This is a genomic window from Nocardia arizonensis (assembly GCF_001310275.1).
Classification (GTDB): domain Bacteria; phylum Actinomycetota; class Actinomycetes; order Mycobacteriales; family Mycobacteriaceae; genus Nocardia; species Nocardia arizonensis.
Map to the genome: position 1 here is coordinate 172301 of NZ_LGYZ01000129.1, position 56362 is coordinate 228662.

58 protein-coding genes and 1 tRNA gene (2 of these 59 cut by a window edge) are annotated in these 56362 nt (G+C 67.0%); 26 read left to right on the forward strand and 33 right to left on the reverse strand.

Translation table 11 applies throughout. From position 1 onward, the window contains the following. Positions 1-259, forward strand: the 3' portion of a protein-coding gene (locus APZ21_RS29635) for a PH domain-containing protein (protein WP_054816560.1). Its footprint begins 119 nt before the window's first position; 259 of the gene's 378 nt are visible here — the last part of the coding sequence; its start codon lies beyond the left edge, outside the window; its stop codon occupies positions 257-259. A 46-nt stretch (positions 260-305) separates the two neighbouring features. Then, positions 306-731: an HIT family protein gene (locus APZ21_RS29640; RefSeq protein ID WP_054816561.1), complete on the forward strand. Its 426-nt coding sequence runs from the start codon at positions 306-308 to the stop codon at positions 729-731. Positions 732-778: 47 nt separating this feature from the next. On the opposite strand, the gene APZ21_RS29645 is transcribed toward APZ21_RS29640, so the two are convergent. Continuing rightward, positions 779-1687 (reverse strand): tetratricopeptide repeat protein, encoded by a 909-nt coding sequence (locus APZ21_RS29645; protein WP_156371395.1) that lies wholly within the window; start codon positions 1685-1687, stop codon positions 779-781. Positions 1688-1921: 234 nt separating this feature from the next. On the opposite strand from APZ21_RS29645, the gene APZ21_RS29650 reads away from it, so the two are divergent. After that, a complete protein-coding gene (locus APZ21_RS29650) occupies positions 1922-3301 on the forward strand; it encodes a hypothetical protein (RefSeq protein WP_054816563.1) in 1380 nt (459 codons plus the stop codon). An 11-nt stretch (positions 3302-3312) separates the two neighbouring features. Here the strand turns inward: APZ21_RS29650 and APZ21_RS29655 are convergent, their stop codons facing one another. Further along, entirely contained in the window at positions 3313-3495 is a 183-nt protein-coding gene (locus APZ21_RS29655) for a DUF6011 domain-containing protein (protein WP_054816685.1), read from the reverse strand. 105 nt (positions 3496-3600) lie between these two features. Here APZ21_RS29655 and APZ21_RS29660 point away from each other — a divergent pair, with 105 nt between their 5' ends. From APZ21_RS29660 to APZ21_RS29670, 3 genes are all read left to right on the forward strand, one after another. After that, positions 3601-3942, forward strand: a complete 342-nt coding sequence (locus tag APZ21_RS29660; RefSeq protein ID WP_054816564.1) for a hypothetical protein — start codon at positions 3601-3603, stop codon at positions 3940-3942. Positions 3943-4275: 333 nt separating this feature from the next. Further along, positions 4276-4950, forward strand: coding sequence for a hypothetical protein (locus APZ21_RS29665; RefSeq protein WP_156371396.1), 675 nt, complete (start codon positions 4276-4278; stop codon positions 4948-4950). Beyond that, positions 4865-6043 carry an XRE family transcriptional regulator gene (locus APZ21_RS29670; protein ID WP_082393551.1) on the forward strand — a complete coding sequence of 393 codons (1179 nt, stop codon included), beginning with the start codon at positions 4865-4867 and terminating at the stop codon, positions 6041-6043. The genes APZ21_RS29665 and APZ21_RS29670 overlap by 86 nt, the downstream gene beginning before the upstream one ends. A 539-nt stretch (positions 6044-6582) precedes the next feature. On the opposite strand, the gene APZ21_RS29675 is transcribed toward APZ21_RS29670, so the two are convergent. The 3 genes from APZ21_RS29675 to APZ21_RS29685 all read right to left on the reverse strand — a co-directional run bounded on the left by APZ21_RS29675 (position 6583) and on the right by APZ21_RS29685 (position 8055). After that, positions 6583-6654: transfer RNA gene (locus APZ21_RS29675), tRNA-Thr, on the reverse strand. Positions 6655-6781: 127 nt separating this feature from the next. Continuing rightward, a complete protein-coding gene (locus tag APZ21_RS29680) occupies positions 6782-7024 on the reverse strand; it encodes an MbtH family protein (RefSeq protein ID WP_011207082.1) in 243 nt (80 codons plus the stop codon). Between the two features lie 212 nt (positions 7025-7236). Further along, entirely contained in the window at positions 7237-8055 is an 819-nt protein-coding gene (locus APZ21_RS29685; protein WP_054816566.1) for an alpha/beta fold hydrolase, read from the reverse strand. Between the two features lie 198 nt (positions 8056-8253). Here APZ21_RS29685 and APZ21_RS35265 point away from each other — a divergent pair, with 198 nt between their 5' ends. The 4 genes from APZ21_RS35265 to APZ21_RS29700 all read left to right on the forward strand — a co-directional run bounded on the left by APZ21_RS35265 (position 8254) and on the right by APZ21_RS29700 (position 12499). Then, positions 8254-8424 carry a hypothetical protein gene (locus tag APZ21_RS35265; RefSeq protein WP_169334866.1) on the forward strand — a complete coding sequence of 57 codons (171 nt, stop codon included), beginning with the start codon at positions 8254-8256 and terminating at the stop codon, positions 8422-8424. Positions 8425-8591: 167 nt separating this feature from the next. After that, positions 8592-10157 carry an alpha,alpha-trehalose-phosphate synthase (UDP-forming) gene (locus APZ21_RS29690; protein ID WP_054816567.1) on the forward strand — a complete coding sequence of 522 codons (1566 nt, stop codon included), beginning with the start codon at positions 8592-8594 and terminating at the stop codon, positions 10155-10157. 105 nt (positions 10158-10262) lie between these two features. After that, entirely contained in the window at positions 10263-10988 is a 726-nt protein-coding gene (locus tag APZ21_RS29695) for a response regulator transcription factor (RefSeq protein ID WP_156371398.1), read from the forward strand. After that, on the forward strand, positions 10985-12499 hold the full coding sequence (locus APZ21_RS29700; protein ID WP_420845280.1) for a sensor histidine kinase: 1515 nt from the start codon (positions 10985-10987) through the stop codon (positions 12497-12499). The genes APZ21_RS29695 and APZ21_RS29700 overlap by 4 nt, the downstream gene beginning before the upstream one ends. 1 nt (position 12500) lies before the next feature. On the opposite strand, the gene APZ21_RS29705 is transcribed toward APZ21_RS29700, so the two are convergent. From APZ21_RS29705 to APZ21_RS29760, 12 genes are all read right to left on the reverse strand, one after another. Then, positions 12501-12998 carry a h domain protein gene (locus tag APZ21_RS29705; RefSeq protein ID WP_054816569.1) on the reverse strand — a complete coding sequence of 166 codons (498 nt, stop codon included), beginning with the start codon at positions 12996-12998 and terminating at the stop codon, positions 12501-12503. Beyond that, entirely contained in the window at positions 12995-13816 is an 822-nt protein-coding gene (locus tag APZ21_RS35875) for a hypothetical protein (RefSeq protein WP_239476896.1), read from the reverse strand. Before APZ21_RS35875 ends, APZ21_RS29705 begins: the two co-directional genes overlap by 4 nt. Then, complete coding sequence (locus APZ21_RS29715) at positions 13813-15234, reverse strand: MCE family protein (protein WP_054816570.1); 1422 nt, start codon at positions 15232-15234, stop codon at positions 13813-13815. Before APZ21_RS29715 ends, APZ21_RS35875 begins: the two co-directional genes overlap by 4 nt. After that, positions 15231-16481, reverse strand: coding sequence for an MCE family protein (locus APZ21_RS29720; protein ID WP_054816571.1), 1251 nt, complete (start codon positions 16479-16481; stop codon positions 15231-15233). The genes APZ21_RS29715 and APZ21_RS29720 overlap by 4 nt, the downstream gene beginning before the upstream one ends. Next, entirely contained in the window at positions 16478-17731 is a 1254-nt protein-coding gene (locus APZ21_RS29725; RefSeq protein WP_054816572.1) for an MCE family protein, read from the reverse strand. The genes APZ21_RS29720 and APZ21_RS29725 overlap by 4 nt, the downstream gene beginning before the upstream one ends. Next, complete coding sequence (locus tag APZ21_RS29730) at positions 17728-18795, reverse strand: MCE family protein (RefSeq protein ID WP_054816573.1); 1068 nt, start codon at positions 18793-18795, stop codon at positions 17728-17730. Before APZ21_RS29730 ends, APZ21_RS29725 begins: the two co-directional genes overlap by 4 nt. Then, the gene (locus APZ21_RS29735) at positions 18788-19816 is read right to left on the reverse strand and encodes an MCE family protein (protein ID WP_082393553.1); all 1029 of its coding nucleotides are present in this window, start codon (positions 19814-19816) and stop codon (positions 18788-18790) included. Before APZ21_RS29735 ends, APZ21_RS29730 begins: the two co-directional genes overlap by 8 nt. Further along, on the reverse strand, positions 19813-21000 hold the full coding sequence (locus tag APZ21_RS29740) for an MCE family protein (RefSeq protein ID WP_054816574.1): 1188 nt from the start codon (positions 20998-21000) through the stop codon (positions 19813-19815). Before APZ21_RS29740 ends, APZ21_RS29735 begins: the two co-directional genes overlap by 4 nt. A 39-nt stretch (positions 21001-21039) precedes the next feature. Further along, the gene (locus APZ21_RS29745) at positions 21040-21891 is read right to left on the reverse strand and encodes an MlaE family ABC transporter permease (protein ID WP_054816575.1); all 852 of its coding nucleotides are present in this window, start codon (positions 21889-21891) and stop codon (positions 21040-21042) included. 4 nt (positions 21892-21895) lie between these two features. After that, positions 21896-22660: an MlaE family ABC transporter permease gene (locus APZ21_RS29750; protein WP_054816576.1), complete on the reverse strand. Its 765-nt coding sequence runs from the start codon at positions 22658-22660 to the stop codon at positions 21896-21898. 295 nt (positions 22661-22955) lie between these two features. Beyond that, positions 22956-23861: a 3-oxoacyl-ACP reductase gene (locus APZ21_RS29755; protein WP_054816577.1), complete on the reverse strand. Its 906-nt coding sequence runs from the start codon at positions 23859-23861 to the stop codon at positions 22956-22958. A gap of 120 nt (positions 23862-23981) precedes the next feature. After that, positions 23982-24170 (reverse strand): ferredoxin, encoded by a 189-nt coding sequence (locus APZ21_RS29760; RefSeq protein WP_054816578.1) that lies wholly within the window; start codon positions 24168-24170, stop codon positions 23982-23984. Between the two features lie 155 nt (positions 24171-24325). Here APZ21_RS29760 and APZ21_RS29765 point away from each other — a divergent pair, with 155 nt between their 5' ends. Beyond that, entirely contained in the window at positions 24326-25519 is a 1194-nt protein-coding gene (locus APZ21_RS29765) for an acyl-CoA dehydrogenase family protein (RefSeq protein WP_054816579.1), read from the forward strand. A 20-nt stretch (positions 25520-25539) separates the two neighbouring features. Beyond that, positions 25540-26643 (forward strand): acyl-CoA dehydrogenase family protein, encoded by a 1104-nt coding sequence (locus APZ21_RS29770; protein ID WP_054816580.1) that lies wholly within the window; start codon positions 25540-25542, stop codon positions 26641-26643. Between the two features lie 449 nt (positions 26644-27092). Here APZ21_RS29770 and APZ21_RS29775 read toward each other — a convergent pair whose 3' ends face one another. Beyond that, positions 27093-28172: a substrate-binding domain-containing protein gene (locus APZ21_RS29775; protein ID WP_054816581.1), complete on the reverse strand. Its 1080-nt coding sequence runs from the start codon at positions 28170-28172 to the stop codon at positions 27093-27095. Positions 28173-28234: 62 nt separating this feature from the next. Here APZ21_RS29775 and APZ21_RS29780 point away from each other — a divergent pair, with 62 nt between their 5' ends. Further along, complete coding sequence (locus APZ21_RS29780) at positions 28235-28669, forward strand: MarR family winged helix-turn-helix transcriptional regulator (protein ID WP_054816582.1); 435 nt, start codon at positions 28235-28237, stop codon at positions 28667-28669. Here APZ21_RS29780 and APZ21_RS29785 read toward each other — a convergent pair. Together APZ21_RS29785 and APZ21_RS29790 are read right to left on the reverse strand one after the other, a co-directional pair. After that, positions 28666-29490, reverse strand: a complete 825-nt coding sequence (locus tag APZ21_RS29785; protein WP_054816583.1) for an acyl-CoA thioesterase domain-containing protein — start codon at positions 29488-29490, stop codon at positions 28666-28668. The two genes, APZ21_RS29780 and APZ21_RS29785, sit on opposite strands and share 4 nt — an antisense overlap. Positions 29491-29572: 82 nt before the next feature. Beyond that, positions 29573-31225 carry an acyl-CoA synthetase gene (locus APZ21_RS29790; protein ID WP_054816584.1) on the reverse strand — a complete coding sequence of 551 codons (1653 nt, stop codon included), beginning with the start codon at positions 31223-31225 and terminating at the stop codon, positions 29573-29575. A gap of 57 nt (positions 31226-31282) precedes the next feature. Here APZ21_RS29790 and APZ21_RS29795 point away from each other — a divergent pair, with 57 nt between their 5' ends. Next, positions 31283-32065, forward strand: a complete 783-nt coding sequence (locus tag APZ21_RS29795) for a crotonase/enoyl-CoA hydratase family protein (protein ID WP_054816585.1) — start codon at positions 31283-31285, stop codon at positions 32063-32065. Between the two features lie 33 nt (positions 32066-32098). Here APZ21_RS29795 and APZ21_RS29800 read toward each other — a convergent pair whose 3' ends face one another. After that, entirely contained in the window at positions 32099-32512 is a 414-nt protein-coding gene (locus tag APZ21_RS29800) for a VOC family protein (protein WP_054816586.1), read from the reverse strand. Between the two features lie 117 nt (positions 32513-32629). On the opposite strand from APZ21_RS29800, the gene APZ21_RS29805 reads away from it, so the two are divergent. Then, positions 32630-33631 (forward strand): sigma-70 family RNA polymerase sigma factor, encoded by a 1002-nt coding sequence (locus APZ21_RS29805; protein WP_054816587.1) that lies wholly within the window; start codon positions 32630-32632, stop codon positions 33629-33631. A 212-nt stretch (positions 33632-33843) separates the two neighbouring features. Here APZ21_RS29805 and APZ21_RS29810 read toward each other — a convergent pair whose 3' ends face one another. Together APZ21_RS29810 and APZ21_RS29815 are read right to left on the reverse strand one after the other, a co-directional pair. Next, positions 33844-35367, reverse strand: coding sequence for an acyl-CoA synthetase (locus APZ21_RS29810; protein ID WP_371852315.1), 1524 nt, complete (start codon positions 35365-35367; stop codon positions 33844-33846). Positions 35368-35424: 57 nt separating this feature from the next. After that, a complete protein-coding gene (locus APZ21_RS29815) occupies positions 35425-36459 on the reverse strand; it encodes an LLM class F420-dependent oxidoreductase (protein WP_054816589.1) in 1035 nt (344 codons plus the stop codon). Positions 36460-36573: 114 nt separating this feature from the next. Between APZ21_RS29815 and APZ21_RS29820 the strand changes: the two genes are divergently transcribed. From APZ21_RS29820 to APZ21_RS29835, 4 genes are read left to right on the forward strand one after another with little or no spacing between them, the layout of a single operon-like run. After that, positions 36574-37572: a Zn-ribbon domain-containing OB-fold protein gene (locus tag APZ21_RS29820; protein ID WP_239476897.1), complete on the forward strand. Its 999-nt coding sequence runs from the start codon at positions 36574-36576 to the stop codon at positions 37570-37572. A gap of 16 nt (positions 37573-37588) precedes the next feature. Further along, positions 37589-38635, forward strand: coding sequence for a thiolase domain-containing protein (locus APZ21_RS29825; RefSeq protein WP_054816590.1), 1047 nt, complete (start codon positions 37589-37591; stop codon positions 38633-38635). Next, a complete protein-coding gene (locus tag APZ21_RS29830) occupies positions 38632-39798 on the forward strand; it encodes a thiolase domain-containing protein (RefSeq protein WP_054816591.1) in 1167 nt (388 codons plus the stop codon). Before APZ21_RS29825 ends, APZ21_RS29830 begins: the two co-directional genes overlap by 4 nt. Next, positions 39795-40211, forward strand: a complete 417-nt coding sequence (locus APZ21_RS29835; protein ID WP_054816592.1) for a nuclear transport factor 2 family protein — start codon at positions 39795-39797, stop codon at positions 40209-40211. The genes APZ21_RS29830 and APZ21_RS29835 overlap by 4 nt, the downstream gene beginning before the upstream one ends. A 562-nt stretch (positions 40212-40773) precedes the next feature. Here the strand turns inward: APZ21_RS29835 and APZ21_RS29840 are convergent. Beyond that, positions 40774-42036, reverse strand: a complete 1263-nt coding sequence (locus APZ21_RS29840; protein ID WP_054816593.1) for a cytochrome P450 — start codon at positions 42034-42036, stop codon at positions 40774-40776. Positions 42037-42190: 154 nt separating this feature from the next. On the opposite strand from APZ21_RS29840, the gene APZ21_RS29845 reads away from it, so the two are divergent. Beyond that, positions 42191-43354 carry a steroid 3-ketoacyl-CoA thiolase gene (locus tag APZ21_RS29845; RefSeq protein ID WP_054816594.1) on the forward strand — a complete coding sequence of 388 codons (1164 nt, stop codon included), beginning with the start codon at positions 42191-42193 and terminating at the stop codon, positions 43352-43354. A 360-nt stretch (positions 43355-43714) separates the two neighbouring features. Further along, complete coding sequence (locus APZ21_RS29850; protein WP_011207048.1) at positions 43715-44131, forward strand: helix-turn-helix domain-containing protein; 417 nt, start codon at positions 43715-43717, stop codon at positions 44129-44131. Between the two features lie 592 nt (positions 44132-44723). On the opposite strand, the gene APZ21_RS29855 is transcribed toward APZ21_RS29850, so the two are convergent. From APZ21_RS29855 to APZ21_RS29875, 5 genes are all read right to left on the reverse strand, one after another. Further along, complete coding sequence (locus APZ21_RS29855) at positions 44724-45734, reverse strand: hypothetical protein (protein ID WP_054816595.1); 1011 nt, start codon at positions 45732-45734, stop codon at positions 44724-44726. Then, positions 45731-46246, reverse strand: coding sequence for an ImmA/IrrE family metallo-endopeptidase (locus APZ21_RS29860; protein WP_054816596.1), 516 nt, complete (start codon positions 46244-46246; stop codon positions 45731-45733). Before APZ21_RS29860 ends, APZ21_RS29855 begins: the two co-directional genes overlap by 4 nt. A 10-nt stretch (positions 46247-46256) precedes the next feature. Beyond that, on the reverse strand, positions 46257-46454 hold the full coding sequence (locus APZ21_RS34500) for a hypothetical protein (RefSeq protein WP_156371399.1): 198 nt from the start codon (positions 46452-46454) through the stop codon (positions 46257-46259). 566 nt (positions 46455-47020) lie between these two features. Then, positions 47021-47932, reverse strand: coding sequence for an SDR family oxidoreductase (locus tag APZ21_RS29870; RefSeq protein WP_054816598.1), 912 nt, complete (start codon positions 47930-47932; stop codon positions 47021-47023). Between the two features lie 31 nt (positions 47933-47963). Then, a complete protein-coding gene (locus tag APZ21_RS29875) occupies positions 47964-48812 on the reverse strand; it encodes an SDR family oxidoreductase (protein ID WP_054816599.1) in 849 nt (282 codons plus the stop codon). Positions 48813-48869: 57 nt separating this feature from the next. On the opposite strand from APZ21_RS29875, the gene APZ21_RS29880 reads away from it, so the two are divergent. The 4 genes from APZ21_RS29880 to APZ21_RS29895 are packed head-to-tail and all read left to right on the forward strand — an operon-like array spanning position 48870 to position 52374. Then, on the forward strand, positions 48870-49634 hold the full coding sequence (locus APZ21_RS29880) for an enoyl-CoA hydratase family protein (protein ID WP_054816600.1): 765 nt from the start codon (positions 48870-48872) through the stop codon (positions 49632-49634). Between the two features lie 9 nt (positions 49635-49643). Then, positions 49644-50534, forward strand: a complete 891-nt coding sequence (locus tag APZ21_RS29885) for a CoA transferase subunit A (RefSeq protein WP_204249179.1) — start codon at positions 49644-49646, stop codon at positions 50532-50534. Then, positions 50531-51292, forward strand: coding sequence for a CoA-transferase subunit beta (locus APZ21_RS29890; RefSeq protein ID WP_054816602.1), 762 nt, complete (start codon positions 50531-50533; stop codon positions 51290-51292). Before APZ21_RS29885 ends, APZ21_RS29890 begins: the two co-directional genes overlap by 4 nt. Continuing rightward, positions 51289-52374: an NAD(P)H-dependent flavin oxidoreductase gene (locus APZ21_RS29895; protein WP_054816603.1), complete on the forward strand. Its 1086-nt coding sequence runs from the start codon at positions 51289-51291 to the stop codon at positions 52372-52374. Before APZ21_RS29890 ends, APZ21_RS29895 begins: the two co-directional genes overlap by 4 nt. Before the next feature lie 263 nt (positions 52375-52637). On the opposite strand, the gene APZ21_RS29900 is transcribed toward APZ21_RS29895, so the two are convergent. Next, positions 52638-53393 carry an SDR family oxidoreductase gene (locus APZ21_RS29900; protein WP_054816604.1) on the reverse strand — a complete coding sequence of 252 codons (756 nt, stop codon included), beginning with the start codon at positions 53391-53393 and terminating at the stop codon, positions 52638-52640. Positions 53394-53495: 102 nt separating this feature from the next. Here APZ21_RS29900 and APZ21_RS29905 point away from each other — a divergent pair, with 102 nt between their 5' ends. After that, positions 53496-54380, forward strand: a complete 885-nt coding sequence (locus tag APZ21_RS29905) for a helix-turn-helix transcriptional regulator (protein ID WP_082393556.1) — start codon at positions 53496-53498, stop codon at positions 54378-54380. Here the strand turns inward: APZ21_RS29905 and APZ21_RS29910 are convergent. From APZ21_RS29910 to APZ21_RS29920, 3 genes are all read right to left on the reverse strand, one after another. After that, positions 54358-55548, reverse strand: coding sequence for an acetyl-CoA C-acetyltransferase (locus APZ21_RS29910; protein WP_371852317.1), 1191 nt, complete (start codon positions 55546-55548; stop codon positions 54358-54360). The genes APZ21_RS29905 and APZ21_RS29910 overlap by 23 nt on opposite strands. Before the next feature lie 51 nt (positions 55549-55599). Beyond that, complete coding sequence (locus tag APZ21_RS29915) at positions 55600-56154, reverse strand: TetR/AcrR family transcriptional regulator (RefSeq protein WP_054816692.1); 555 nt, start codon at positions 56152-56154, stop codon at positions 55600-55602. Between the two features lie 156 nt (positions 56155-56310). After that, positions 56311-56362, reverse strand: the end of a protein-coding gene (locus APZ21_RS29920) for a hypothetical protein (RefSeq protein ID WP_082393557.1). The gene runs 677 nt beyond the window's last position; 52 of the gene's 729 nt are visible here — the last part of the coding sequence; its start codon lies off the right edge, out of view; the stop codon is at positions 56311-56313.

The following is a 56362-nucleotide window of genomic DNA, read 5'->3' on the forward strand; positions in this document are numbered from 1 at the left end:
CCGCGACGCCATGCTGTTCACCAACCGGCGGCTGATCCTGGTGGACAAGCAGGGGCTGTCCGGGCGCAAGGTCAGCTACCACAGCATTCCGTACCGGTCGATCACGCATTTCTCGGTGGAGACCGCAGGCACCTTCGATCTGGACGCCGAATTGATGATCTGGCTGTCCGGCTCCGACACCCCGTTGCAGAAGCGGTTCAACCGTCAGGTCGACATCTACGAGGTGCAGGGCATCCTGTCGCACTACGTGGCGGTTTGAGACGCGGCGCCGGGATCCGGTCACGCGCACGTTGTAGCCTGCGGGTATGGCATCTGTCTTCAGCGCGATCATCGCCGGTGACCTCCCTGGTCGATTCGTCTGGGAGGACGAGGAATTCGTCGCCTTCCTGACCATCGCCCCCGTGACCCAGGGCCACACGCTGGTCGTGCCGCGCGCGGAAATCGACCAATGGCAGGACCTCGACGCCGAGGTCTTCACCCGCCTCACCGGCGTGGCCCAGAAGATCGGCCGCGCCGTGCGCGCGGCCTTCGACGCCCCGCGCGCCGGCCTGCTCATCGCCGGACTCGAGGTCCCCCACCTGCACGTCCACGTCTTTCCCGCCTTCACCATGGGCGATTTCGACATCTCCGGCGCCGACCCAAGCCCCTCCCCCGAATCCCTCGACGAGGCCCATTCCAAGATCAAGCAGGCCCTGCGCGACCTCGGCCACGGCGCCAACGTACCCGCCTGACCGGCACGCGGCGCGTGCGACCGCCCGACGGTCGCACGCGCGCACGGTCAGGTCCACGGACCTCGGATCGGCAGTCGTTCCGCGGGAATACGCCCGCGCAGGAAGGATCTGACCTGCTCGACGCGGCGCGGCGAGCCGATACCGCGCAGCACGACCCGGCTCGTGGTCGTCGCGGTGTTGTTGTAGGAGATCGCCAACGACGCGGTGTTGGTCAGGTAGTCGCGCAACGTGCGCACATACGTCGGCGGTTCGGTGATCTGGTAGTACCAGACGAACTGTTTGGACCGCCGGAAGATACCCGCGCTGACGTCCATACCGTGGTCGTACAGTACCGCGGTGTAGGCACGTGTGCGCAGGTAGATCGTGATCGGCGCGAGCGCCAGATTCACCACCGCCGCCGCGACGGCGAGCATCAGTACGTACACCAGGAGCAGCCCGCCGTCGAAGTCGACGACATCGGCGAGGTTGACCGCCACGAAGACCGAGGGCAGCACCGCGATCGAGCCGAGCGGCAGAATATGGCGTGCGAGCAGGCGCAGACGCCATTTCGGAGTACCCGGGTCGGCGACATGGGACTGTTCGATCAGCTGCCGCACCGGCAGTACCACCGCACCGCGCTCGCACTGCCGCAAGCGCGCCTCCGCGTCGGCGTAATCCGCGGCGGCCAGCACATTCCTATAGTGCGCCGCCGCGTTCACCAGGTCACCGTCCTCCTGCGCGAATCGAGCCAGCTGATATTCGGCCTCGTAGTGGCCCGGATAGGCGCGCAATACCCGCAGCAAGGTCGCACGAGCCTGTTCGCGCTGCCCCAGATCGATCCGACACACCGCCAGCGCGTACAGCGCCGCGACATCGTCGGGCCGCTCGGCCGCCAACGCCCGTAGGACCGCTTCCGCCTCCGCGACGCGCCCTTCTCCCCGCAGTGCCTTCGCCCGCTCGTATCGCGGATCAGCCATGATTCCTCCCCGGTTCCGGCTGTCGAACTCGTAGCCTTGTTCGGCGTCCGCCACGCACGCGTTACACAGACGCGCCGAACCGAGGCGGAGCCGATATCCCCTGCACCGCAAAGATTTTGCATGGAAGAACAGGCCGACCGGATCGCGTCGCGCGGGGTAACGGCGCACGCAGCGCGGCCGATGTCGTGGCGAGGGGAATCGACACGCTGTTCGAGGGAGGACGAAGCATGTCGGATGCGGGAAAGGCCGAGCGCGGTGCCGCCCGGACTGTTCGATAGCTGGATTCTGCCCGCCGGCTCACTGGATTCGATGCGCGTGAGCCACTGGGTGAGTTACTTTCGCGCCGAGGCGCGGGGTCACGACGCGGGTGAACGGGCGACCATGGCGTGGGGATTGGCCCGCGACCATCGCGAACACCTGCCGGACGGCCGGGTCGACAACGAACTCGCCACCGCGGAGCACTACCTGTACGCCTATCAGGATGTGCTCAACGGCGGCAACCCGATCGCGATGCGGCTACTGGTCTTGGCCGCGGAGGCGAGCAAGATCGCGGGTATCGGCCTGCTCGCCCGACTCGGCAACGGCTCCGTCAGCCCCGGCGGTCCCGACCAGCGGGACTGGGGTCTCGCGGGTGTCAGAGACGCGCAAGCCGATTGGGCGCATATCGGTCAGGCGCGGGTTCCTGTCCGTGACCACCCCGACCGTGACGTCCCCGTCGACCACCACCGTCTCACCGACGCGGGCGGGCAGACACCCGATGACGCATCGCCGCCATCACGGCCCGCACCGGGCGGCCACGAACACCACAGCGACAACACCATTCGAAAAGGTATGGAAATGAGCGGATTCGACAAGGCCCCCGCCTCCGACAAGACCCCCGACACGGGCAAGACGCCGATCACCCACGCTCACCAGACATTACCCGGTACCGATTTCGGCGCGCCGCTTCGCGACTTCGACAAGCAATCGCCGGACACCCCGGGAAAGGAGCATCACGACCAGGGCGGCACCGCGGCACAGCACCCGACGGTCAATTCGCACGGCGCCGGGCACGCCATCTCCGATCAATCGCACACCGTGTCGCCGTCGACCGCGCAATCTCCCCACCCGATCCCGATAATGAGCGAAACCAATACGGGCACAACGTCATCCACCGCGCAGGTCGGCAACGCGCCGCACGGACAATCCGCGGGCACACAGGCCGTGCAGGCCACTCCGCCCGCGACCGGCGACGCGGGCACCGACCTGCGCCAATTCGGCATCGACCCCGACCCCGTCCCGGGATCACCCACGACACCGGACGGGATCGTCGCCCCACCCTTCCAACCCCCCGATCCGAGTTCCCGACACACGGGCGACCCGACCGAATCGGCACCCGCCGACAACGCACCCCTGCCGGGCATGGACTTCGTCACCACACACGACCACCCGACGCCGTCCACACCCGACGGACTTCCCGGCGCCGATTTCGGCGCCCCCCATCACGATCCGGTCGGCCTCACCGACCACCACGGCGCCTCTCCCGTGGGCGGCCACGCTCAGCCGACCCCCGACGGACCCGCCACCACCCACATCGAGCACCCCCACTTCGACGCACCGCCACCAGGTATGTGACGAGACGACTTTCAGGCGGCGATCTCGAACAGGGTCAGTTCACGCTCGGACGCGGCCCGCAATTCGGCACTCTCGCGAATCTCACAGGTGGGCCCGATCCCACGGGCTACCGATCGGGGAGACAGCAGCCAACCGTGACACCGGCGGCAATGCGCGACCAGTCTCACCGTGGGCCGATCGTCGAAGGCGGCCATCTCGTTCTCCTCTGGCCAGTCGTTGACCATTGGAGTGTCGCACGAGGTACCGACAGATCGGGATCTACTACGCGATCCACGACGACGGTTCGAGGGAGACCTTCTATGCACCCGGCCCCGCTGCCCGACCCTGACCCGGTTGTTCACGTCACCCAAAAGCCCCGGTTCATCGACCAGGCCGACGGCACGATCCGCGCCTACTACCCGGGCGAGGGCTGGTTCGTGACCGGCGCCGACCGACAAGACGCCATTCGCGCGCTCGCCGATGAGGTCGACCGCCGCATGCAAGATCCGAACTATGTAGCCCAGCACTTCGAGATGGCGCAGCGCCACCTCGACGGCGAACACACTCCAGGATTCGCGGTGGAACTCCTCGACCAGGACCAGTACCGTGCTCGGACAATCGAGATCGGGGATTCACTGGCCGAAGGGAACTCCGACCAGTAGAAGTTCAGACACGCGGACCTTCGTTGAGCCCACTGGATCAAACGGAGCCCCCTGTCAGGATTGAACTGACGACCTTTCGCTTACAGGGTCGATCCGCATGGCGCTGTGCCGACGACGATATACCCTGCAAGCTCACAAGCGCGGAATCAATAGTTCAGCGTTGTTCAATGGGCTGCTCAGAGCTGGTTCCAGCCCATTCCCATTCCTCCGTCCATGACTCGTCAAGAGCCTTAACGGCTCACGAGGGCCGAGATGCACATGCTAATCTCGCTGCGACCTGGTCATTGACCGGTTTTCAACAGAAAATTGAGGCGCGATGGAGGTATCACCAGCATGAACCAGCCGATGCCGTTTCACCACCCGATCGTGATCGAACCTCCAGACGCCCCTGCGTATCTGAGCCACATGGGCATCGCCGTCGCGGACGTCACCGCCGCCATCCAGGCGGGCGATGTCTGGGCTGGCAGTATGTCCACACATCACCCGGTCACGGCCGCGGGGCTCATACGGTGGATCTATGTCGTCGGCACGATGCGTGAACGACTGGCTGTGACGAAGCTGTGGGTCGGAGACGATCCGAAAAATCGTCCTATCTCCCAGCGAAGGGATGGCAGCTACACGCTGTCGGTTGTTGGCGGCAACGAGATCACAGGCATCATCGACCATCCGAGCGGCCCGGCTGCGGCACGTCGCCGAGGCAAAGCCACCGAAGAGGCTGTAAACGATACAGTGCCACTGATCACGGTCCAAGCACTTCGCGGCAGCACCCGGCCCGACGAGCGCGACGTACGCAAGCAGCCACCACAGGGACCATGGTTCCTCGTGTACCACCGAGACACCAACGCCGTGCGTATGGAAATATCACTGCCGCTCGGGTTCGACAACGGCCAGTTCACAGGTTGGAATGTGCGAGTGATCCTCGATGAATGGAGGCCGGACAGTGACAGCGCGAGGCCGCGGGACATCGGTGGACAAGACGTCAACTTCAAGGTCGTCGAAGTCGGCTGAAGCGTACCTGGATCCAGACAGGATCCGGATCGCACGGACGCGGCGGGGAATGACCAAAGCGGAACTAGCGCGCCAGCTGTCGGTCATGCCCCGCACAATCACCCGGTACGAGGCAGGCGAAGCGCCGCGGAATGTCGCCACGGCGCTCGCCGGAGCTTTGGACTTCCCAGCCGGATACTTCGAACGCGGCGATGCGCCAATGTTCGACTCGAGCGAAGTTCGTTTCCGTGCTGCCCGGCGGGCCAGCGCCCGGGAACGCTACGCCGCGGTGGCGGCCGGGGTATCAGGTGTGGAGATCGACCGCTGGATCTCCACACGGTTCGTTCTCCCCGAGATGGCGGTGCCCCCGCTGGCTGGCAATGGCCCACAGACGGCCGCGCAGTTGCTGCGCGGCGTCTGGGGCCTGGGAACCAAGCCGCTACCCAACCTCGTGCAACTATGCGAATCTCGCGGCATCCGCGTCTACAGCCTGCCGCCGTTCGCCGACGCTGTCGATGCGTACTCGATGTGGCGGTCCGGAATCCCGTACGTGTTCCTGGCGCGCCGCAAATCCCCCGAACGGATAAGGTTCGACCTGGCCCACGAGATCGGCCACCTCGTCCTGCACGACGGCGAGCCGTGCGACACGGCCGCCACCGAGCGAGAGGCTGACTCGTTCGCCTCGGAGTTCCTTGTACCGGCGGCCAGCATCGTTGAATATCTGTCGCCGACCCCATCGGTCGCGGACATCTTGACCGTGCGGACCCAGTTCAAGGTGTCAGCGATGGCACTGGCGATGGCAGCGCACAAAACCGGCTGGATCAGTGACTGGAATTACCGTCAGATCTGTATCGAGTTGTCCACCCGTGGATTCCGGTCATCCGAGCCCGGCGGGATGCCGAATTATGAGATGTCTCGGGTGTTCCCGCAGATATTCAGCCGATCGGGTTCCAGGGTCAGCGCCCGGGTAGTCGCCGACGAGCTGGATCTCCCGGTCAGCGATGTGCATGCCCTGACCTTCGGCGCCGAACTGCGAACCGCTCAAGAAACCGAGGTCACCAGCGACACGGCCACCGGCAACCTCAATGGCCACTACCGCCTACATGCGGTCTAGCGGAGAGTGCCAACCTTCCGAGGCTGGTCTAGAAACGATCGGTATGACCTGGGTGTCGATCCTCCGACATACCTGGGAAGACTGCGCCGATCGTGCTAGGGCCGGTTGCCGATATCCGCACTACAGGTGTCCTCGCTTCTCGCGTTCGGCCGAACATACGCCTACGTCCCGCCCGCCGAATAGACCCAACCCAGCACCAAAGCCCCGGCCGAGATTTCGGCCGGGGCTTCTTCGTGTCTTCAGCCGGTCTAGTCTCGAAGCCACGTCATCCACAGTTTGAACAGTTTGTGAACGACCGGATCTCCGGCTCGAACTCGCCCGCGTCGAGGCTCCGCTGCTGCCGGTTACGCGATGCGGTCATCCAACGACGGTATCAAAGTTTAGCGTTGTCCGAGCATTGTGCGATTCTGTAACGACAAAGGTCCTGACCTGTTTCTGCTGGTCAGGACCTGAATGAGCCCCCTGTCAGGATTGAACTGACGACCTTTCGCTTACAACAACGACACGGCCTCTACCACCGAGCCCACAGGACCAAACGGAGCCCCCTGTCAGGATTGAACTGACGACCTTTCGCTTACAAGGCGAGTGCTCTACCACTGAGCTAAGGAGGCGGGTGGCGGGGTTTCCGCGACCGGTTGCACATCATAGCGGGATACGCCGTCGTCGTGACACTCGGTTTCGGGTGTCACGACGACGGCGCTCGGGCGGTGTTCCCGGCGCAGTATCAGATGCCGGGGATCAGGACTGGGCGCCCTGACGGGCAGCGTCGTCGGCGGCCATCGCGTCGCGCAGGCTCTTCGGACGCATATCGGTCCAGTTCTTCTCGACGTACTCGACGCAGGCAGCGCGGCTGTCCTCACCGAAAACGACTCGCCATCCGGCAGGAACTTCAGCGAAGGCAGGCCACAGGGAGTGCTGTTCCTCGTCGTTGACCAAGACGAAGAAGCGGCCGTCTTCATCATCGAAGGGGTTGGTGCTCAATTTCACCTCACTGGGATACTGGCGCGGTATACGGGATCGGCTCTATGGGCCCGTCCGGCGCGGGGGGCGTGCTTGAAGCACGAACCGTGCGCCGGATGATTCCCGAGCGTTGTGTCGACCCTAGCAAGGGAGACGTTACGCGTAGGCGGTTACCTCGGACGGGCTTCGCCCATGCCCGATCGGGGCGATGGTCGGTGCCGGTCGGTGCCGTGTCAGGCGGCGAAGAATTCGAGGAGGATCTTGTTGACCTCTTCGGGCTTCTCCAGGTAACCGAAATGTCCGGTATCGGGAATCTCCTGATAGCGGGCTCCGGGGATGACCTCGGCGACCTCCCGCGACAGGTACGGCGGGATCATTCTGTCATCGGCGAATCCGATGGCCAGACACGGGACGGTGATGCCGCGATATGCCTGCACCCGGTCGAAGTCGTGATCCATCCGCCGCTGGGCGCGGATACCCGGCGTGACCGGGCCGCCGGTGAATTCGAACAGGTCCAGCCAGTCCCGCGCGGCGGCGGGCTGGGCCATCGTGGCGGGCGAGAGGTTCATGACGGCGGTTACCGCGGCCTCGTAGCGGGGCGGCAGTTTCACCCCGCCGGCATCGAGCTCGTGTTCACCGAGCGACAAGGTCTTCTGGAACTGGTCAAGACGCCCGTGCGCCGCCATGAACACCGCCTTGCGCACCAGATCCGGCCGCGCCAACGCCAGTTCCTGCGCCACTCGCGCACCCATCGAGGTGCCGACGAGAAGGGCGGGCCCCTCGTCGAGTAGTTCGATCAGTCCGGCGGTGTCGGCGACGAGATCCTCGATGGCCATACCGGAGGCCGCCTCGAACGAGGGCGCGATACCCCGGTTGTCGAAGGTGCACACCCGATAGCCTGCGGCGACGAGGGCGGGCACCTGGTGCAGTTCCCAGACCCGACCCGGACTCCCGGTCCCCATGATCATGACGACCAGCGGCGCCGCGCCCTTGGCCCGGTCACCCTTGACCTGGTAGTTGAGGGATATTCCGTTCACCGTGGCGAGCGGCATTGTCGCCCCTTTCGTGGAGTCGATACCCACCGGGCGACCGCGTCCTCGGCCGCCCCGGACCTACCAAAGGTATAGGCAGCCGACCCCGGACGCAGTGAACCGGGTGGCTCGAGGCATCCGGGTGAGGCGGGGCGTCACCCGGGGCATATACCATTGACTATTCGCACGTACGAGCGTATTGAGCCGGGAGGACTAGCTATGGCCGCGAAGGGTAGCGCGAACGACATCGCGGACGACGACCTGGAACCACTCGCCGACGAAACCGCACGCCAGGCCCAGCGCGTCGTCGCGGCCTACGCGGAGGACGCCGACGAGTGCCGGATGCTGCTGTCGATGCTCGGCATCGGCCCGAACGGACGCGGCGAATAGATCCCCCACCGATCCCTCGACGACAACGGCGCCGTCGACCTGACGACACGACAACTCCAGACCGGAATCAGCGACGCCCACCGCGCGGCGGGCGTCGGTCCCCGGAGGCGGTCGCCCGAGCAGCGCCGCGCCGCCGCCGATCGAACAAGGATGCGTGAGTGGACCAGATGACCGACCAGCCGTCCGACGACTCCGAACTCGCCCGGATCGACGATCCCACAGTGGATTCGTACGATTCGGGCGGCACGATCGAAACAGATGGGGGCGGTTCCGGTTTCGTTGTCGTAGCCAATCGGCTGCCCGTCGATCTCGACCGACGTCCCGACGGGACGACGCGCTGGAAACGCAGTCCGGGCGGTCTGGTGACCGCGCTGGAACCGGTGTTACGCAACAACAAGGGCGCCTGGGTGGGTTGGGCGGGAGTGCCCGACGTCGATATCGATCCGATGATCGAGGACGGCCTCGAACTGCATCCGGTGCAGCTCTCGGCCCAGGAAGTCGCGGACTACTACGAGGGTTTCTCCAACGGCACGCTGTGGCCGCTCTACCACGATGTCATCGTCCGTCCGACCTATGACCGGGAGTGGTGGACCGCCTACGTGACGGTGAACCGGCGTTTCGCCGAGGCGACGGCCAAGGTGGCCGCCGAGGGCGCCACCGTCTGGGTGCAGGACTACCAGTTGCAGCTGGTGCCGAAGATGCTGCGAATGCTGCGCCCGGATCTGACCATCGGCTTCTTCCTGCACATTCCGTTCCCGCCGGTCGAGTTGTTCATGCAGATGCCTTGGCGGACCGAGATCATCGAGGGTCTGCTCGGCGCGGATCTCATCGGCTTCCACCTGCCCGGCGGCGCGCAGAACTTCCTATATCTGGCCAGAAGGCTTGCGGGGCAGCCGACTTCGCGCGGCTCCGTCGGCGTGCGGGTGAAACTCGGTGTGGTGCAGGTTGGTTTCCGCTCCGTGCGGGTCGGCGCGTTCCCCATCTCCATCGCCTCGGCGGAGATGGACGAGAACTCACGCCGCCGGTCGGTGCGCGAGCGCGCCGCGAAAATCCGTGCCGAACTGGGCAATCCGAAGAATGTTCTACTCGGCGTCGATCGCCTCGACTACACCAAGGGCATCGACATCCGCCTCAACGCGCTCGAGGAGCTCCTCCTCGAGGGTCGGGTCGATCCGACCGAGACCGTCATGGTGCAGTTGGCGACCCCGAGCCGCGAACGGGTCGAGAGCTACAAGCAGATGCGCGGCGATATCGAACGTCAGGTTGGTCGCATCAACGGCGAATTCGCCCGCGTCGGCTTCCCGGTCGTGCACTACCTGCACCGTCCGATTCCGCGCGAGGAGCTGATCGCGTTCTTCGTCGCCGCCGATGTCATGTTGGTGACCCCGCTGCGCGACGGCATGAACCTGGTCGCCAAGGAGTACGTGGCCTGCCACAGCGGCCTCAACGGCGCACTGGTGCTGAGCGAATTCACCGGCGCGGCAGCGGAATTGCGTCAGGCGTACCTGTGCAATCCGCACGATCTGGACAGTGTGAAGGATGCGGTGGTCTCCGCGCTCGAGGACGACCGCGACACCAAGCGGCGCCGGATGCGCTCGCTGCGGCGTCAGGTGCTCACCCACGACGTCGATCGCTGGGCGCGCGCCTTCCTCGAGGCTCTGGCCCAGGATCAGGTCGCGGGCAGTGCCCTGCTCACCGACGACGACGTCTATCCCGAGTCGCCGCGCCGCTGAACCGCCCCGGGCCGCGTCCGCGACGGGCGCGGTCCCAGCGGGTTCACAGCAATCACCCAGGATAGGGCCGGCGGCCTCCCAGATCCCCGGCACAGGATGGAAGCTATGACTGGTGGGCCCGCGCAACAGGCACCCGAGGCGAGGGTGCTGGTGGTGGACGACGAGCCGATGATCGTCGAACTGCTCTCGGTGAGCCTGCGCTACCAGGGCTTCGAGGTGCAGACCGCCGCCGACGGCGCCCAGGCGCTCGACCGGGCGCGCGCTTTCCGCCCGCAGGCGCTCATCGTGGACGTGATGATGCCCGGTATGGACGGGTTCGGTCTGCTGCGCCGCCTGCGCGCCGACGGCATCGACGCGCCCGTGCTGTTCCTGACCGCGCGCGACGAGGTCCAGGACAAGGTCGCGGGCCTGACGCTCGGCGCGGACGACTACATCACCAAGCCCTTCAGCCTGGAGGAGGTGGTGGCCCGGCTGCGCGTGGTGCTGCGGCGCGCGGGCCACGCCCGGCCCGCGCCGACGACCTCGCGCCTGCGCTTCGAGGACATCGAACTCGATGACGACACACACGAGGTGTGGAAGGCGGGCGAACCGGTCGCGCTCTCGCCCACCGAATTCACCCTGCTGCGGTATTTCATGGTCAACGCGGGCACGGTGCTGAGCAAACCGCGCATCCTCGACCACGTGTGGCGCTACGACTTCGGCGGCGAGGTCGGCGTGGTGGAGACCTATGTGTCGTATCTGCGCAAGAAGGTCGACACCGAGCAGCGGCTGATCCACACCCTGCGCGGGGTCGGTTACGTCATGCGCGCGAGCCGCCCGGCCGGACAGTGATCGCGGCCCGCACCCCCGCCAAGCCGCGCGGCCGGTCCGGGCGGGTCTGGGAGCGGGTGCGCCGGTTTCCGGCCACGGTGCCATTGCGGGTCACGCTGGTGCTGGCGCTGGTGGCGCTGTCGGGACTCGGCCTGCTCATCTCGGGAACCCTGGTGACCTCGGGTCTGGAGCAGTCCCTGACCAGCCGCACCGATCAGCAGTTGCGCGAGGCCGCGCTGGAGTGGTCGCGGCGGATGCGAATGCCCGCACCGCCCGCACCGCCCGTTCCCGACGCGCGCCATTCCCCGAGCCAGTTCTACGTGCTGGCCGAGAACAGTGAGAATTCGACGCGGGTACAGATCCCGGCATTCGGCGTGCAGGCCGAACCGGAACTGCCCGCACCGCCGGAGGCCGACGGGACGAATTCGCCGATCCTGGTGGGCGGCCCGACCACGGTGGGCTCGGTGGGCGACGCGACGGTCCAGTGGCGGGCGCTGTCGCTGCGCACCCGGGAGGGCGTGACGACGGTGGCGCTGCCGCTGACCCAGAACAACGACACCGTGCACCGGCTGGTCATCCTGCAAATCGTGGTGGGTCTGGCGGTGTTGTGCATTCTGGCGGTGGCCGCCTATTTCGCGATCATGAGCAGTCTGCGTCCGCTGCGGCGGGTGGAGAACATCGCCGCCGCGATCGCCCGCGGCGACCTGCACCGCCGGGTCCCGGTGCGCGGCACCAATACCGAGGTGGACCGGCTCTCGCGCTCGCTCAACGGCATGCTGGCCCAGATCCAGGCCGCGTTCAAGGCCACCGAGGAGTCCGAGGCGTCGGCGCGGCAGTCGGAGGCGAGAATGCGCCGCTTCGTCGCCGACGCAAGTCACGAACTTCGCACGCCGCTGACCACCATCCGTGGTTTCGCCGAGTTGTACCGGCAGGGCGCGAACGCCGACCCGGCCATGTTCATGGACCGCATCGAACGCGAGGCCCAGCGCATGGGTCTGCTGGTGGAGGATCTGCTGATGCTCGCCCGCCTCGATGCCCAGCGCCCGCTCGAGCGCGGTCCGGTCGATCTGCTCGCCCTCGCCAGCGACGCCGTGCACAATGCCCGCGCGGTGGCCGCGGCGGCGGCCAAGGACGGATCGGTGCGTTCCATCGAATTGGAGGTGTGCTCCGGCGAGGGCACCCTCGAGGTGTCCGGTGATGCCGAACGACTGCGTCAGATACTCGCGAACCTCGTCAACAACGCGCTGACCCACACACCCGCTGACGCGGCGGTCACCGTTCGCCTGACACCCGACGCGGACGAGGTGCGCCTCGATGTCGCCGATACCGGTCCCGGCCTGCCGCCGGACGAGGCCGCGCGGGTATTCGAACGCTTCTACCGCACCGACACCTCACGCACCCGCGCCAGCGGCGGCACGGGTCTCGGACTGTCGATTGTGCAGGCGCTGGTCACCGCGCACGGCGGCACGGTCACGGTCGACAGTGTCGAGGGTGTCGGCACGACCTTCACCGTTCGCCTGCCGCGGACCTGACTCAGACCGGGTTGACCGAGTCCACCAGCCAGCGGTCGCCCGATTTGTTCAGCGTGACCCGCACCCGGCTGCCGGTGGTGGTGCCCTGCGGACTGTCCTTGCTGGTGGTGACCTGGTTGAGGAACAGCAGCACCACCGCGTGATCCCGCTCCGCCTCCACCACGCCGCCTGCCTGGGTGGTGGCCTTGACGGTGAGCTGCTTCTCCTTGGCCCCCGGCGCGATGGCCTGGGTGATCAGCTCGAGGTAGTCCTCGCGGAAGCTCGGCGACAGATTGTCCGCGGCCTTGGGGAGTTCGCTGTCCACGGTGCCGTAGTCGTAGGTGAACATGGCCGAGACCGTGTGGTCGGCGGCGGCCACCGCCTCGGTGCGCGCGGTCTCGGCCGCGTCGATCCTCATATACCGCCATCCGCACACGCCCATGACGATCACCGCGGCCAGGAAGATCGCCCCGGCCACACCCGCCGCGATCCGGCCGCGCGTGCCTCGCAGAACACTCATGCCACGAACTCCACTTTCGATGCCGTCAGCTCGCCGTTGGACCGGGTCACGGTGACCCGGAAACGGTAGTAGCGGGTCTGCGGTTCGGCCTGACCGGCATTGGTCAGCGTCTGCTTGGCCGCGACGAGCACTTGCGCGGAGTCGTCGTCGTCGCTCTGGATGGCGGCCTCGACGACCTCGCCGTTGGAGACCACCTTGGCCTGCTGCACGATGCTCATGAACGGGTCGACGCGGCCGTCGAATTCACTCTTGAACTGTCCCGAGGCCAGCGACAGGATGCGGTCGATGTCCTCCTTGGCCGAATCGGCCCGGATCGTGGTGAGGTTCAGCACCGCTTGCCGGGCGGTCTGCACGTATTCGCCGCGGCGTTCGTCGCGATGATCGGCCGAACGCACCGCGAGGACGGATACGACCGCACCCGCTACCGCGCCGATGACCAGCACGATCGCGGCGGCCGCGAGCAGAATCCGGCCGACGGAGCGCTTCGCGCCGGACTCGTTGCCGACCGGTGCGGCGTATTTTCGCGCCGACGCAGGCTCGCCGGCGTCCCGCGGTTCGGATTTCGAGATGTCCACCGTCGGGGCGGCGGGGATCGCGGTCGCGGCGTCGCCGTCGACCCGCACCGTGTCGGCCTCGCCCGTCCCGGTCGTCGGCGCCGCGGCAGCGGACTTGACTGCGTCGGACTTGGCGGCGTCGGACTTGGCGACGGCGACGTAGGCGGGCTGTTTCTCGGCTCCGGCGGACTCCTCCACCGGAGGGCCGACCGATCGCACCGCACGACGGCGCGTGCGGTGATTATCGTCGTTGATATCACTCATCGTTGCTGCTCCTCGAGCATCGCTTGCCAGCTCGACGGTACCGTGCCCGAGCCGCCGGGGCCGACATCTCCCTGACGGTAGGTACGTCCCTCCGGGCCGATGTACACGCCCGTGGCCGGGTCGTAGGATCTCGCCACCGCGGGTGTGGTGTACGAGGCGGGCGCGGTGGACGCCTGACCAGGCGAGCCGCCCGAAGCGGCGGGCGCGACCGGCTGCGGAGGACCGAACGGCGGATTGTTGCCCTCGGGCACGTATCCGGTGCGGCACAGCTCCGGCGTGGGCGCGCGCACGCCGGGGAACTCCGCGCACGGTGTGTTCCTGATGCCGCGCACCTCGATCGGCGAATCCTGCGGCACCTTGCAGTACAACCCGGGCGGGGTGTCCACGGCGTTCAGCTCACTGGGCGATCGGCGCTGGTTCGCGGGCAGGAAGCCGGTGGTGCAGGCGGGCGGATCGTTGATGACGGCCATGAAGTCGACCATCGCGCCGTACTGGACGGGTCCGCGGATGGCGGTCCGCAGCGCGGCGATCAGCGGCGGGAACACCACGAGCAGCTGTTCGACGCCCGCGTGATAGGTGACGCCGACCTGACCGAGGCTCACCAGATTGGTCAGCAGCAGCGGCAGCGTCGGCTGCAACGACTGGAATTGCTCGGTGACGCGCCGCATGGCCGATGGCCCGTCGCTCAGCACCGCACGCAGCGAGGGATCGTGGGCGCGCAGCTGATCGGTGACGGTGGCCAGATCGTTGGTCCAGGAACGAATCGCGGCATCGGACTCGATCTGGGTGTCGAGCAGCGGTCCGATATCGTCCAGCAATTTCTTCGTCGGTTCGGCGCTGTTCTGCGCCTCTTGCACCAGCAGCGCGGCCGAGTCGAGGAATCGTTGCAGATCCGGCCCGGCGCCGTTGAACGCGCGGAACGCCTCATCGATGACCTGACGCAATCGGGTGTCGGCGATGCTGGACAGCAGCCGGTCGGTCTGATCGAGCAACGCGCCGATATCCTGCGGCAGGCGGGTGCGCTCGACCGCGATCACCGATCCGTCGCGCAGGTTGCCTCCCTTGGGATTCTGCACCGGCACGAGGTCGACATACTGTTCGCCGATCGCGGACACGCTGCGCACCCAGGCGTCCACATCCGAGGGAATCTTGTAGTCGGAATCGATGGACAGTTTCGCGTCGACGCCCGCCTTGGTCAGCGTGACCCCTTCGACCACACCGACATTCGTCCCGCGATAGGTGACATTGGCGTGTTCGTAGAGTCCGCCGGTCGCGGCGAGTTGCACGGTGACCTCGTAGCGGCCGATGCCGAACATGGCGGGCAGCTTCACATAGACCCCGCCCATCACGACCAGGCCGATGACGGTGAGTACGCAGAAGATCGTCAGCTGTATGCGGACGAACCGGGTGAGGGTCATCGGCCCGCACCTCCCTGCGGCGCGTTGTTACCCGGCAGCGGCACGGTCAGCCCGGGTATGGATGGCAGTCCAGGAATGGGCGGCAGGCCGGGGATGGCGGGTGTGGGCGCGGCACCCGCCGCAGGGGCGGGCTGGAGCGGTCCGGTGGCCGGATTGCCGTTCTGCGCCGCGGAATCCGGTGCGAAACTGCCGATCACGCCTTCGACGCCGCCGAAGCGGCCGCCCAGCGGCGTGCCGGTCAGCCAGTTCGAATCCAGTCGGCGCGCGGTCATGTCGACCGTGATGAACAGGTTCATGTAGTCGCCCTTGATCGCATTGCCGATGTTCTTCATCGGGAACGGGAAGGTCGGCAGGATCTTCAGCGATTCCACGAGATTGGTGCCGGTATCGGCGAGGGTTTGCAGCACCGGCCCGAGGCTGCGCAGATTCGCCTTCAGGTTCTCCCCGCTCTGCTGCACGATCCGGCTGGTGACATCGCTGAGCTCGCCGACCGCGGTGATCGCCTCGGTGATGTTCGCGGTGCGGTCGGCCAGGATCTTCAGCGCCGGGTGTATCTGTTCGATGGCCCGCGCGACCACATCGCGCTGGACGGCGAACTGACCGCTGAGCCGGTCCAGCCCCTCCATGGCCGCGACGATGTCGCCGCGCTGTTTGTCCAGACCGGTGATGAGCGTATTCAGCTGCGGGATGAGGTCGCGGATATCGTCCTCGCGACCCGACAGCGCCGCATTGAGTTCGTGGGTGATGGTCTCCAATTGCGCCAGACCGCCGCCGTTGATCACGACCGACAGCGAGGAGAGCACCTGCTCGGTGGTCGGATACGCGCCCGCGCGTTCGAGCGGGATGAGATCGCCGTCGCGCAACTCGCCCACCGGCGGCACATCCTTCGGCGGCATCAATTCGAGGTGATTGCTGCCGAGCAGACTCGTCTGCCCGATCTTGGCGATCGCGTTGGCGGGCAGTTTCACCTCGGGTTTCAACGCCACAGTGACCAGCGCGTGCCAGCCCTCGACTTCGATGCCGGTGACCGTGCCCACCGGCACGTCGTCGACGCGCACCGGCGAATTACGGGTCAGCGTGGTCACGTTGGGCATCTGGATGCGCACGGTGTACCCGCCGTCGACGTTCACGGTCCCTGGCAGCGGCAGCGAATTCAGTCCGTCCCACTGACATCCCGAGACGCCGGCCGCGACCGCGAGGCCGACGGCCAGTGCGGCCACCCGCCGCATCGAATGTCCTCGCCTCATCGCTGCCCTCCGGGAATGGCCAATCCTGCGACCCCGCTCGGGACCGTGACCTGGGTCTGCTTCGCGGCCACCCGGCCCTCCAGACTCGGATCGCTGTAGACGAGCTGATCCGGGAACGCCTGGACGCTGGTGGCGGGATTCAACATGATCGGCGCGTAGTTCATCGCCAGCGAACTGATGATCGGTGCGAGATATTGCGCGCACAGGTCGGCGCTGCGATCGGAGTTGTCGTATTCGATCGCCCGGATCGATCCGCACAGGAAGTTCAGCGGGTCGGCGGTGTTGTTCAACGCGATCGCGCCGGTGAGCGTGCCCTGGGCGGGCTTGTATATCTGGTAGAAGTTCACCAGCGCGGTCGGGCCGGAGTGCAGCACCCGCTCGATCTCGGGGCGCTTGTCGTTCAACTGCTGGGTCACCGCGCTCAATCGCTGCACGCCCTCGGTCAACTCGTCGCCGCCGCCGTCGAGGAATCGCTTCACATCCCTCAGCGCGATATCCAGATTGTCCAGTCCCGCACCGAGATCGGTGGCGGTGTCGCCGAGCACCTCCGACACCGAGGCAAGCCGGTTGCCGAACTGCACGATCTGCTCGTTGCTCGAGGAGAGCACCTCCACGAAGCGCTGGAGGTTGCGGATGGTGCCGAACAGATCGGTGCGACCGTCGGAGAGGGTGGTCAGCGTCGCCGACAGTTCGCGCAGGGTGTCACGCAGGCGCTGACCGTTGCCGTCGAGATTGTCGGCGGCGGTGTTGACGAAACGTCCGAACGAACCCTGCTGGTCGTCACCGACCGGCCCGAGTGTCGTCGCCAGCTTCGACAGCTCGGCCTTGATATCGTCCCATTCCACCGGCACCGCGGTGCGCTCGATCGGAATCTGGGCGTTGTCGGCCAGTTTCGCTCCGCCGGTGTAGGCCGGGGCCAACTGGACGAAGCGGGCCGAGACCAGCGACGGCGAGATGAGGACCGCGCGCGCGTCGGCGGGTATGTCGACCCCGCGGTCGAGGGTCACCTCCACGCGCACTCGATCCCGGCCGGGTTCGACCGCGTCGATGCGGCCCACCTTGACCCCGAGTACGCGCACGTCGTCGCCCACGTACAGGCCGTTGGTGGACGGGAAGAAGATGGTGATGTTCGTTTTTCCCAGCCTGCTGAGACCGGTGTAGGCGACGAAGACGACCAGTGCGGTGACCAGCACGCCCACGACGACGACAACCCAGCGCGGGGTCCTTCTGACGGTGTTCGAGATGCTCATCGCGGCGGTTCCTGTTGCGCGGGCTCGATGGACGGCGGGGCCGGGTGGGTGAAGATGTTGCGCAGGTCGTTCGGCAGTTGTTCCGGCCAGACCAGCGCGTCGACCAACGGCCGCAGCTCGGTACTGGTCGCGTTGACCACGTAGGCGTTGAACCACGGGCCGTTGCCGACCTGTTCGCCCAGCGCCGCCGCGTACGGTCCGACCCGGTCCAGCGCCCCGTCGAGGTTCTGCTTGTTGCGCTGCAACAGCGCCAGCACCGAATTCAGCCGTTCCAGCGCCGGTTTCAGCTGGGCCTCATTGTCGGCGACCAGCCCCGACAATTGCTGGGCGACCTGGTTGACGTAGACGATGAGCTGGCCGATGGCCCCGCGGCGGCGGTCTAGTTCGCCGAGCAGGCTGTTGCCGTCCAGCAGCAGCGCGTTGATCTGGCCGCTGCGGTCGGCCAGGATCTTGGTGACGTTCTGTGCGCTGCTCAGCAGTTGGGTCAGCGCTTCGTCGCGGGCGTTGATACTGCGGGAGAGCGCGGTCACCCCGTCGAGTGCGGATCGCAGCGGCGCGGGGGTGTCGGCGAAGGTCGCCGAGAGCGCGTCGAGTGTCTGGTCCACCTTCTGGAGATCCAGTTCGTCCACCGTATTGGTGAGATCGCCGAGCGCCTGTTGCAGCGAATACGGTGAGGTCGTCCGTTCCAGCGGAATCGTGTCGTCCACTCGTAGCGCGCCGGAACCGTCGGGGTTCAGTTCGAGGGATTTGCGGCCGAGCACCGTATTGGTCTTGATGGCCGCGGTGGTCTTCGTGCCGAGCACGATCGACTCATCGAGAGTGAAGCTGACGAGTACCTTGGCCCCGTCGAGTTCGACATTGTCGACCTGCCCGCTGCGCACACCGGCGACCTGTACCGGATCACCCGGGACGAGTCCGCCCGCGTCCGCGAAATAGGCGGTGAAGCTCGCCCCGCTGCGGATGAACGGCAGCTGGTCGAATTGGAGGGCCGACAGCGCCACCGACATGGCGACCACGATGCCGACCACGCCGATGGTCACGACACGTGAGGGCTGCTCAGCCATTCTTGGTACACCTTCCGGTCGCCTGCAAACCGGGCATCTTGACCTCCATCGTCTGCCCGTCGGGTCCGTCGACGAGGAAGTTGGTCCCGCAGACGTAGAGCTGGAGGAACGATCCGTACGCGCCGATACGGATGAGCTTCTTGTAGGTGTCGGGCAACCGCTCAAGCACCCACTGCAAGGTGTCGGAGCCCTCGTCCAGATTGGTGGCGACCCGCCCGGTCTGCTCGATCGTGTCGCGCAGATCGGGGCGCGCGGTGGCGAGCAGATTCGTCAGATCGCCGGTGGCGCCCGCGATACGCGGGATGGCGTCGCCGATCGGGTCCTTGTTCGCGGCCAGACCGCTGATCAGCCGCTGCAACTGGTCGAGGGTGGTGGCGAACTGGTCGCCGCGTTCGTCGATCGTCTTCAGCACCGTGTTGAGGTTGTCGATGACGCTGCCGATCAGCCTGTCGCGATCGGCCAGGGTCTGAGCGAACGAGCCGCCGCTGTTCAGCAGTTCCACCAGCGTTCCGCCCTGCCCTTGGAAGATCCGCAACAGCGCCGCGGTCAGATCGTTGACCTGCGCCGGGTCGAGACCGCGCAGCAGCGGTTTGAAACCGCCGAGCAGCAGGTCCAGATCCAGTGCGGGCGCGGTCTTGTCGGTGTCGATGGTGCCGCCCGAGCGCAGTATCTTGGCGGCGCCGGGGCCGTCGAGCAGTTCCAGGTACCGGTCGCCGACCAGGTTCTCGTAGCGGATGGTGGCCCTGGTACTGGTGAGCAGGGTGTATTTGCGGTCGACGTCGAATTCGACATGCGCCTGGTGGTCCTTGCCCACCTTCACCGACGTGACGGAGCCGACCGGCACTCCCGCGATGCGCACCTTCGCGCCGGGCAGCATGCCCGACGAGCTGGTGAACACCGCGTGATAGCCGTACTCCCGGGCGAAGCGGACCTGACTGAACACAATGGCCAGGCCCGCGAAGACCAGTGCCATCACAATCGTGAAGATCGCCAGTTTGACCGTCGTGGCGGTATTTTTCACCGTGCCCCCATACCCGGTAGCCCGGCGAACAGCAACTGGAACACCTTGGGCGAATCGTTGACAGTGCTCGGGCCCGCATTCGGCGCGTACGGAGACCCTTGGTTGGTGTCGGTGACCACGTAGTTCGAGTGGCTGCCCGGTACCCGGTCGACCACACCCTCGCAGCGCGGACCGCCGGTGGCGTTGACCTTGGGCAGGTCATTCGGATACTGGTATGGCGGCGCGCCGGCCATGAAGTTGGTGTTCATGCCGATACCGGGCAGCACTCCGCCGAATATCTGCTCGGCCAGCGGCATCAGCCCGCCGACACCGACGATCACGCATTCGAGCGCGGGCGCGTAACCGTTGAGCAGCTTCGTGGTCGGGCGCAGCAGCGCCAGACTCGCGTTCAGATTCGGTTCGTTCTCCCGCAGCACCGCGCCCGCGGTGTCGCCGAGGCCGATCAGATTGGCCAGCACGGTGTCGAGGTTGCCCTGCTCGTCGACGAAGGTGGCGCTGGTGAAGGTCGCGTTGTCGACGGTGCGCAGCAGATCGGCGGCCGAACCGGAGTAGATATCGGTGACGGTCGTCGTCTTCCGTAGATCAGCGCGCAGGGTCGGCAGATACGGATTGATATCGCGCAGATACGCATCGCTCGTACCGAGCAATTCACCCAATTTCTGGCCGCGGCCGTCGAGCGCCGCACCGAGGGCGGCCATGGTCGCGTTCAATTTCTCGGGCTCGAGTTGGGCGAGCACATCCGACAGGTGCTGGAACAGCGTATTGAATTCGACGGTCACCTGCGTCGCCGACACCGTCGATCCCGGCGTCAGCGGTGTCTCGGAGGGCTTATCGGGAATGATGAAATTGACGTACTTGGCGCCGAATACCGTGGTCGACCGGATATCCACACCCGCGTTCGACGGAATCTGCTTCAGCTTGGCCGGTGACATCGCCAGGTGCAGCACCGCGCGGTCGTCCCCGAGGTCGATCGAGGTCACCCGGCCGACCTCCACGCCGCGGACCTTGACCTTGGCGTCGTTGTCGAGCACGAGACCGCTGCGCGGCGCCTCCACAAGGATGGTCGAGGTCGGGGTGAATCCGCCGACGAACATCACCATTGCGACCGCGACCACCGCGACCATCACCAGGATCATCGCCAGGCCTGCCAATCGCACGCCCAGCCCGCCACGCAACGCGTTCATGACGCTGTTTTCCGATTGATTCGAATCCGTCATTTCGCTTTACCCGGAGAGATGGAAGTTGCCCGAAGTTCCGTAGATCGCCAGCGAGATCAACAGCGTCACCGTGACCACCGCGACCAGCGAGGCCCGCACCGCATTGCCCACCGCGACACCGACGCCCACCGGGCCGCCCGTGGCGTTGTAGCCGTAATAGGTGTGGATCATCATGACCGCAAGCGCCATGAAGATCGCCTGCGCGAATGACCAGAGAATATCGCTCGGAATCAGGAACGTGGAGAAGTAATGGTCGTAAACGCCCGATGACTGGCCGTAGATGACGACCGTGGCGAATCGGGCGGCGATGAAGGAGGCGATCACCGCGAGCGCGTAGAGCGGGATGATCGCGATCATGCCCGCCAGCACCCGGGTGCTCACCAGATACGGGACCGGCCGGATCGCCATGGATTCCAGCGCGTCGATCTCCTCGGCCACCCGCATCGCACCAAGTTGCGCGGTCGAACCGGCGCCGATGGTGGCCGCCAACCCGATACCCGAGATCACCGGGGCGGCGATGCGGACATTGATGAAGGCCGAGAAGAAGCCCGTCAATGCCTCGATACCGATATTGCCCAGTGAGCTGTAGCCCTGCACGGCGATGGTGCCGCCGGTGAACAGGGTAAGGAAGCCCACGATGACGACGGTGCCGCCGATGACCGCCAGTGCGCCGCTGCCCATGCTGATCTCGGCGATGAGCCGGATGGTCTCGGTGCGGTAGTGCACCAAGGCCCTTGGGATGGAGGCGATGCTCTGCCCGTAGAAGACCGCGTGTTTGCCGACCGAGTCGAGCGAGTTCGACACTCTGCGCACCCGGCGCACGGCTTTCGGGAAACGGGACTGCAATACGAAGGCCATCGGATCACCGCACCGTGAACTTGATGCCGACCGCGGTGACCACGACGTTCACCACGAACAGGGCCATGAAGGCGAAGACGACGGTCTGGTTGACCGCGTCGCCCACACTCTTCGGTCCGCCCCTCACATTGAGACCGAGGTAGCAGGCGACCAATCCCGCGATGAGGCCGAACAATCCGGCCTTCACCTCGGAGATGACGAGTTCGGGCAGATGGGTCAGCAGCGTGATGCCGTTGACGAAGGCGCCCGGGTTCACGTCCTGGAGCAGGACCGAGAACAGGAAGCCGCCGAGGATGCCGATGGTGCAGACCAGGCCGTTGAGCATGAGCGCAACGAACATCGAGGCCAGCACCCGGGGCACCACGAGTCGCTGTACCGGGTCGATGCCGAGTACCCGCATCGCGTCGATCTCCTCGCGGATGGTTCGCGCGCCGAGGTCGGCGCAGATGGCGGTGGCGCCCGCGCCCGCCACGATCAGCACGGTCACGATCGGGCCGACCTGGGTGACGGCGCCGAAGGCCGCACCCGCGCCGCTGAGGTCGGCGGCGCCTATCTCGCGTAACAGAATATTCAGCGTGAAGCTCACCAGCACGGTGAACGGGATGGCGACCAGCAGGGTCGGCACGAGCGATACCCGTGCGATGAACCAGGACTGATCGATGAACTCACGCGCTTGAAAGGGCCTGCGGATGCTCGCGCGGGCGACGGAGGCGGTGAGTTCGAAGAACCCGCCTACCGCCCGCAACGGCACAGCAAGGACCTCGTTCATTCGCGATCCTCCTTGCTCAACGTGCTCGGGTTTACCCACGACACGCCCGAACCACGGGCACCGTCGCCGGAATGATTAGAACATGTTCATCTCATCGGCGCGCAGCTTTCGCCCACTTTGAACTGCAATTTTCAAGTACTCGGCTCACTTATTTGGAACACGTATCAGTTTGGTGCCCGTGATGCGTGTGAGGCACCACACACCAGACTCCCATGTCTACCAAGTGCCGGAGCGGTGATCAACGGTTGGACAACTGTTCAGTAGCGAAGCGACGGCACCGGCCGACGCTTCGCGATCAGCCGAGATCGGCCAGCGAGGACGCGGAGAACGACCGCTGCGCCGGACGATTCGAGAAATAGGCGCCGAGCGTGTCGGCCAGATCCGCCGCGGACCATTCCGCGCCATCGGCGTCGAAGCGCTGCTCCACCACGGGCGCCGCCATGAGGGCCACCATCGGTCCGTACACGACGAACAGCTGCCCGGTGATCTCGTCGGCCGCGGGCGAGGCGAGATAGGCGACCAGACGGGCCACGTGATCGGGCGAGAGCGGATCGACGGCGGCGTCGGGGGCGGCGCTGAAGACGGCCTCGGTCATCGCGGTCCGCGCACGGGGGGCGATGGCGTTGGCGCGCACGCCGAAGCGGGAGAGCCCGCGGGCCGCGGACAGGGTCAGCGCCGTGATACCCGCCTTGGCGGCGCCGTAATTGGCCTGCCCGGGCGGACCGATGAGACCCGCCTCCGAGGAGGTGTTGATCAGCCTGCCGTACACCGGGCCGTCGAGCTGCTTCGACTTGGCCCGCCAGTACGCGGCGGCATTGCGGGACAGCAGGAAATGTCCGCGCAGGTGCACCGCGAGTACGGCGTCGAAATCCTCGTCGGACATGTTGAACAGCATCTTGTCGCGGGTGATGCCCGCGTTGTTGACGACGATGTCGACACCGCCGAACGCGTCGGTCGCGGTGGCGATCAAGGCGTCGGCGGTCGCGGACTCGGCGATGCTGCCCGCGACGAATTCGGCCTTGGCTCCCAGCCCCCTGATCTGCGCCAAGGTTTCGGCCACCGCGTCGTTCTCGCGCAGATCGTTGACGACCACCGACGCGCCGGCGGCCGCGAGGGCCAATGCCTCGGCCTTGCCGAGACCGGCGCCCGCACCCGTGACGATCGCGACCCGACCCGTCAGATCCAATGCCGACGCGTTCACGACACGGCCTCGCTGCCCTCGGCGATGGCCGGCGCGTCGCACACCCTGTTGCCGAATGGCTGTGTTAGCTTGCTCACGGGCCGACTTTAGAACGTGTTCCTACAATTGGGCAAGCACCGCTCACTCCAGTTTGAGCGCCGCCTTCGGGCACTGCGCCACCGCGTCCTCGACATCGGCGAGCAGGTTCGCCGGCACCTCGGCGACCAGAATGTGCAGTTGGTCGTCATCATCGAGTTCGAACACGTCGGGCGCGAATCCGACACAGATTCCATTCGCTTCGCACTGATCGAGATCGACCGAGACCTTCATGAGAACTCCTTACCGAAAACTTCTGATCCGAGTCTACGAGCCGGTCGGGCCGCACGTGCGGCTACCGGCCGTATCGATGGTCAATACTGGAACATGTTTCAGTCCATATGCAATCATCGGATCAACCGCATCCGACGAAGGCTAGAGGTTTTGCCATGCGCATCGCGTATACGCCGCAGCAGGAAGAGCTCCGCGCGGAGCTGCGCGACTACTTCGCGCGGCTGATCACACCGGAACGCCGAGCCGCGTTGAGCGCCACCACCGGAGAATACGGCCACGGCAACGTCTACCGCGAGGTCGTGCGGGAGATGGGCCGCGACGGCTGGCTCACGCTGGCCTGGCCCGAGGAATTCGGCGGGCAGGACCGCCCGACCATGGATCAGCTGATCTTCACCGACGAAGCCGCCATCGCGGGCGCGCCGGTTCCGTTCCTGACCATCAACTCCGTCGCGCCGACGCTCATGCACTACGGCAGCGAGGAACAGAAGCGGTTCTTCCTGCCCAAGATCGCCGCGGGCGAACTGCACTTCTCCATCGGCTACTCCGAACCCGGCGCGGGCACCGACCTCGCGGCCCTGCGCACCAGCGCGGTGCGCGACGGCGACGATTACGTGATCAACGGCCAGAAGATGTGGACCAGCCTCATCGCCTACGCCGACTACATATGGCTCGCCGTGCGCACCGATCCGACGGCCAGGAAGCACAAGGGCATCAGCATGCTCATCGTGCCGACCACCGCCGAGGGCTTCTCCTGGACCCCCGTGCACACCATGGCCGGACCGGACACCAGCGCCACCTATTACCAGGACGTGCGGGTTCCGGTGAGCTCACTGGTCGGGCAGGAGAACGGCGGCTGGGCGCTGATCACCAACCAGCTCAACCACGAGCGGGTCGCGCTGACCTCGGCGGGGCCGCTGGGGGTCGCGCTGAACCAGACCGTCGAGTGGGCGCGCACCACCAAGGCCGCCGACGGGTCGCGGGTCATCGACAAGGAATGGGTACAGGTCAATCTGGCCAAGGTGCACGCCAAGGTGGAGTACCTCAAACTGCTGAACTGGGAGATCGCCAGCCGCGCCGACCAGGGCGGCGATGCCGCGCCGCGGCCGTGGGACGCCTCCACCTGCAAGGTGTACGGCACCGAACTGTCCACCGAGGCATACCGGCTGCTCATGGAGGTGCTCGGCCCGCAGGCGTATCTGCGCCAGGACTCCCCCGGCGCGCAACTGCGCGGACGCCTCGAACGCATGCATCGCGCGGCGCTGATCCTGACCTTCGGCGGCGGCACCAACGAGGTGCAGCGCGACATCATCGCCATGACCGCACTGCGCCAGCCCGCCGCGGCCCGCTGACTCGAAAGCTGGTAACACCCATGGATTTCACACCCACCGAAGCACAGAACGATCTGGGTCACCTGACCGCCGAGGTCACCGGGAAGCTGGTCACCGCCGACCGGCTGCGTGAACTCGACCGCGCCGGTCGCTTCGACGAGGCGCTGTGGAAGGCGCTCGCCGAGACCGGCGTCCTGGCCGCGGCCCTGCCCGAGTCCGTCGAAGGCGGCGGATTCGGCGCGCTCGAACAGAGTTCGATCCTGCGTGAACTCGGCAAGTCGGTAGCGGCGGTGCCGTACCTGTGGTCGATCGTGGTCGGCGCGGGCGCGCTGGCGAACTTCGGCGACGACTCGCAGCGCGCGCTGGCCGCGCGAGCCGGCGCCGGTGCGATCGTGCTGACCGCGGCGCTGGCCGAGGAACAGAACTGGGAGCCGACCGCGCCCGCGACCACGGCCCGCGAAGTCGACGGCGGCTGGCGGCTGACCGGCGCCAAGACCGCGGTGCCCTATGCCGCGCACGCCGCGCGAATCCTGGTCTCGACCACCGTGTCCGGCGCGCCCGCGGTATTCCTGGTTGACGCGTCGGATGCCTCGGTGCGAATCACCGATCAGCAGGTGGTCGATCTCAGTGCCGAATCCGAGGTCGAATTCACCGACACTCCCGCCGAATTGGTCGCCGCGGTGGACGAGGGCGCGCGAGTCCTCGACTGGATGCTGAACCGCGCTTGGCTCGGCGTGGCCGCCCAGCAGCTCGGCACCCTGGAGAAGGCGCTGGACCTGGTCGCCGAATACGCCCGCGAGCGCGAACAATTCGGCAAGGCCATCGGCTCCTTCCAGGCCGTCGCCCAGCGCTTGGCCGATGCCTACATCGACGTGCAGGGCCTGCGCCTGGCCGTCACCCAGGCCGCCTGGCGCCTGGCCGAGGGCCTGCCCGCCGCCGAGGCCGTCCACACCGCCAAATTCTGGGCCGCCGACGCGGGCCATCGCGTGGCCCACTCCGTCGTCCACATCCACGGCGGCGTCGGCATCGACCGCGACCACATCGTCCACAACTACTTCACCGCCGCCAAACACAACGAATTCACCCTCGGCGCGGGCACCGACCACCTCCGAGCCCTCGGCTCCCTCCTCGCCGCCCCCGCCTGATCCTCCCGATGGCCCGCCCGCCCGCCCGGCGGGCCATCGCCGTTGCTCGGCGTCGAGACCGTGGACTAACGGCCGCGCTCTCCACACTCGTCCGCATTCCCGCGGCGCACTGCCGAATCGCCTGCCGCCGAGCCGAACTCGCCGTTCGTCGACACCGTCGGAATCGACCCGCCCGGACGGGGACGGGCCGATTCCTCACGGCCGGACGCGGGTGGCTTCGCCCGCCTCCGTCCCCCGCGCGCGCCCCGGACGCCGGCACGAACCGGGCGCGCCGCGGGTTGTTCGGCGGCGGCACGCGCCGCCGAGTTCGGATATTTTCAGGTGAACCTATTTCGTACGGGACGATACAAATGCAGCCATGTATCGCATGCGAAACCACAACGTGAACTTCGTATTACAGCGCTCGCGTCGCGGGGAACACCCGCGTGTCGGACCCGGACGCGGCCGGATCACGGGGTCAGTTCGGCGAGCACACTGAATTCGAGGGCGTCGGTGTCGGCCAGGTAGACCGGCTGCGTGGTGTGCGTCCCGCGCACCCGCACCTCACCGCGCGGCCCCGCGTAGCCGACCCGGTTGGCGTGCCGTTCGATATCGCGCGGATCGAGACTGCGCGCCGCGGCCGCCAGCGCGGCGAACAACAGCATGCCCTCGTAACAGGATTCGCCGATATTGTTCAGCGCGGGCGCGAAGGCGCCATAGCGCCGCACGTACCGGCTCCCGAAATCCATCCCCGCCGGCGTGACCACGCTCTCGAAATAGCCGCTGGCCGTGTAGAGCCCGCGGGTGCTGTCGGGTCCGCCCGCGTAGAGCACGTCCTCGCCGATCATCATGCTCAACCGGATTCGTCCCTCGTCGAGTCCGGCCGCGGCGAAAGCGCTGTTGAACGCGGCGCTGTCGGCGCCGACCAGCAGTTGCAGCACACCCTGCGCCGGGGAGGTCCTGATCAGGTCGAGCAGCGGCTCGAACCAGCGGCCGCCCAGTGGGACGAACGCCGCGCCGACGATGTCGATATCGGTGGTGGCCGCGAAATCCCGTGTCACGCGGGCGGTTTCGCGCGGCCACACGTAGTCGTTGCCGACGATGCACCAGCGCCGCACCCCGAATTCCGCGCGAAGCCAACGCAAGGCCGGGAACAACTGCTGCCCGGGGGTCTCACCCACCATGTAGACGCCGTCGGCGTTCTCGCCGCCCTCGTAGAAGGTGGTGTAGACATAGGGGATCCGCCCCGCGGTATGGGGTGTGATGACCTTGCGCGCGTTGGACAGATGCCAGCCGACCACCCCGTCGATCCGCCCGGCCCGCACCATGCGCTCGATCCGCGCCGAGAGCGCGGGCAGCGGCGCGCCCGCGTCCACCGCGTGCAGCCGCACCGGGCGGTCGAGTATGCCGCCCAAGGCGTTGATCTCCTCGGCGGCCAGGGTGGCGCATGCCTCCGAGGACGGTCCGAACATGCCCGCCGGACCGCTCAGCGGAATCACCAAGGCGATGTCGACAGTCGCCCGCGCACCGCGAAAATCCCTGTCAACCATGGAATCACCCCTGCGCGCTTGCGCGCGGATATGATGTGTTCGGCGTTGTATATAGTGCCGACGTGGACGATAGCACCGCCCCCGCCGCATTGGCGGATCTGGCGCGCCTCCTGCGCTCGGCATCGCAGGAATTGGATCGCGCGATCGCGAACCGGCTGGGCGAGAACACCACCGGCCGCTGGCACGTGCTCGGCGCGGTGGCGGGCGGCGAGGGCCGGTCCATGTCCCAGCTGAGCGCGGCGACCCTACTCACGGGCGCGAGCCTGACCCGGCTGATAGACGCGATGATCGCCGACAATCTCGTGCACCGCCGGGGCGACGACACCGACCGCCGTCGGGTGCTGGTGTTCCCGACCACCCGCGGTCTACACGCGCACCGCGCCATGGCGGCGGCATTGGACGGCAGCGGTCTCGATGAACTCGTCACCGACCCGCTGCTGAACCGCCTGACCCGCCTGATCGAGGAAGTGCACGCGACCGGCCGCGCGCACGCCTAACCCCGGCGCATCTCGGCGAAGCGCTCCTCGGCGAAATCCACCGTCCGCTGCGCGTTGGCGACCGCGGTCACGATAGAACTGCCGAAGGCGCCCGCGCGATCGAACAGCGTCGCGGCGCCAACGGAGATGCCGTCCACGCTCAGGTGGCTGTCACCTTCGACGCCGATGGCGGTGCCCTCGACCGCCCGAGTCAGCGCGATGGTCAGATCGGCATTGATGAATCCGACACCGACCGAACTCCAGTTGGTCATCAGACTCGCGGACTCGCCGATGGTCGCCGCCGCCGCGAAGGGCGAGAGCGGCTGTCCGAGGACCGTCGGCACCGGAGTCTGCCAGCAGCGTTTGCGGCTGCCGTTCTGGTGCTCGGAGAGTTCGCCGCTCCATCCGTCGGGGTGCTCGTCACTGCCCCACAGTGGTCTACCCGGTACGCCGAGCAGGTCGGCCGGTGGCGGCTTCGGCAGGTCCGTGCGGGTCCACAACTCTCCCGGCGGCTGCTGGGAACGGCGCAGGAACACCGCCGAGGCGCGCGCGACCGCCGCACCCTCTTGGACGAGTTCGGCGTCGGCGACTCGAATCCGGTTACCGTCGCGGACGATAGCGGTGCGCACCGTCAGCGGTCGGCGCAGCACCGGCCGGAACAGGTCGACGGTGAGCCGCGATGGCGTGAAAGCCGATGCGCCGTACTCGATTTCGAGCGAACGCGCGAGCAGCGCGCAGATCGCGGGACCATTGACCATATCGCGCGCCCACGCGCTGGCGGCATAGGCGAGCGGCTCGAATCCGAGTTCGGTCTGCTCGAAGAATGCAGGCGGCACGGCCATCTCGATTCCTCTCCGGTTCGCACCGATGACTGCCGAGGGGCCGCCGCGGCGATCCGCGGCGGCCCCTCGGCGGTGTGCTCGATTATTGCTTGCTGCTCGCCTCTTGGTGTTCGTCGGCCGGCCTGAGCTCGGTCTGCTCCTTGGCCCAGCGGTAATCGGGCTTGCCTGCCGGTGAGCGCTTGATCTCCGGCACGAACCACAGACTGCGCGGCAGCTTGTAGGCCGAGATCTCCTGGGTCAGCACCGGACGCAGTTCCTCGAGGGTGGGCCGCTGATCACCGGCGCACTGCACCACCGCGACCACCCGCTGTCCCCAGCGGTCGTCGGGCACGCCGACCACCAGCGCGTCGAAGACCGCCGGATGCGCCTTGAGCGCGCCCTCGACCTCCTCCGGGTAGATCTTCTCGCCGCCGCTGTTGATGCTGACCGATCCGCGTCCCAGCATGGTCACCGATCCGTCCTCCTCGACCCGGGCGTAATCACCCGGAATCGAGTAGCGGACGCCGTTGAACTCCTTGAAGGTCGCCTTGGTCTTGATCTCGTCGTTGTAGTACCCGACGGGGATGTGTCCCTTGCGGGCCAGGAAGCCGATCTGGCCGGAGCCGGGCACCACCGGATTTCCGTCCTCGTCGAGCACCTCGGTGGAGGCGTCGATCTTGACGCGCGGTCCGCCGGTGTGGGTGGCGCCCTTGGTGACCACCGCCAGCCCGCCGAATCCGGTCTCCGAGGAGCCGATGGAGTCGGTGATCATGGTTTTCGGCAGCAGGTCGATGAACTGGTCCTTGAGCGTCGGGGAGAACAGCGCCGCGCTGCTGGCCATCGCCCACAGATTGGAATGCCGATACGGCTCACCGGTTCGGGGGTCACCCGTCCGCAGCGCGTCCAGCATGGGACGCGCCATGGCGTCGCCGGTGATGAAGATCAAATTGACGGTGTGGCGGTCGATGGCCTGCCATACGCCGTGCGGACTGAACTCCGGCAGCATGACGGTCTTGCCGCCGTCGAACAGACCGTGGAAGACCGCCGACTGCGAACCGCCGTGGATCAGCGGCGGAATCGGATAGCGCACCAACTGCGGATTGCCCGCGCCGACCTTGGCCTGCTGCCATTCGTCCTCGATGGCCTCGCCGGTGACGAAATTGATGCCGCCGCCGAGCACCCGCCACCAGTCCTCCTGGCGCCACATCACACCCTTGGGCATACCCGTGGTGCCGCCGGTGTAGATCATGAAGATGTCGTCGACCGAGCGTTCGCCGAAATCGCGCTCGGCCGAGGCGGCCGCGAGCGCGGTCTCGTATTCCACCGAATCCGGTGCGGTCGCGACCGTGCCGGCCGTATCGTCGTCGACGACGACCACGGTCTTCAGTTTCGGCGTGTTCGGGCGTACCGCGCTCACCCGGTCGGTGTAGCGGCGCTCGTGGATGAGCGCGACCATATCCGAGTTGTCGAAGATGTACTGCAACTCGTTCTCGACGTATCGGTAGTTGACGTTGACCAGAATGGCCCGCGCCTTGAACACCGCGACCATGGTTTCGACGGCCTCGATGGTGTTCCTGGACTGCAAACCGACCTTGTCCCCCGGCTTCACACCCTGTGCTCTCAGGTGATTGGCCAGCCTATTGGCCCGCTCCTCCAGTTGTGCGTAAGTCACCTCACGGGCGTCGTCCACCAGCGCGACGCGATCGGGCATGAGGTCGATGGTGTGCTCGACGAGGTCCGCTATGTTGTAGCTCACAAGCTAAAAATAGAACCTGTTACTGTTTCTGACAAGGCTCGAAAATAGGAGAATCCCATGCCGCACTGCCTCGTAGAGAAGCGCGACCACGTTCTCGTCGTCACCATGAATCGCCCCGAGGCCCGCAACGCGCTGTCCGGCGAGATGCTTGCGATCATGCGCGACGCCTGGGATCAGGTGGACAGCGATCCCGACATCCGGGTCGCCATCCTGACCGGCGCGGGCGGCGCGTTCTGCGCCGGCGCCGACCTCAAGGCGATGACCACCTCCCATCCCGGCGATTCCTTCAAGGGCGGCGGATGGGACTTGTCGCGCATCGACGCCCTGCTCAAAGGCCGCAGGCTCACCAAACCCCTCATCGCGGCGGTGGAGGGCGCGGCCATCGCCGGCGGCACCGAGATCCTCCAGGGCACCGATATCCGCGTCGCGGGCGAGAGCGCGAAATTCGGCGTGTCCGAGGCCCGGTGGGGCCTGTACCCGCTGGGCGGGTCGGCGGTGCGACTGGTACGCCAGATCCCCTACACCCTCGCCGCGGACATCCTGCTCACCGGACGCCACGTCACCGCGGCCGAAGCCAAGGAGATCGGGCTCATCGGTCATGTGGTACCGGATGGGACCGCCCTGGACAAGGCGCTGGAACTGGCGGACATCATCGCCGCCAACGGCCCACTCGCGGTGCGCGCGATCCTGCGGACCATTCGCGAGACCGAGGGAATGCACGAGAACGACGCCTTCAAGCTCGACGCGGAGATCGGAGCCGAGGTGTTCAAGTCGGCCGACGCCAAGGAAGGACCGCGCGCGTTCGCCGAGAAGCGGAAGGCGAACTTCACCGGGGCTTGAGTCGGGCTCGGGGAACCAGCGGGGGCGCGGGTGCTAACAGGACGTGTTCATGGAGAACGGTTCCCATTGGTGGCCATCGAGGTCTATGAACGTGCGGCCGTGCATACCCACTCGCGCCTCCTGCGCACGTTTGTCGGCATCGAACTCCTCGGTCGCTCCCGCACTGAGCGCCGCCTCCGTGAGGTGGTCGACCTCGGCGGCGCTGGCCAATGACAGCGCGTAGAAGGCGCAGGCGGTCTCCGTGGTCCGAGCGATGGGCCGTCCGGCGAAAGTCGAGAAGAATTCCCTGGTCAGCAGCATGAGACAGATATTGTCATCGACGACGACGCACGCGGCGTTGTCGTCGGTGACCCCCTGAGCGATCTTCCAGCCGAGCGTCTCGTAGAAATCTCGCGAGCGATTCAGATCGGCGACGGGAAGGTTGATGAAGATCATCTTGCTGCTCATCCTCTTGTCCTCTCGGCAGTCCGGTGCTTCACCGATTACGACGCCGCCGACGCCGCGAATTCACCGGCCCTTGACAAGGCACCTCACCTGTCGGTGGGTTGTGGCAGGGTGGCCCTCATGACAGACTCGTCCGGCCCGTCCACCGCTCTCACCGATGACGTGCTCGCGTCGTTCGAGCGGCATCGGCGGGAGCTGTGCGCCTATGCCTACCGAATGCTCGGCTCTTCCTTCGAGGCCGAGGACGCGGTCCAGGAGGCCTTCACCCGCGCGTGGAAGTCCTACGATTCCTTCGAGGGTCGGGCGAGTCTACGGTCGTGGCTGTACAAGATCACCACCAATGTCTGCCTCGACATGCTCGACGGTCCGCAGCGCCGCGCCCGGCCGATGGATCTGAACGGGCCGTCGCGGCCGGATTCGCCGCTGCCCGCGCCGCAGCCGGATTACGTCTGGATCGAGCCGATTCCGAACGCACTCGCCTTCGGCGCGGATCCGGCCGAGCATGCCACGGCCAAAGACACCCTGCGGCTGGCGTTCGTCGCGGCGTGTCAGCATCTGCCCGCCACCCAACGCGCCATTCTCATCATGCGCGAGGTGCTGCGATTCTCGGCCAACGAGACCGCCGAGGCGCTGACGATGTCGCCCGCGTCGGTGAACAGCGCGCTGCAACGCGCCAGGGCCACGATGTCCAAGGTGCAGCCCAAGGTCGGTGACGATTACGACGAAGCCGACGAGAATCAGCGCAAACTCGTCGATGATTTCGTCTCCGCTTTCGAGGCGTACGACATGGACGCGCTCACCACATTGCTGAAAGCCGATGTGGCGCTGTCCATGCCGCCGCTCGAACTGTGGATCTCCGGCCCGGAGAATGTCGCGGCGTTCATGCTCGGCACCGGAAGCGCCTGCGCCGGTTCCAGACTCGTCCGTCTCGACGGCGCCAACGGTCAGGTGGCCTTCGGCCAGTACAAGCCCACCGACCAACCGGGCGTCTACACACCCTGGGCCGTCACCATCCTGGAACTGGACGGCGAAACCATCTCAGGACTCAACTTCTTCCTCGACACCGACCGCCTCTTCCCCCTTTTCGACCTCCCCCTCGAACTCCGCGAATCCACCGCCTGATCCGCTCACCGCCGATGCGCCGCACCCCGACGGTTCCGGTAATGCCGCGACCGTCGATGGCCGACACGGCGAACCGGGATTCGAGGCGGGCGACGACGAGTGCACCCGGGCGGATGCACAGGCGCTCGTGTGCGCTCAGGAAGCTGACCGGAGACTGGCCCGCGCGTCGCCGGCCCGCTCTCCGGTGATCGGACGGCGGGCCGACGGGGGGTTCAGGACGCGGGGACGTAACGGTCGCGGATTTTGCGTTTGTAGAGCTTGCCGTTGGGGTCCCGGGGGAGTTCGGGGAGGTAGTCGATGGACTTCGGGATCTTGTACTTGGCGAGTTGGGTGGCGGCGAAGGCGAGGAGTTCGGCGGTGAGCGCCTCGGAGGGCTCGGCGTCGGCGGCGGGTTGCACGACAGCCTTGACCTCTTGGCCCCAATCCTCGTGCGGTATGCCGAAGACGGCGACGTCGGCGACCTTCGGGTGGGTGATCAGAACGCTCTCGATCTCCGCCGGGTAGATGTTCACACCGCCGGACAGGATCAGGTCGGAGCGGCGGTCGTGCAGGTAGAGGTAGCCGTCCTCGTCGAGATGGCCGATATCGCCGACGGTGAACAGGTCGCCGACGCGCGATTCCTCGGTCTTCTCCTTGGCGTGGTGGTATTCGAAGCTGGAGGCGCCCATCTTCATGTACACCAGGCCGGGTTCGCCCGCGGCCACTTCGGACCCGTCCTCCTCGTTGAGGACCTTGATCACCGACCACGGCCATGCGCGGCCCACCGATCCGGGCTTCTTCAGCCAGTCGGAACCGTTGATGACGGTGCCGCCGCCTTCGGTGGCCGCGTAGTACTCGGTGACCGTCGGACCCCACCATTCGAGCATCTGCCGTTTGGTCTCCTGCGGGCACGGAGCCGCGCCGTGCACCATGCTGCGCAGCGAGGACACGTCGTATTTGCCGCGCACCTCCTCCGGCAGGGCGAGCAGCCGGTGGAACTGGGTGGGAACCATATGGCTGTGGGTGACACGGTGCCGGTCGATGAGCCGCAGCATGTCCTCGGCGTCCCACCGGTCCATGAGCACCAGCTTGTGGCCGACCTGGATCGAGATGGTCGCGAAGTTGAGCACGGCCGTGTGGTACAGCGGCGACCCGCAGATGTGCACGTGGTCGTCGTAGGGTGCGAGTTCGAACAGTCCGAAGAATGCCGTGGTGTGCGGTGGCACCGCGTCGGGGTCGGCGCCGGTGAGCGGGCGTCGCACGCCCTTGGGCCTGCCTGTGGTCCCGGACGTGTAGAGCATGGGCGCGCCGGTGCTGCGATCGTCGGGACGGCCGTCGGCCGGATCGCCGAGTGTGTCGAGCGGGGTGAAGCCGTCGATGGCGCCGACCGAGAACCTGGCCGAGGCGGGCAGCCCGGCCTCGTCGGCGGCCGCAACGGCCGCGGCGGCGAAGCGGTCACTGGCGAAGAACGCCTTGGCCTCGCTGTCCTGGAGGATGTAGGCCACCTCGGGACCGGTGAGATGCCAGTTCACCGCGACGATGTACAGCCCGGCCTGATACGCCGCGAAGTAGGCGGCGACCGCCTCGACACAGTTGTGCACCATGCTGACCAGCACGTCACCGGTCTTCAGACCGAGCGCGCGAAGGCCGGTGGCATACCGGTCCGCGAGGCCCGCCAGTTCCCGATATGTCACCTCCCGACCCAGTGGGTCGACCATGGCGATCCGTTCGGGTTCGGCGTCCGCAATGTTCCACAAACCGAGAATTTTCACTGACTCCTGCGTGGTCACCCCTCGAATCTAGAACGTGTTCTATTAATCGACAAGAGGCGCCAAGCGATCCAACTGCTCGATATTCGGCACGGAGACAAGCATCATGGTCACCCCAGCGGCCTCCCAGACCTCTAGCTGCTTGCGCGCGTGGTCGATGCCGCCGATGATCGCGGTGTCCAGAATCAGCTCGTCGGGAACCATCGCCGCGGCCTCGGCCTTCTTGCCCGCCTGGAACAGCCTGCCGATCTCATCGACCTCGCGGTCGTAGCCCATCCTCCGGTACACCTGGGCATGGAAATTCAACTCCGGCGCGCCCATGCCGCCTATGTAGAGCGCCATGACCCAGCGCATCCGCTCGATTTCGCTCGCCGGATCGTCGGTGATCACCACCTGACAGCTCGCGGCTATCTCGAAATCCTCGCGCGTGCGGCGCGCGCCCGCGCGGGCGAACCCCTCGTCGAGCCAGTCGTTGTACATGTTCGCCAGGCGCGGCGCGTAGTAGATGGCCAGCCAGCCGTCGGCGATCTCGGCGGTCAGCGCCACGTTCTTCGGACCCTCGGCGCCCAACCAGATCGGCATATCCGCACGTAGCGGATGCACGATCGGTTTGAGCGGCTTGCCGAGACCGAGTGCGCCCTGACCCGTGTACGGCAGCGGATAGTGCGGGCCCGCGCTGGTCACGGGGGCCTGGCGTGCCAGCACCTGACGAATGATGTCCACGTACTCGCGGGTGCGCTGCAAAGGCTTGGCGAAGGGCTGTCCATACCAGCCCTCGACCACCTGCGGACCGGAGACGCCGAGACCGAGCACGGCCCGCCCGCCGCTGAGGTGATCGAGGGTCAGCGCGTGCATGGCAGTCGCGGTGGGCGTGCGCGCCGACAACTGCACCACCGAGGTGCCGAGGCGCACCCGCTCGGTGCGCGAGCCCCACCACGTCAGCGGACCGAAGGCGTCCGATCCCCAGGATTCGGCCGCGAAGACGGCGTCGAATCCGGCCGCCTCGGCCGCGACGACCACCTCAGCCGCATTCTCGGGCGGCTGCGCCATCCAATACCCGAGCTGCAATCCGAACTTCACGATGGACCCCTTTCGGCCTGATGCTTGCCACCAGAATAAGAACCTGTTCTACTCGATATCGTGACTCAGGGGAATACCGCATCCGGCGTAATCGCGGATGAGAAAGGGTCGGAATTGAACACCAGCGGGCTGAAGGAGAGCGACGCGGGTACCGGTTCCGCGCCCGACGTACTCAGCGCGCCCCTCAGGGTGCGATTCGACTACACCCGGTCGGTCGGTCCGACCATCGGTGCGTTCCTGACCGGACTGCGCGCGCACAAGGTGCTCGGCATGCGCGGCTCCGACGGCCGGGTGCTGGTGCCGCCGCCGGAATACGATCCGGTGACCGCCGAACCACTCACCGAATTCGTCGACGTCGCCGATGTCGGCACCGTCGAATCCTGGACGTGGGTGCACGATCCGCTGCCCAGCCAGCCCTTCGACCGCCCCTTTGCGTGGGCGCTCATCCGGCTCGACGGGGCCGACACCTCGCTGCTGCACGCCGTCGACGTCGCGGCGCCGGATGACATCCGCGCCGGACTGCGGGTGCGAGCGCGGTGGGCGGAGACCACCGAGGGCAGCATCCGGGATATCGCCTGCTTCGAACCCGGTGAAACCTCCACGGCCACACCGGTTCCCGACGACGACCGGGCGCCGGTCACGATGATCACCACCCCGGTCGACCTGGCCTACAAGCACACCGCCTCCCCGCAGGAGACCGTCTATCTGCGCGGATTGGCCGAGGGCAAACTCATCGGCGCGCGCACCGACGCGGGCGGCAAGGTGTACTTCCCGCCGCGCGGGGCCAACCCCACCAATGGTCTGCCCACCGACGACTACATCGAACTGTCCGACAACGGCACCGTCACCACCTTCTGCATCGTGAACGTGCCGTTCCTCGGACAGCGCATCAAACCGCCCTACGTCGCGGCCTACGTGCTGCTCGACGGCGCGGATATTCCGGTACTGCACCTCGTGCTCGGTTGCGAGGCGAGCGAAGTGCGCATGGGCATGCGGGTCAAGGCGGTGTGGAAACCGCGCGAGGAGTGGGGCTTCGGTCTGGAGAACGTGGACCATTTCGAGCCTTCCGGCGAGCCCGATGCCGACTACGACACCTACAAGCACCACCTCTGAGAGGCGCTCTCCCATCATGACCGATCGTTCGGCCGACAACGCCACCGACATCGCGGTCGTGGGTTTCGCCCACGCCCCGCACGTGCCGGAAACCTTCGGCACCACCAACGGCGTCGAAATGCTGGTCCCCTGTTTCCAGCAGCTCTATACCCGTCTCGGCATCACCAAGGCCGATATCGACTTCTGGTGCTCGGGATCCTCGGACTTCCTCGCCGGGCGCGCCTTCTCCTTCATCTCCGCCATCGACGCCATCGGCGCGGTGCCGCCGATCAACGAGTCGCACGTGGAGATGGACGCCGCATGGGCGCTGTACGAGGCGTTCGTGAAATTGAAGTCGGGACAGGCGAATACCGCACTGGTATACGGCTTCGGCAAGTCCTCGGCGGGCACCCTGCGCCAGATCCTGACCATGCAGCTCGACCCCTATCTGGTCGCCCCGCTGTGGCCGGACGCGGTGTCCATCGCGGGTTTGCAGGCGCGCGCGGGCATCGACGCGGGCCGCTGGACCGAGCGGGATATGGCGGCGGTCGCCGCGCAGTCGGAGGGTGATATCGACGGCCTGCTGGCCGCGCCGTATGTCGCCGATCCGCTGCGCGCCCACGATGTCGCACCGATCACCGACGGCGCCGCCGCGATCATCCTCGCGACCGGCGACCGCGCCCGCGAACTGTGCGAGCGTCCGGCCTGGATCACCGGAATGGCACACCGGATCGACACGCCGGTGCTCGGGGCGCGTGACCTCACCGTCTCCCCCTCGACACAGGCCGCGGCCAAGCAGCTCACCGGCGGTGACACCAGCGGATTCGATATCGCCGAACTGCACGCGCCATTCAGCCATCAGCAATTGATCCTCGCCGAGGCGATCGGTCTGAAGCCCAACACGAAAGTGAATCCGTCCGGCGGGGCGCTCTCGGCCAATCCCATGTTCGCCGCGGGCCTCGAGCGCATCGGCTTCGCCGCCGAGGCCATCATCGCAGGCACCGCCGATCGCGCGCTGGCACACGCCACCAGCGGACCGGCGCTGCAACAGAATCTCGTGACCGTACTGGAGGCGACCCGATGAGTTTCCCGGCCGCGGTGCTCGGCACCGGACAAACCCATCACGTGACGAAACGGACCGACGTGTCGATGGCGGGTCTGTGCCGCGAAGCCATCGATCGCGCACTCCTCGATTCCGGCCTCACCATGGCCGATATCGACGCGGTCGTGGTCGGTAAGGCGCCCGACTTCTTCGAGGGCGTCATGATGCCGGAACTGTTCATGGCCGACGCACTCGGCGCGACCGGCAAGCCGTTGATGCGCGTGCACACCGCCGGATCGGTCGGCGGCTCCACCGGCGTGGTGGCGGCCAATCTCGTCCAGGCGGGCGTGCACAAGAAAGTGCTCGCGGTGTCGTGGGAGAAGCAGTCCGAATCCAATGCCATGTGGGCGCTGTCGATTCCGGTTCCGTTCACCATGCCGGTCGGCGCGGGCGCGGGCGGCTACTTCGCCCCGCACGTACGCTCCTACATCCGCCGCTCGAACGCGCCGAGCCATATCGGCGCGATGGTCGCGGTGAAGGACCGGCGCAACGGCGCGAAGAATCCGCTGGCCCATCTGCAACAGCCCGACATCACCCTGGAATCGGTGCTTGCCTCACAGATGCTGTGGGATCCGATCCGCTTCGATGAGACCTGCCCCTCCTCCGACGGCGCCTGCGCGGTGGTCATCGGCGACGAGGAAGCCGCGAGCGCCATCGAGGCACAGGGCAAGAAGGTCGCGTGGATCCACGCCACCGCCATGCGCACCGAGCCCACCACCTTCGCGGGCCGTGATCAGGTGAATCCCCAAGCGGGCCGGGACGCGGCCGCCGCACTGTGGCAGGCCGCGGGCATCACCGATCCGCTCGAGGAGATCGACGCCGCCGAGATCTACGTGCCGTTCTCCTGGTTCGAACCGATGTGGCTGGAGAACCTCGGTTTCGCCGCGCCCGGTGACGGCTGGAAACTCACCGACAAGGGCGAAACCGAGATCGGCGGCCGCATCCCGGTCAACCCGTCCGGCGGCGTGCTGTCGTCCAACCCCATCGGCGCCTCGGGCATGATCCGCTTCGCCGAAGCCGCCAAGCAGGTCATGGGCCGGGCCGGCGACTACCAGGTCGAAGGCGCGCGCAAGGCGCTCGGTCACGCCTACGGCGGCGGCTCGCAGTACTTCTCCATGTGGGTCGTCGGGTCGGAACGCCGGTGAGCGCCGCCGAACATCCGGCCCGCGCGGCCGGACTCGCCTCGCAGGCCGCGGTGCGGGCCAGGGACAAGGACGCCTGGCTCGCGCTGTTCGCGGCCGACGGCATCGTCGAAGATCCCATCGGCCCTTCGGGTTTCGACCCGGAGGGCAAGGGCCACCGCGGTCCCGATGCCATCGCGGCCTTCTGGGACATGGCGATAGCCAAGACCGACTCGATCGAATTCCTCTTCGACGACTCGTTCGCCTGCGGCAGAGAGGTCGCCTTCACCGGCACCATCCGCAGCATCCTGGGCGGACACCGGATCGACGCGGAAGGCGTGTTCACCTACCGTGTCGACGAGACAGGCAAGATCGCCGCACTACGCGCGTTCTGGGAAGTAGACCGAGCGATGAAGACCGCCACATCGGTGCACTGACACGCACCCTTCGGCACCACCGGCCGCGCACGGAGCCCGCCCCGCGAGCAACCGTCCGCGGCCGTCTCGCGTCCGAGCGATCGAGACGAAGCAACGCAGGCGCGAGTATCGACACAAGGCACGCACCCACCGCGACGAAATCCAGCGATACGCCGCACCCTCACAACCACCACGAAGCAAGCCTCACAAGCGACCGTTCGCGGTGCCGGAGGCACGGCCAGAGATATCAAAGACCGCGAACCGATCCCCACCGAAGGCAGTGCCACAGATACCGACATTGCACGCCTACGCAACCACCACGGAGCGAGCCTTACGAGCGACCGTTCGCGGCCGTCTCGCGTCCGAGCGGCCGAGACAAAGCGCCGCAGGAGCAAGTATCGACCACTCGGACGCGAGACCCAAGGGGCCGCGAACCCCGCCGTGCCGAAGGCACGGCCAGAGATACCGTTCGCGGCCGTCTCGCGTCCGAGCGGCCGAGACAAAGCGCCGCAGGCGCGAGTATCGGCCACTCGGACGCGAGACATAAGGGGCCGCGAACCCGCGACGCCGGAGGCGGCGCCAATTACACAGTCTTGTAGTCGACCGGGAATTCTTTTATGCCATTGAGCCACCCCGAACGCAGGCGCTTCGGATCGGCGACCTTGGTGATATCCGGGAGGTGGTCGGCGATGGCATTGAAGATGAGGTCGATTTCGAGCCGGGCGAGGTTCGCGCCGATGCAGAAGTGCGCGCCGGTGCCGCCGAAGGACAGGTGCGGGTTGTCCTTGCGGGTGATGTCGAACTTCTCCGGATTCTCGAAGACGTCCTCGTCGAAGTTGGCCGAGCGGTAGAGCATGACCACCCGGTCGCCCTTTTTGATCTGCACGCCGCCGAGTTCGGTGTCCTCGAGCGCGGTGCGCTGGAACGAGGTGACCGGGGTGGCCCAGCGGATGATCTCGTCGGCGGCGGTGGCGGGGCGTTCCTTCTTGAACAGCTCCCACTGGTCGGGATTGTCGATGAAGGCGTTCATGCCGTGGGTGATGGCGTTGCGGGTGGTCTCGTTGCCCGCGACGGCCAGCATGATGACGAAGAAGCCGAACTCCTCCTCGCTCAGCTTGTCGCCGTCGACATCGGCCTCGATCAGGGTCGTGACCAGGTCGTCGGCCGGATTCACCTTGCGCTCGGCCGCCATCTGATAGGCGTAGCCGAGCACCTCGGCGGACGCGGTCACCGGGTCGGCGTCGCTTTCCGGGTCGTCGTAGCTGGTCATATCGTTTGACCAGGTGAAGACCTTCATCCGGTCCTCCTGCGGGATGCCGATCAGTTCGGCGATCGCCTGGAGGGGCAGCTCACACGCGACCTGGGCGACGAAATCGCCGGAGCCTTGCTCCGCGGCGGTCTTCACGATCGACTCCGCCCGAGCCGACAGCTCTTCGCGCAGGCCGTTGATGGCGCGCGGGGTGAAGCCGCGGGAGATGATCTTGCGCAGCTTGGTGTGTTCGGGGGCGTCCTTGTTGAGCAGCACGAACCGCTGGAGTTCGATCTGTTCGCGGGTGATGTCGTCGTTGAATCGCGGGATGGCGGTGTTCTCGTGGGTGGAGAACACGTCGCTGCGCCGCGACACCTCCTTGATGTCGGCGTGCTTGCTCACCACCCAGAAGCCCTCGTCGTGAAACCCTCCGGTCTCGGGGGACTGGGGATTCCACCAGACCGGCGCGGTCCGACGCAGTTCGGCGTATTCCTCGACCGGAATCCGCTCCGCGTAGATCGCCGGGTCGGTGACGTCGAATCCGTCGGGCAGATTCGGTTCTGAATGCTGTGACCCGCCGGCAGCCGTCGCGGGCATGGCGTTCCCAGTGTCAACCACCAGATGTCTCCTTCGACAAACTGAAACACGTTCTATAATCAATTCCAGCACAGGTGGACGGACTAGTAAAGAAGAGCAGCCCAGCCACCTGGCAACACGTTTCAGTTTTCTTGATTCCTACGGAAGGTTGGACATGGGCACACCCGTGATCGTCGAGGCCGCCCGCACCCCGATCGGCAAGCGCGGCGGCTGGCTGGCGGGCCTGCATGCCGCCGAACTGCTCGGCCTGGCCCAGCGCGGACTGCTCGAGAAGGCGCATCTGGACCCGGCGCTGGTCGAGCAGGTCATCGGCGGCTGCGTCACCCAGGCGGGCGAGCAGTCCAATAACATCACCAGGGTGGCATGGCTGCACGCCGGGCTGCCTTGGCAGGTGGGCGCGACCACCATCGACACCCAGTGCGGGTCCGCACAGCAGGCCAATCACCTCATCGCCGGACTCATCGCCACCGACGCCATCGAGATCGGCGTCGCGTGCGGCGTCGAGGCGATGAGCCGAGTACCCCTCGGCGCCAATGTCGGCGAGAACGCGGGACCGCGTCGGCCCGCCTCCTGGAACATCGACCTGCCGAATCAGTTCGAGGCCGCCGAGCGGATTACCAAGCGGCGCGGCATCACTCGCGCCGACGTCGATGAGTTCGGTGTGCGGTCACAGCGCTTGGCCGCCCAGGCGTGGGCCGAGGGCCGCTTCGACCGTGAGGTGCTGACGGTCACCGCGCCCGCGGTCGACAAGGAGGGCAACCTCACCGGTGAGAAATTGGACGTCAACCGCGACCAGGGTTTGCGCGAGACCACCGTGGAGAGCCTGGCGAAGTTGAAGCCGGTACTCGAGGGCGGTGTGCACACCGCCGGGTCGTCCTCGCAGATCTCCGACGGCGCCGCCGCCGTGCTGCTGATGGACGAAAAGGCCGCCAAGCGCGCGGGTTTGCGCCCGCGGGCGCGCATCCGCACGCAGGCCGTGGTCGGCGCGGAGCCGGAGTTCCATCTCGACGGCCCGGTGCAGGCCTGCACCCGCCTGCTGGAACGCTCGGGCATGAAAATCGGAGATATCGACCTCATCGAGATCAACGAGGCTTTCGCGTCGGTAGTCCTTTCATGGGCCAGCGTCCACAATCCGGACATGGATCGGGTTAATGTCAACGGTGGGGCGATCGCCATCGGCCATCCGGTCGGTTCCACCGGATCCCGTCTGATCACAACGGCTTTGCACGAACTGGAGCGAACCGGGGGCAGCACCGCGATGATTCTCATGTGCGCCGGCGGCGCATTGGCGACGGGAACCATCATCGAACGGTTGTAGTATCGGACCAATTCCGCCCTGATAGTTGAACATTCATCCTAAAGCCCGCAAAACGTGTCGTACGCCACATAACACGAGGCAAGGGCAGTCCGATGAGACATCAGCTATCTTATCGCTACTGATACGTTGGCGGCGAAGACGCCCGCGACGGGCTAGAACCGGCTCGTACCAGCGCTCGGCTAGAGACGTTGGGGCGACCCGCAAACGCAGCCGTCGCAGCGTCTTCGCCCCGCCCGCGCCTGGAAGCTTCAAGGAAATCCCGAACCAGGCGTAGGTTTTCAGTTACTGAGCCGCTAATATCAATGATACGTATCCGAGATAACGACTGTTAGTACAGCGAAGGGAATTGGGCGGCTCACAATGGCTGATTTCGCGGCGCGGCTGAACAAGCTGTTCGAAACCGTGCATCCCCCGGGGCGCAAGCCGCACACCAACGCGGAGGTTGCGGCTGCGCTGACGGCCTCCGGGCATCCGATCTCGAAACCGTATCTCTCGCAGTTGCGGTCGGGGCAAAGGACCAACCCGTCGGACGAAACGGTGGCTGCACTGGCCAAGTTCTTCAAGGTCAAGCCGGACTACTTCTTCAACGACATCTATGCCGCCAAGATCGATCACGATCTGGAACTGCTGTCCCAGCTCCAGGGCTACGGACTGCGGCGGCTGTCGAGTAGAGCGTTCGATCTGTCGGAAGAATCACAGAACCTCCTCACCTCGATGGCGGAGAAGCTTCGGGCCAGCGAAGGCTTGCCCGAAATCCCACCGGACGGTACGGAATAGGGCCAACATCCACGATCCACGGCGGCTCGAACACCGAAAGGTGCCCTGACGTCGCGGTTAGCGGTTGTGCGCCACGGAGGTTCACGGGCGTATCCGGCGGGATACCCGGGTCTGCGGACCGCGGGCATTGCGCCGAATACTACACGTAATGCGGGTTCGGCCATCGGCCGAACCCGCATTACGCGGTGGACGCCGAAGGTCTTCCCCGCGTGCACGACAGGGTCTCCTCTGGTCGCGCGGTATTAGTCGAGGCCGGTCTCAGCGCGTGACGTTCCTGCCGCGGCCGGATCCGGCGGCCACCACTCCAGTGGCGAACTACACGACAGCGGGCGCATTTCGCAAGCCCCAGAGTGTGGGGGAGGCATCGAGTGATGCCAGAACCCGGGTTTCATGGCGATCGAATTGTGCACCATTACCATCGGCAATGCCGTCGACTGTGATTCCACCACATCGAACGAGAATGCACTGAAGCGATCGCACGAACGCATTGCGGTGTGAAACCAATGCCGATACCGGCTCGCACACCTGTTGTATACCGGTCATCTGCACGCGCGAATGAGATTGCATTCGAGGCGCTACGGACCACTTCGCGCTAACTCGTCGCGGATTTCTCGGTGACCGTGCCGCCGGTACGGAATGCGTGCGCGATCGCACCGACCCAGCCGCGGGCGCTCACCCCTGCCGGAGGGGCGATCCACCGGACGTCGAGGGCGATGTCACCCAGCGGATTCCGCGCCCAATCCGCCACCAGGTCCGCGCGTTCGCGCACCGACGCGGGCGGGGTCGCCGCCGACACGATGCCGCCGCATTGCAGGTACAGCGCGTCCATTATCTGGGCCACGTGATCCGAGGCCGCCAGTTGCGTCGACGTCGAAGGGCGCTCGTGCGTGACCGCTTCGGGAAAGCGCCCGATCATCATGCGATGCAACGGGCGGATGCGCCGCAGCAGCACCCGGGCGCGCACCCACAGCTCGATGACGACCCACATAGCGCCCGCGGCGATGAGCAGCGCGGCGACTTCCCAAGCGGGCCAAGCCCAGTCGGAATCCCTCGGCTCGGACAGTGGCATACCGGACAGGATGCGGTGCACCTGCCACATCGAGAGCACCCCGACAACCGAAGTGCCGGTGGTGTATATCGCTATGCCGCGTCCGAGTGCGGTCCAGTCGAGATTGCGCAAACCAGTGACGACGACGAAGCCGCAGCTCAGCGCCGTCACCGCCGACCCGAAGGCGAAGGACCAGAACAGGGTCAGCAGTGCGGTGAGTGCGCCGAAACCGTAGATGACCGCCCCGATCCGGCGCAGATCCAGCCGCGACACCACCGGCCAGGCCGCGGCGGCGACCACCGAGGTCGCGGTGGCGAACAGCAGCCACGCCGCGGTCACCACCCCGTCGGACAGCCGCCCCGCGGCGACACCGTCCGGCGCCAGATTGTTCACGGCCACGCCGATCTCGGGCACCGACACGGTGACCGCCGCCGCGACCGCGCTCACCGCCACCACGATCGCGACCCGTGCCGTCGTCGCCGGTTTCACCAGCACCCGACCGACTCGGGCGCCCGCCGCGACCCACACCAGCAATGCCGTCAACCAGAAAGTCATCCGAGCGCCTCGTCGAATCGGAGGGCCGAGACGCCCGCGCCTCGACCGTTGAACACGCGCAATCGGGTCATGAGCATGGCGGCGAAAGTCTCGGCCTCCCATTCGGCCAGATCGTCCGTGCCGTCATCGGCGACGCGCCGGTGGGCGCGCTGACCGAGCACGTAGGCGACGAGGTCCTCGCTCGCCTCGAGCGTCGCCTCGGGAGCGGGCGCGCCCTGGTGATCGAAGACGATATGCCCCAGTTCGTGCGCCAGCGTGTGCTCGCGGCTCGGCAGGGCGGCGGCGAGCACGATGACGTCGCGATCCGGATAGAACCTGCGCTGCCCGCACACCCCGGGCCCCAATCGCGCACTCGCGATCTCGATCTCGCGCCCGCGTTCCCGCGCGACGGCGGCAACCACCTCGTCCAGGGTGGTGGCGTCGAAGTCGGCGGCGACCGCGCAGACCGCGTCCACCGCCGCGGCCACCCGGCGATAGGACCGCGACGTGCGCTGTGTCCGGCTCTCACTCATCGGTTCCCCCTCACGACGTCCGCCCGAAGAATTCGGCGCGCGCGGCGTCGACACGTGCCTGTGCCGCCGCGGCGCTGCGGAAACCGATGACGCCAGAACCGATTCCCGCCACCGCGAGCGCCGCGAGTCCGCCGAGGACCGACAACATCTTCGGCGCGGGCAGGTCGTCATCCGAACTTATCGGGCGCACCTGAGGATTCGGCCTCACCTGCGGTAGCGAGACGGAGACGGGGGTTTCCGGTGGCGGTACCCGCGTCCGCGGCGGCCCGGCCTCAATGTCTGCCGGACCGGCACATTCGCTACCAAGGAGGACGCCGGGGGTAGGTGCGGCGGCCGTGGCGGGAGGCCGAAGGGATTCGGAGGACGCCGCCGACTGGATCGGGGTGGGGTTGTTGCCCGGAATGGCCAGGGGTTCCCATTGTTCGGTCGGTTCGGCCACCGCGCCGCCGGCACCGCTGCCCGCCGAACTACCGGTACCGGGCTGTGCGACGGCCGGTGCGGGATGCGCCAGCGCAATGCCGGCAACCGCCCCGGTGATCGCAGCCGCCCGGATAGTGCGACCAATGGCCATGCGCCAGCCTTCCCACATCCATGGAGCGCAAATCAGTCCCCGGTCGCGACACTCTCCGGGAGTTCGTCGAATCGGCCCAATGGTAAACCCCCGGATCGGAGCGCGCGCGGGAGACCGCCCAGCTCGCGACCGGAAACGACAACGGCCCCCACGGGCACGGGACGCCATTGTCCGTGCCGCGGGGGCCGTCGCCGTGGGGGAACTCAGGCGCCGTAGACCGGCTCCGGGGGTACCCCCTTGGCAATGAGGTCGGCCACGACGGGTCCGAGATCGGCCGGATTCCAGCGCGCGCCGTGATCGACAGCAACCCCGTGGCGCCATCCGTCGGCCAGCGCGACCTTGCCGCCCTCGATCTCGAACATGCGGCCGGTCACGCCGGCGGACTGCACGCTGCCGAGCCAGACCACGAGCGGGGAGATGTTCTCCGGGGCCATGGCGTCGAAGCCGCCGTCCTCGGGCTTGGCCATCATCTCGGCGAAGACGGTCTCGGTCATACGGGTGCGCGCCGAGGGCGCGATGGCGTTGACGGTGATGCCGTAGCGTCCGAATTCGGCTGCCGCCGTGAGGGTGAGACCCGCGATGCCCGCCTTGGCGGCGCCGTAGTTGCCCTGACCGACGCTGCCCTGCAAGCCCGCGCCGGAGCTGGTGTTGATGATGCGGGCGTCCACCGGGCGGCCCGCCTTGGACTCGCCGCGCCAGTATTCGGCGGCGTGGCGCATGGTCACGAAATGGCCCTTGAGGTGCACGCGCACCACCGCGTCCCATTCGTCCTCGCCGAGGTTGACCAGCATGCGATCGCGGACGAATCCGGCGTTGTTGACCAGGACGTCGAGTCCGCCGAAGGTGTCGACGGCCTGCCGGATGAGGTTGCGGCCGCCTTCCCAGTCCGCGACATCGTCGCCGTTGGCGACGGCCTGACCGCCGAGCGCCTCGATCTCGGCGACCACCTGCTGCGCCGGGGTCTCGGTGGTGGCCGCGCCGTCCAAGGTCGAGCCGATGTCGTTGACCACGACCTTGGCGCCCGCGGCGGCGAAGGCGAGGGCGTGCGCCCGGCCGATGCCGCGACCCGCGCCGGTGACGATCACGGTGCGCCCGGCGCAGATGAGCTCGTCCATACCTGTTGTCCTCTTTCGTATCCGGTGGTTCTCAGGCGTGTTCGGCGGCGCCGCTGCCATTGGGCACCGCGGCGTCCGCGCTCGGCCGCACCGCGGTGTCCGCGCCCAACTCCGCGGTGGAGGCGGCGAGGAAGGCCGGGCGTTCCCCACCGCCGTGTACCAGCAGGGTCGCGCCGCTGACGTAGGCGGCCAGCGACGAAGTGAGGAAGAGCGCGCAGCGGCCGATGTCCTCGGGAGTTGCCATGCGTTGCAGCGGAATCGTCCTGCTGACCGCCTCGATGCCCGCTCCGTCGCCGTAATGCAGTTCGGCGAGTTCGGTGCGCACCAAGCCGACGATGAGCGAGTTCACCCGGACCCGAGGGGCCCACTCCACCGACAGCGTCTTGGTCAGGCTGTCGACGCCCGCCTTCGCCGCGCCGTAGGCCGCGGTGCCCGGCGAGGCGCGGTGCCCGCTCACACTGGAGATGTTGACGATCGACCCGCCCTCGGGCTGCCGGTCGAGCACCGGATAAGCGGCTTGCGAAACCAGCAGCGGGCCGAGCAGGTTCAGCTCGATGATCTTGGTGCTGAAGTTCTTGCTCGCGGTGGCCGACGGCGCGAACGGCGCCCCGCCCGCATTGTTGACCACATGGTCGAGCCTGCCGTGGCGCGCCACGATGGTATCGATCAGTTCGCGCACCGAGTCGCCGTCGCGCACATCGCAGGAGACGTAGTCGATTTCGCGGCCGCCGATGCCGAGCGGACTGTCGGCGGGGCGGCGTGCGCAGGCCACCACGGTCGCGCCCGCTTCGAGGAATACGCGGCTTATTCCGGCACCGACGCCGCGTACGCCGCCGGTGACGAGGACGACGCGTCCGGCCAGATCGATTTCGAGTGCCACCGTGCTAACCTACCAAGCAACTGCTTGCTTTGCCAATGCCACCCGTAAGGATCTGCGATGGGGATCGACGTTCACTCCGAGTCAACCGGCATCACCGTGGTCACGGTGAACTATCCGCCGGTCAACGCCATACCCACCGACGGCTGGTTCGCCATCGCCGACGCGGTGCGCGCGGCGGGACGCGACACGGAGACCAAGGTCGTGGTGCTGCGCGCGGAGAACCGCGGCTTCAACGCGGGCGTCGACATCAAGGAGATACAGAGCAAGCCCGGACATCAGGCGCTCATCGACGCCAACCACGGCTGCTTCGAGGCGTTCGGCGCGGTCTACGACTGCCAGGTGCCGGTCATCGCGGTCGTGCAGGGCTTCTGCCTCGGCGGCGGCATCGGCCTGGTCGGCAATGCCGACGTGGTGATCGCCTCCGACGACGCCACCTTCGGCCTGCCCGAGGTCGACCGCGGCGCGCTCGGCGCGGCCACCCACCTCTCGCGGCTTGTCCCCCAGCATCTGATGCGCGCGCTGTTCTACACCGCGAGCACGATCACCGCACAGCAGTTGCAGCACTACGGCTCGGTCTACCAGGTGGTGCCGCGCGCCGAACTCGACGCCGCCGCGCTCGAGGTCGCCAAGAACATCGCGGCCAAGGACGGCCGGGTCATCCGGGCGGCCAAGCGCGCGCTCAACGGCATCGACGTCCAGGACGTCCATCGCAGTTACCGATACGAACAGGGCTTCACCTTCGAGTTGAATCTGGCGGGTGTCGCGGACGAGATCCGCGCCAGATTCGACGACGACCTGGCGGCACGCAAGAGCGGGAAGTAAGGAAACACCATGCGTGACAAGCGAATGTCGCTCGACGATGTGGTCGGCGAACTGCGCAGCGGAATGACCATCGGCATCGGCGGCTGGGGTTCGCGGCGCAAGCCGATGGCCCTGGTGCGCGCCATCCTGCGGTCCGACATCACGGATCTGACCGTGGTGAGCTACGGCGGTCCCGATATCGGGCTGCTGTGCTCGGCCGGCAAGGTGCGCAAGGCGTACTACGGATTCGTGTCGCTGGACTCGGCGCCGTTCTACGACCCCTGGTTCGCCAAGGCGCGCACCTCGGGTGAACTGGTGGCCCGCGAAATGGACGAGGGCATGCTGAAGTGCGGGCTCGAGGCCGCGGCCGCGCGCCTGCCCTTCCTGCCGATCCGCGCCGGAATGGGTTCCGCGGTCTTCGATTTCTGGGACGGTGAACTGAAGACCGTCACCTCGCCCTACGCCGGTCCCGGCGGCGCACCGGAGACCCTCACCGCCATGCCCGCGCTGAATCTCGATGCGGCACTGGTGCACCTGAATCTCGGGGACCAACACGGCAATGCCGCCTACCTCGGCGTCGACCCCTACATGGACGATCTGTTCTGCCTGGCCGCCGAACGCCGGTACCTGTCGGTGGAACGCGTGGTGGAGACCGAGGAACTGGTGAAAGCGGTTCCGCTGCAATCTCTGCTGCTCAACCGCATGATGGTCGACGGCGTGGTCGAGGCGCCGAACGGCGCGCACTTCACGCTCGCCGGTGAGGACTACAAGCGGGACGAGAAGTTCCAGCGCCACTATGTGGAGTCTGCCAAGACGCCCGAGAGCTGGCAGCAGTTCGTCGAGAAATACCTGGCGGTCTCCGAGGACGAATATCAGGCCGCCGTCCGCGAATTCGCCACCCAGCAGGAGACCAGCCGATGAACGCGACGACCGACACCGTGACCCGCGCCGAGATCTGCGCGGTGGCCTGCGCCGAGATCTTCAGCGGCGCGGGCGAGATCATGGCCTCGCCGATGTCGCCGATGTCCACGATCGGCGCGCGACTGGCCAAACTGACCACCGAACCGGATCTGCTGCTCTCCGACGGCGAGGCGCTGTTCTTCGCCGAGACTCCTCCGCTGGGCGGTAAATCGCCGATCGAGGGCTGGATTCCGTTCCGCAAGGTCTTCGACGTGGTCGCCTCCGGTCGCCGCCACGTGGTGATGGGGGCCAATCAGATCGACCGCCACGGCAATCAGAATCTGTCCGCCTTCGGCCCGCTACGGAAGCCGAACCGCCAGATGTTCGGCGTGCGCGGTGCGCCGGGCAATACCATCAACCACCCCACCAGCTACTGGGTCGCCCGCCACACCAAGCGCGTATTCGTCGACCAGGTCGATATCGTCAGCGGCATCGGCTACGACAAGGTCGACCCCGCCAATCCGGCCTTCCGCTTCATGCACCTGCACCGCGTGGTCACCAACCTCGGCGTCTTCGATTTCGAGGGCCCCGCCCACACCATGCGGGCGCGGAGTCTGCATCCCGGAGTGAGCGCCGAGGAGGTAGCCGAGAACACCTCATTCGAGATCGCCGGACTCGCCGAGGCGGGCGTGACCAGGCTGCCCACCGACGAAGAACTGCGGCTGATCCGGGATGTGCTCGACCCCAAGAAGATTCGCGAATCGGAGGTACCCGCATGACGCCGCGGCTTCGCACGGCGCTGACCGATCTGGTCGGCGTCGAACACCCGGTCGTGCAGACCGGTATGGGCTGGGTCGCCGGCCCGAGCCTGGTGTCGGCCACCTCGAACGCGGGCGGCCTCGGCATTCTCGCCTCGGCCACCATGACCTACGCCGAACTCGAGGCCGCGATCGCGAAGACCAAGGCGCAGACCGACAAACCGTTCGGCGTGAACATCCGCGCCGACGCCGCCGACGCAGGCGAGCGCATCGATCTGCTGATCCGCGAGAAAGTGGCTGTCGCGTCGTTCGCGCTCGCGCCGAAGAAGGATCTGATCGCCAAGCTCAAGGACGCGGGCATCGTGGTCGTGCCCTCCATCGGCGCGGCCAAGCACGCGGTGAAGGTCGCGTCATGGGGGGCGGACGCGGTCATCGTGCAGGGCGGCGAGGGCGGCGGGCACACGGGTCCGGTGGCGACCACGCTGCTGCTGCCGTCGGTGCTGGACGCCGTCGACATCCCCGTGGTCGCCGCGGGCGGATTCTTCGACGGACGCGGTCTGGCCGCCGCGCTCGCCTACGGCGCGGCGGGTGTCGCGATGGGCACCCGTTTCCTGCTTACCCGCGAGAGCACGGTGCCCGACGCCGTGAAGCAGGAGTACCTGACCAGGCAGTTGCAGGACACCGTGGTCTCGCTCAAGGTCGACGGCATGCCGCACCGGGTGCTGAACACCGACCTGGTACAGCGGCTCGAACATTCCGGGCGCTGGCGCGGTCTGAGCGCCGCGGTGGGCAATGCCGCGCGATTCAAGAGCATGACCGGCATGAAATGGTCGACGATGGTCCGCGACGGTCTAACCATGCGCAAGCAGAAGGATCTGACCTGGTCGCAGGTGATCATGGCGGCCAACACCCCCATGCTGCTGCGCGCCGGACTGGTCGAGGGCGATACCCGGGCCGGTGTGCTCGCCGCCGGTCAGGTCACCGGGATCATCGACGACGTGCCGACCTGTCGTGAGCTCATCGAACACATAGTCACCGATGCGGTCGAGCGCATCGACGCGCTGACCGCGCTGCGAAGCGCCGCCACCGGCACCTCCGCCTGAGCGGCCGTCATCCGCGAGTCGACGGTGCCGGGTCCGACCCGCTCGGCCGCCGCGGTCTGCTGTCGCGGCGGCCGAACACGTCGGTCGTGCGCGGTTCGCCAACGGCGCACCGGTCGACGCGCGGCCGCGCAGTGTGGTCGCCGCTCGGTCCGCGGTCACCGCAAGGGAAGTGGACCGCGACCGTCCGAACACCCTCTGGACGGTCGCGGTCACCCGATCGACCCACCGCGCCCGTCCGTCGCACCCGCGGCGTAGGTCACCGATCACCACGGCAGAGCGCCGTATTCACCGTTCGCGTCGGCCACCCACTGGAAGCCCCAGAGCTGACCGCTCGGACCATCCTCGGGCAGCGTGGCCAACCGCACCACGACCTCGGCGCCCTGTGCCGCCGTGCGGAATCCGCTGTGCTGGTTGAGATCGGTCGCGCAGTAGCCCGGGTTGGCGGCGTTGACCTTGATCGGCGTATCCCACAGTTCCTTGGCGTACTGCATGGTGACCATGGTCAGCGCGGACTTGGACGATGGGTACGACACCGCCGCCAACCCCCACATCGGGCTGTCCGGGTCCATCATGAGCGTGACCGAACCCACCTCGCTGGATACATTGACGATGCGGGCGGCGGGCGCACGGCGCAGCAGCGGCAGGAACGCGTTGGTCACCGCGACCGGGCCGAAGACATTGGTCTCGTAGACCTGCCGCATGGTGGACAGCGTGGTCGAGGACGGTTTGCCGTCCCCGTCCAGACCGCCGGTGATACCCGCGTTGTTGACTAGCACGTCGAGGGTGTCGAATTCCGCGCGCACCTCGGTCGCCGTGGCCGCGATGGATTCGGCGTCGGTGACGTCGATCCGCACGAACCGGACATCGGCGCCCTCGCCGCTCAGTGCCTCGGCGGCGGCCTTGCCGCGCTCGGCGTCGCGGGCGCCGAGCAGGACGGTCATTCCCCGCGCGGCGAGTTGGCGGGCGGTTTCGAAGCCGATGCCCTTGTTGGCGCCGGTGATCAATACTGTCTGGGTCATGGCGTCGACAATGCCCGCGGCCCGCGGTCTCCCGGGAGGTCCGGCCGAACGTGGTATCGGCCGTACCTCCCACGGCCGTCCGCCGTCGCCGACACTGGAACGGTGACCGATCGAACCGAGTTGGCGGCCTTCCTGCGCGATCGGCGCGCTCGGTTGCGTCCCGCCGATGTCGGCCTGACCGAGTCCGGGCCGCGCCGCACCCCCGGCCTGCGCCGTCAAGAGGTCGCCCAGCTGGCGGGCATCTCGGTCGAGTACTACATCCGTATCGAGCAGTGCCGCGGCCCGCGCCCGTCCCAGCAGGTGCTCGCCGCGCTGGCCCGCGCACTGCTGCTGAGCGTGGACGAACGCGACTACCTGCTGCGCACCGCCGGATATCAGCCACCGCCGGTGGCCGGGCCGATCCGTACCGTGCCGCCGTCGATTCGGGTCATCCTCGACACCATGACCGAGACTCCCGCCTACGTGGTGGACGCCACCTACGACGTGCTGGCCTGGAATCGGCTCGCGGTGCCGTTCCTCGGCGATCTCGGCTCGGCGCCGGAGTCCGAACGCAATATGGTGCGCTGGATATTCCGCACGGCCGCCGACCATCACGCGTGGTCGGAACCGGAGACCCTGGCCTTCGCCCGGTCCACGGTGGCCGATCTGCGCGCCGCCTATGCCCGGTACCCGGGGCATCCGGCGCTCACCGCACTGGTCACCGAATTACTCGGCACCGCACCGCGATTCGCGCGAATGTGGGAGGAACGTGATGTGCGGGAGCGGCGCACGCACCGCAAGAAGGTCGACCATCCCGACCTCGGGACGCTCGAATTCGAATGTCAGGTACTGCACGTTTCCGATACCGATCAGCGCATGATCGTGTACTGCGCGGAACCGAATTCGCCCACCGCGCGGATCTTCCGGTCGCTCGGGACGCGGACGGCCACGACCCCGCGCGGACCGCACGGGGTCGCCGACCGGCTCAGTTCGCCAGACGTTCGATGATGGTGACGTTCGCGGTGCCGCCGCCTTCGCAGATGGTCAGCAGGCCGTAGCGGCCCTCGATGCGCTCGAGTTCGTTGAGCATGGTGGCGAACAGCTTCGCGCCGGTCGCGCCGAGCGGGTGGCCCAGGGCGATCGCACCGCCGTTGACATTGACCTTGTCCGGATCGGCGCCGGTCTCCTTCAGCCAGGCCAGCACCACCGAGGCGAATGCCTCGTTGATCTCGATCACGTCGATGTCGTGGATGCTCAGCCCCGTCTTCTCCAGCGCCCTCTTGGTGGCCGGAATCGGCGCGGTGAGCATGAAGATCGGGTCCGCGCCGCGGGCGCTGACATGGTGGATGCGGGCGCGCGGGGTCAGCCCGTACTCCTGGACGGCCCATTCCGAGGCGAGCAGGGTCGCGCTGGCGCCGTCGGAGATCTGGCTGGCGACCGCGGCGGTGAGCGGGCTGCCCTCGGCCAGCGCGGGCAGTCCGGCCATCTTCTCCATGCTGGTCTCGCGCGGGCCCTGGTCGATCCAGAAATCGCCGACCGGCACGATCTCCCGGTCGAAGCGGCCGTTCTTGATGGCGTCGCGGGCGCGGTCGTGGCTGCGCAGCGCCCAGCGCTCCATGTCCTCGCGGCTGATGCCCCACTTCTCGGCGATCAGCTGCGCGCCGCGGAACTGCGACACCTCGCCGGTGCCGTAGCGGTGATCCCAGCCTTCGGCGCCGACGAACGGCGATTCGAAGCCGTACTCCTTACCGGCGAGCATGGCCGCCGAGATCGGGATGCGGCTCATGTTCTGCACGCCGGCCGCGACGATGACCTCCGCGGTGCCACTCATGATCGCCTGCGCGCCGAAATTGATTGCCTGCTGCGACGATCCGCACTGGCGGTCGACGGTCACGCCGGGCACCTCTTCGGGGAAGCCCGCCGTCAGCCACATGGTGCGCCCGATATTGCCCGCCTGCGGACCCACGTTGTCGACGCAGCCGACGATCACGTCGTCGACATTCGCCGGGTCGATCGGAGTGCGATCCAGCAGACCCCGCAGCGCGGCCGCACCGAGGTCGGCCGGATGCACGCCGGCCAGCGCCCCGTTGCGTTTGCCGACCGGGGTGCGCACCGCGTCGACGACGAAGGCATCCCGCAGCGGCGCATAGGGCCGACGGGCGGAAGGTGCAGACATGGAATCTCCTACTCGGACTTGGCCTCCGGCGCGAACACCGGAGGTCGCTGCTCAGGTGGCGTCGGGGACGGTGAGCCCGTCCAACACGATGGACAGGTACTGCTTGGCGAGGTTGTCGACGGTGATCGCGCCGCCGGGCTGATACCACCGCACCGCGACCCACACCGTGTCGCGCAGGAATCGGTAGGCGAGTTCGACATCGAGTTCGGGACGGAAGCTGCCGTCGGCGACACCGTTGATCAGCACCCGATGCCAGAGTTCGCGGAATTCGTTGTTGTAGTCGGCGATATAGGCGAACCGCTCCGCGTCGCGCAGCCGTTTGGCCTCGGCCTGGTAGATCGCGACCGCGGCGTGGAAGCGGTCGAAGGATTGATAGGAGGCGATCACCAACGCCTCCAACGTATCCCGCGAACTGAGCCCCTCGGCGACGATCTCGCGATATCGCCCGAACAGGTCGTCGAGGAAGCCGCGCAGGATCTCGTCCACCATCGATTCCTTGGAATCGAAATGGTGATACAGACTCCCCGATAGAATCCCCGCCGCATCGGCGATATCGCGCACCGTCGTCGCCCGCAGCCCGCGCTCGGCGAACAGGGTGGCCGCCATCGACAACAGTTCGTTGCGGCGCGCGGATTTCGGGGACTCGGCTGAGGTCACCGGGCCATCATACAACCAAGCATTTGCTTGGTGCCAGTGGCGCGCGTCTCGCCGTGCGGGTCATTCCGGCAGCGCCGGATCATGTCGGGAGTGACAGCACCGCCCTCAGCGGGCCGAATAGCGCAGCGGAGAGGAGACGGAGAGGTCGGCCAGCAGG

Coding starts and splice junctions, on each gene's coding strand:
- APZ21_RS29885 (WP_204249179.1), top strand. CDS start 49,644: ATGCGTGACAAGCGAATGTCGCTCGACGATGTGGTCGGCGAACTGCGC.
- APZ21_RS29655 (WP_054816685.1), bottom strand. CDS start 3,495: ATGGCCGCCTTCGACGATCGGCCCACGGTGAGACTGGTCGCGCATTGC.
- APZ21_RS29640 (WP_054816561.1), top strand. CDS start 306: ATGGCATCTGTCTTCAGCGCGATCATCGCCGGTGACCTCCCTGGTCGA.
- APZ21_RS29660 (WP_054816564.1), top strand. CDS start 3,601: ATGCACCCGGCCCCGCTGCCCGACCCTGACCCGGTTGTTCACGTCACC.
- APZ21_RS29845 (WP_054816594.1), top strand. CDS start 42,191: ATGGGCACACCCGTGATCGTCGAGGCCGCCCGCACCCCGATCGGCAAG.
- APZ21_RS29870 (WP_054816598.1), bottom strand. CDS start 47,932: ATGGACGAGCTCATCTGCGCCGGGCGCACCGTGATCGTCACCGGCGCG.
- APZ21_RS29895 (WP_054816603.1), top strand. CDS start 51,289: ATGACGCCGCGGCTTCGCACGGCGCTGACCGATCTGGTCGGCGTCGAA.
- APZ21_RS29645 (WP_156371395.1), bottom strand. CDS start 1,687: ATGGCTGATCCGCGATACGAGCGGGCGAAGGCACTGCGGGGAGAAGGG.
- APZ21_RS29910 (WP_371852317.1), bottom strand. CDS start 55,548: ATGTCTGCACCTTCCGCCCGTCGGCCCTATGCGCCGCTGCGGGATGCC.
- APZ21_RS29795 (WP_054816585.1), top strand. CDS start 31,283: ATGCCGCACTGCCTCGTAGAGAAGCGCGACCACGTTCTCGTCGTCACC.
- APZ21_RS29860 (WP_054816596.1), bottom strand. CDS start 46,246: ATGAGTGAGAGCCGGACACAGCGCACGTCGCGGTCCTATCGCCGGGTG.
- APZ21_RS29725 (WP_054816572.1), bottom strand. CDS start 17,731: ATGAGCATCTCGAACACCGTCAGAAGGACCCCGCGCTGGGTTGTCGTC.
- APZ21_RS29855 (WP_054816595.1), bottom strand. CDS start 45,734: ATGACTTTCTGGTTGACGGCATTGCTGGTGTGGGTCGCGGCGGGCGCC.
- APZ21_RS29665 (WP_156371396.1), top strand. CDS start 4,276: ATGAACCAGCCGATGCCGTTTCACCACCCGATCGTGATCGAACCTCCA.
- APZ21_RS29915 (WP_054816692.1), bottom strand. CDS start 56,154: ATGGCGGCCACCCTGTTCGCCGAGCGCGGGCTGCGGGCGACGACGGTG.
- APZ21_RS29800 (WP_054816586.1), bottom strand. CDS start 32,512: ATGAGCAGCAAGATGATCTTCATCAACCTTCCCGTCGCCGATCTGAAT.
- APZ21_RS29670 (WP_082393551.1), top strand. CDS start 4,865: ATGAATGGAGGCCGGACAGTGACAGCGCGAGGCCGCGGGACATCGGTG.
- APZ21_RS29745 (WP_054816575.1), bottom strand. CDS start 21,891: ATGGCCTTCGTATTGCAGTCCCGTTTCCCGAAAGCCGTGCGCCGGGTG.
- APZ21_RS29730 (WP_054816573.1), bottom strand. CDS start 18,795: ATGGCTGAGCAGCCCTCACGTGTCGTGACCATCGGCGTGGTCGGCATC.
- APZ21_RS29850 (WP_011207048.1), top strand. CDS start 43,715: ATGGCTGATTTCGCGGCGCGGCTGAACAAGCTGTTCGAAACCGTGCAT.
- APZ21_RS29825 (WP_054816590.1), top strand. CDS start 37,589: ATGACCGATCGTTCGGCCGACAACGCCACCGACATCGCGGTCGTGGGT.
- APZ21_RS29760 (WP_054816578.1), bottom strand. CDS start 24,170: ATGAAGGTCTCGGTCGATCTCGATCAGTGCGAAGCGAATGGAATCTGT.
- APZ21_RS29770 (WP_054816580.1), top strand. CDS start 25,540: ATGGATTTCACACCCACCGAAGCACAGAACGATCTGGGTCACCTGACC.
- APZ21_RS29900 (WP_054816604.1), bottom strand. CDS start 53,393: ATGACCCAGACAGTATTGATCACCGGCGCCAACAAGGGCATCGGCTTC.
- APZ21_RS29805 (WP_054816587.1), top strand. CDS start 32,630: ATGACAGACTCGTCCGGCCCGTCCACCGCTCTCACCGATGACGTGCTC.
- APZ21_RS29765 (WP_054816579.1), top strand. CDS start 24,326: ATGCGCATCGCGTATACGCCGCAGCAGGAAGAGCTCCGCGCGGAGCTG.
- APZ21_RS29830 (WP_054816591.1), top strand. CDS start 38,632: ATGAGTTTCCCGGCCGCGGTGCTCGGCACCGGACAAACCCATCACGTG.
- APZ21_RS29650 (WP_054816563.1), top strand. CDS start 1,922: ATGCGGGAAAGGCCGAGCGCGGTGCCGCCCGGACTGTTCGATAGCTGG.
- APZ21_RS29890 (WP_054816602.1), top strand. CDS start 50,531: ATGAACGCGACGACCGACACCGTGACCCGCGCCGAGATCTGCGCGGTG.
- APZ21_RS29695 (WP_156371398.1), top strand. CDS start 10,263: ATGACTGGTGGGCCCGCGCAACAGGCACCCGAGGCGAGGGTGCTGGTG.
- APZ21_RS29740 (WP_054816574.1), bottom strand. CDS start 21,000: ATGAACGCGTTGCGTGGCGGGCTGGGCGTGCGATTGGCAGGCCTGGCG.
- APZ21_RS29720 (WP_054816571.1), bottom strand. CDS start 16,481: ATGAGGCGAGGACATTCGATGCGGCGGGTGGCCGCACTGGCCGTCGGC.
- APZ21_RS35265 (WP_169334866.1), top strand. CDS start 8,254: ATGGCCGCGAAGGGTAGCGCGAACGACATCGCGGACGACGACCTGGAA.
- APZ21_RS29690 (WP_054816567.1), top strand. CDS start 8,592: ATGACCGACCAGCCGTCCGACGACTCCGAACTCGCCCGGATCGACGAT.
- APZ21_RS29685 (WP_054816566.1), bottom strand. CDS start 8,055: ATGCCGCTCGCCACGGTGAACGGAATATCCCTCAACTACCAGGTCAAG.
- APZ21_RS35875 (WP_239476896.1), bottom strand. CDS start 13,816: ATGAGTGATATCAACGACGATAATCACCGCACGCGCCGTCGTGCGGTG.
- APZ21_RS29840 (WP_054816593.1), bottom strand. CDS start 42,036: ATGCCCGCGACGGCTGCCGGCGGGTCACAGCATTCAGAACCGAATCTG.
- APZ21_RS29750 (WP_054816576.1), bottom strand. CDS start 22,660: ATGAACGAGGTCCTTGCTGTGCCGTTGCGGGCGGTAGGCGGGTTCTTC.
- APZ21_RS29880 (WP_054816600.1), top strand. CDS start 48,870: ATGGGGATCGACGTTCACTCCGAGTCAACCGGCATCACCGTGGTCACG.
- APZ21_RS29705 (WP_054816569.1), bottom strand. CDS start 12,998: ATGAGTGTTCTGCGAGGCACGCGCGGCCGGATCGCGGCGGGTGTGGCC.
- APZ21_RS29785 (WP_054816583.1), bottom strand. CDS start 29,490: ATGGCCGTGCCGCCTGCATTCTTCGAGCAGACCGAACTCGGATTCGAG.
- APZ21_RS29775 (WP_054816581.1), bottom strand. CDS start 28,172: ATGGTTGACAGGGATTTTCGCGGTGCGCGGGCGACTGTCGACATCGCC.
- APZ21_RS29715 (WP_054816570.1), bottom strand. CDS start 15,234: ATGACCCTCACCCGGTTCGTCCGCATACAGCTGACGATCTTCTGCGTA.